We start from the raw sequence: 46,978 nt of genomic DNA on the forward strand, positions 1-46,978 counted from the left end.
CGCAGCCGCCGAACTCGCGGCGCATGCCGGGCACCAGGAACGAGACGTTCAGCATATGGATCTGGTCCGGCAGGATGTGTTCGCGGAAGCGTCCGTCGAACGTCATGATGGTGTCGTAGGCGACGGAGCCGCAGATCAGGCTGGCCATGCTCTCTCCAGGTGGTAGGTTGTTGGTGGATAGGTCAGATAAAGCAAAAACGGCCGCCCCGGTTGCGCGGGCGGCCGCTGCCGTCAGGCGGTGCGGATTACTTCAGCGCGGCCAGGGCGGCTTCGTAGTCCGGCTCGGTCTTGATTTCCGGGACCAGCTGGGCGTACTTGACGGTGTCGTTCTCGTCGAGCACCACCACTGCGCGCGCGGTCGCGCCAGTCAGCGGGCCGCTCTTGATGTCCACGCCGTAGTTGCCCTTGAACTCGGCGCCGCGCATCGTCGACAGCGTCACCACGTTGGCCAGGCCTTCGGTGGTGCAGAAGCGGCCCATCGCGAAGGGCAGGTCGGCCGAGATCGTCAGCACGACGGTGTTGGCCAGGCTGTTGGCGGCCTCGTTGAACTTGCGGGCCGAAGCCTGGCACACCGGCGTGTCCAGGCTCGGGACGATGTTCAGCACCTTGCGCTTGCCGGCGAAGTCGGCCAGCGTGACGTCCTTCAGGTCCTTGCCGACCAGCGAGAAGGCGGGCGCCTTGTCGCCGGCTTGCGGGAACTTGCCTGCGACTTCGATCGGGTTGCCGCCGAGGGTAACGCTGCTCATGTCTGCTCCTTGATGTCTGATGGTTTCCGGTTCAGTTTCCGGCGCCTGGCCGGCCAATGCCCCGGTGGGGGGCGCTGCCCGCCGCCGGACTCGGATTCGGTCCGGCGGCAGGCCGCGGAATTCAGGGATAAAAAATCAGCACGCGGTAGTTGGATGGCGCCTGCTGCGTCCGGAATCGTACCCGAACCGGCAGCTCCATGCCGGCGCGAAGCCCCTCTGTCGCGAAGGCCTTTTGCGAAGGGTCCAGGTAATCCGCCGGTTGCAGCACACGCCTCAGCAGCAGCTGGTCCTGCAGGTCGGTCATTACCAGCTCGATCGCTGGCAGCGCGGTGGTGGCGCGGCCGAGGTTGCGCAGCGTGACGGCGAGCATGTAGGCATCGCCGCCTTCGTCCAGGCGCTGCAGCTGCGAACTCTCGATGCGCAGTGCGTCGATGTCGCGCCACGGCGGCACGTCGCAGCCGAACGGGGCGCATGCGGCTTCCAGTGCCGGGCGCAGCATCGGGAACTGTCCGGCCAGCGGGCTGCGCGCGAGATACACGGCCTGCACCGTCGCGCCCAGGGCGAGCACCGCTGCCGCGGCGTACCAGAGCGTGCGCGGCGCCGGCGCGCGGCTGCGCGCGGGGGCACGCTCGCGCTCGCGTTCGCGGGCGTGGCGCAGGAAGTCGGGAGCGAAGACCGGGCCGGCCGGGGCTTCGGCGCGGGTCCAGCGGCGCGTGGTCTGCTCGCGTGCGACGGCTTCGCCAGTGATGCTGGCGGGCGCGCCAGTGTCGGGCGCGGGCCCGGCGTCGCGGCCGTAGCGCGTATCGCTGGTGTCGGTGCGCTCGGCAGCCTTGCTCTCGGACGGCTCGGCGGCGGACTCGGGCGTGTCTGCCGGCGCCGGATGGATCGCCGGTGGCGGGCCGATATCCGCCGACGCCGCGCGCAGGAATTCGCTGGCACTCGGGATTGCCGCGGGTGCGGGCACGGCGTCCGGCTGGGGCGCCGGCGCTTCCGCTTTCCCTCGCGCTTCTGCTTCGGGCTCCCCGGCCTTGCCGATCCGTGCCGGCTCTTCGAGCGCAGGATGATCGAGTGCGTTGTGGTTCAGTGCGGGCCATGCCGGCGCTGCAACTTCGGGTTCGGCCGGCTGAGGCGCCGCGTGCGTCGCCGTGGCCTCTGCGTCGTGCGTGGCTTTGCGCTCTGGTTCAGGCTGCGCTTCGGGTTCCGGTCCTGGTTTTGCCTCTGGCTCCGGTTCCGACTCCGCCATGGGTTCCGCTTCCCCCGCGGTCTCCGTGGCGGGCCTCTGCTGCGGCACGGGCTCGACGTCCGCCTGCCGCTCCGCATCGCGCGCGTCGCGCTGGGCGACGGCATCGTTGGCCTCGCGCAGCGCCCGTTCGATCTCGTCCTCATGCACGTCCGCGTGGGGCGGTGCCGCGACGTCGAGGTCCGCGGGCGAGGTCATGAGCATGGTAGGCGCGTCCAGCGCCGGCACGTCATAGCCGGGATCGGTGGTGGGCGTGAAGGGCGTGAAGGGGGCAGGGGCTGGCTGCGATGCCGGGGCAGACTCGCCGGGGCGCGCAGCTTCAGCTGCCGGTGCGGGCGTGGCCGCGGTCGGCGTGGTCGTTGCCGGTACGGCGGACGCCGGCGGCGTGGCACTGCCTGCCGGCACGGGGATTTCGATCAGGTGCTCGCGCGCATCGAACACCGTTTCGCAGTGGCCGCAACGCACCAGCCCCTGGCGCAGGCGCAACTGGTCGGCGACCAGCCGGAAGGCGGTGCGGCAGGCCGGGCAGCGCGTGACGAGCTTGACGGCGGCCATCTGGACTGGTCAGGGACGGGTGCCGTGCAGGCACACCCAGCCTTCCTCGGCGCGCCATACCGTCAGCGGCAGCCACGGTGCATAGGCGGCGGCAACTTCCTCCGCCTGGCGCTCCAGCACGCCCGACAGCACCAGCCGGCCGCCGGGGCGCACGCGGGCGCTGAGCATGGCGGCCATCAGCTTGAGCGGGTTCGACAGGATATTGGCGACCACCAGGTCATAGGTGGCCTCCGACACCGACTCGGGCAGCGCGAACGACGCCTCGACCTGGTTGCGCTCGGCGTTGTAGCGCGACGCTTCCACGGCGTTGGGATCGATGTCGATGCCAACGGTAGCGCCCGCGCCGAGCTTGCGCGCGACGATCGCCAGGATGCCGGAGCCGCAGCCATAGTCGAGCACGGTCTCGCCCGGCACCACGTGTTGCTCCAGCCACTGCATGCACAGCCGCGTGGTCGGATGGCTGCCGGTGCCGAAGGCCAGGCCGGGGTCCAGCTCCAGCACCACCGCATCGGGCTCGGGGGCGTCGTGCCACGACGGCACCACCCAGATGCGCTCGCCGATGCGGATCGGTTCGAACTGCGATTGCGTCAGGCGCACCCAGTCCTGGTCTTCCACCGCGCGCAGTTCGTATGCCGGCACCGGATCGATGCCAAGCTGGTTGGCGGCAGCGGCCACCACCACGGCGGGATCGGCATCGTCGCCGAACAGCGCCACCACGCGCGACCGGTTCCACGCGAGTTGCTTGGGTTCGAGCCCGGGCTCGCCGAAAAGCGGTTGCTCATCGGGCGTATCGGCATCGGCGTCTTCCACCGAGACCGACAGCGCACCGAGGTCGAACAGGGCCTCGGACCAGGCTTCGGCCTGGTCCTGCGCCACTTCGATCACACATTCCTGAAATGCCACGGGCTTCCTTGCTTGCTGCTTGGGGTTGCGGGTAAGTCGCGTCAGGCCTTCGCGCGCTCCGCCAGGCGATGCTCGAGATAGTGGATGCTGGTGCCGCCTTCGACGAAGTTGGCGTCCATCATGAGCTCGCGGTGCAGCGGCACGTTGGTCTGGATGCCGTCCACAACCATTTCGGACAGCGCGATGCGCATGCGGGCGATGGCCTGCTCGCGCGTGGCGCCGTATGTGATGATCTTGCCGATCATCGAATCGTAGTTGGGCGGCACGAAGTAGCCATCATACGCGTGCGAGTCCACGCGTACACCAGGGCCCCCCGGCATGTGCCAGGCGGTGATGCGGCCGGGCGACGGGATGAACTTGAACGGGTCCTCGGCATTCACGCGGCATTCGATCGCGTGGCCGCGGAATTGCACGTCCTTCTGGCGGAAACGCAGCTTCTCGCCGAAGGCGATGCGGATCTGTTCCTGCACGATGTCGATGCCGGTGATCATCTCGGTGACCGGGTGCTCCACCTGCACACGCGTGTTCATCTCGATGAAGTAGAACTCGTTGTTTTCGTACAGGAACTCGAAAGTGCCGGCGCCGCGGTATCCCATCTTCTTGCAGGCCTCCGCGCAACGGTCGCCGATGCGCTCGATCAGGCGGCGCGGGATATGCGGCGCCGGCGCTTCTTCGATCACCTTCTGGTGGCGGCGCTGCATCGAGCAGTCGCGCTCGCCCAGCCAGATCGCCTGCTTGTGCTGGTCGGCCAGGATCTGGATCTCCACATGGCGCGGATTCTCCAGGAACTTCTCCATGTAGACCTCGGGATTGCCGAAGGCGCGGCCGGCTTCCTCACGCGTCATGTTGACGGCGTTGATCAGCGCCGCTTCGGTGTGCACCACGCGCATGCCGCGGCCACCGCCGCCGCCGGCGGCCTTGATGATCACCGGGTAGCCTACGCGGCGCGCGGTCGCCAGGATTTCCTTGGGGTCGTCGGGCAGGGCGCCGTCAGAGCCCGGCACGCACGGCACGCCGGCCCTGATCATGGCCTGCTTGGCCGAGACCTTGTCGCCCATCAGGCGGATGCTGTCGGCGGTCGGGCCGATGAAGACGAAGCCGGATTTCTCCACGCGCTCGGCGAAGTCGGCGTTCTCCGACAGAAAGCCGTAGCCCGGGTGGATGGCCTGCGCATCGGTCACTTCGGCGGCCGAGATGATGGCCGGCATGTTCAGGTACGACTGCGGCGACGGGGCCGGGCCGATGCAGACGGCTTCGTCGGCCAGGCGCACGTACTTGGCCTCCTTGTCGGCCTCGGAATACACCACCACCGTCTTGATGCCCAGTTCGCGGCAGGCGCGCTGGATGCGAAGTGCGATTTCGCCGCGGTTCGCGATCAGAATTTTTTCAAACATGGTCTCTCTCTGCGAGAACGGGAGCGGTCCCGCTGCGTGCCGCCATGGCACGTCGGGCGCGCGGCCGTCAGGCTGGCCGCCGGGCCGCACGCCGGGCCGCACTAACGCGCGGAACTGCATGGAACTGCACGGAACGGGTCGCGATGCCCACAACGTCCCTGGCGTCCTGAAACGCCATAGAGGGCCGTGCCGGTGCTGTGCCTGCCGCCGCAAGGGCGGTCGTCGGCAGCGCTGGGCGCGGCATGCCTTTCAGGCTCAGCCGATGACGAACAGCGGCTGGCCGTATTCCACGGCCTGGCCGTTCTCGACCAGGATTTCCTTGATGACGCCGGCCTTGTCGCACTCGATTTCGTTGAGCAGCTTCATGGCTTCGATGATGCAGACGGTCTGGCCTTCCTTGACCGAATCGCCGACATTGACGAACGGTGCGGCGCCCGGCGACGGCGCGCGGTAGAACGTGCCCACCATCGGCGAGGTCACGATGTGGCCGGCGGGCAGTTGCGCAACCGGCTCGGCGGCCGGGGCGGCGGTGCCGACCGGGGCAGCGGCCGATGCGGCCGGCAGTGCCTGCAGCTGCGGCATGGCCATCGGCGCGGCGACGATTTGCGGCGGTTGCTTGACGATGCGTACCTTGCCGTCGCCTTCGGTGACTTCCAGCTCGGAGATGCCGGATTCGGCCACCAGGTCGATGAGCGTCTTCAGCTTGCGCAGGTCCATCTTCTTATCCTCCTGAATCAGGTTGTCCGGCCGCGGCCCCGCTGGGCTGCGGCGGAAGAAATCGTTTGGCGCCCACCACGGAGCCGCGCCCGCCGTGCCGCGGCACGTGCAACGGGCGCGGTCCGCCGGGCGGCGCGCGCAGGTTCGTCAAAAAATTCTGGCAGGGGTCAGCGCCCCGGGCTTCCTGGCGGCGGCTGTTCCTGGGCGAGCGCATAGTCGAGTGCCAGCAGGTATCCCTGCCAGCCCAGCCCACAGATCACTCCGACAGCGATATCGGAGAAATAGGAGTGGTGACGGAAGCTCTCGCGGCGGTGCACGTTGGACAGGTGGACCTCCACAAACGGGATGGCCACGCCGGCCAGCGCATCGCGCAGGGCCACGCTGGTGTGCGTGTAGGCCGCCGGGTTGATGATGATGAAATCGACGCCTTCCTCGCGCGCGGCGTGGATGCGGTCGACCAGTGCCCCCTCATGGTTGGACTGGAACGAAGCCAGGGAAATACCGGCCTTGGATGCATGGTCGGCCAGCGCTGCGTCGATATCGGCCAGGGTGGTGTGCCCGTAGGTCTCCGGTTCGCGCGTTCCCAGCAGGTTCAGGTTAGGCCCATGCAGGACCAGCACCTTGCGGTAGCGGGCTGAGCGACGGATGGAGCGGGTTGCAGTCACGGCGGCTCGACCAGATCAACGAAATTGCGCGGAGATTACCGTAGCTTAGAGGGATTTGTCTAGCGCGGGATACAAGGCGCGGCGGCATCGGGACGATACGGCGGCGCTTTCGGCACTTTCTCGGGCCTCAGATACGGAAACGGAACAAATCGCGCGAGAAATCCGAAATTGACCGGAGATACCGAAAGAACTTACTCAGGTGCGAGGCAGCACCGCGCGCAGCTCTTCCGCGGTGACGCGGCCCATCTTGCGGTACTTGACGCTGCCGTCGGGGTTGATGACCACGGTATAGGGCAAGCCGCCGGCGCTGTTGCCGAAATTGCGCGACAGCTCGGTGCCGGCGAAGCCTGCCACCGCGAGCGGATAGGCGACCGGTACCTTCCTGGTGAACTGCTGGATATTACTGGCTGAATCGATACCGATGCCGACAAACTCGACTTGCCGGTTCTTGTATTCCTCGTGCAGCGCGGTCAGCTCGGGCATTTCTTCAACGCAGGGGCCGCACCACGGCGCCCAGAAGTTCACCACCAGTGTCTTGCCCCGCAGCGTGCCCAGGTCAAGCTCGGTGCCCGCGGGGTCCGGCAGCCGCGTCTGGAAGAACGCCTCGACGGCCTGGTCGCTGGCCGGCTTGGGCGAGAACAAGAAATGGCCGGCAATCGCGCCGGCGGCGCATGCCGCCACGGCAACCGCGATCCACAGCCAGAGGCGGGAGCGGCGGACGGTCGAGGAGACGGTATCAGTCATTGGATTAGGTAGCGTGAGCGGGGCGGGCGCGGGCCGTGATTCAGGACGGCCCGGTGCCGGCATCTTCGCCGATCAGCGCGCGTACGGCCTGCAGGTCCGCGCGGGTTAGCCGCCCGGAGGCGTCGGCGCGCACGGCGCCGCGTTCGTCGACGGCATCATACAGCGCAATATGGATGCCGACCGGCGCACCCAGTTCCGCGCGCACCTCGCCGGCCAGCTGGCGGGCCGCACGGCGGTCGGGCCACTGGCCCTTCCACAGGAAGCTGAGGGTCTCGACATCGCCGCGGCCGCCGAAGTGACGGCTTTCGCTGGTTTCGAAGTCGACCCCGGCGTTCAGCAGGTGCAGCGTGGCGTCCTTGGCGCTGTCGCAGAAGCACTGCAGGTAGATATCCGAGTGCTCGGTGGCGGTGCCGTTCAGCACGGCGCCCACCAGGTAGGGCCGGAACGGCGCGAGGTCCTCCATGGCCAGCACGGCCACGCGGCGCAGCAGGGCCAGCACGCGCGGCTGGGTGTCGCCATGGAACAGCGCCTGGTAGGCGCGCACTTCGGCCTCGACCTGGTCGTTGTCGGGCAGCCATTCGCCGGGCACGCGCTGCTCGCCCAGCACCTGGCGCGCGGCCTTGCGCTTGGCGGTGGCGTAGTCGGCGCCGTCCTCGGCGATCATGCGGGCGGCGGCCTGGGCGATTTCCTCGCGCAGGCGGGTGGGGTCGGGCGGGGTACGTCGGCTCATTGCCCCATGATACCGGAGCGCACGCGGGGCGCCGCACGCACGTGGCCGCCGGTGCCGCGGTGCAGCGAAGGCCGCCGGCGCTCGGGTACAATCAGTGGCTTCCTGCCCGGCCTGCCATCACCATGCGGCCACGCTGCCGCCGCGCGAGCGCCGGGTGCCGAGTCCCCAAGCCTGCGGGCTTCATGTCTTCCCGGGAACCCATGCATATTCATATCCTTGGCATCTGCGGCACCTTCATGGGCGGCCTGGCGGTGCTGGCCAAGCAGGCCGGCCATCGCGTCACCGGCTGCGATGCCAATGTCTATCCGCCGATGAGCACCCAGCTGGAAGCGCAGGGCATCGAGCTGATCGAAGGCTTCGACCCCGCCCAGCTGGCGCTGGAGCCTGACCTGTTCGTGATCGGCAACGTGGTTTCGCGCGGCAATCCGCTGATGGAAGCCATCCTCGATCGCAACCTGCCTTATGTGTCCGGCCCGCAATGGCTGGGCGAACACGTGCTGGCGCGCAAGTGGGTGCTGGCGGTGGCCGGCACGCACGGCAAGACCACCACCACGTCGATGCTGGCCTGGATCCTGGAGGATGCCGGCTACAACCCGGGCTTCCTGGTGGGCGGCGTGCCGCAGAACTTCGGCATCTCGGCGCGCGTGACCGAGTCCGATTTCTTCGTGATCGAGGCCGACGAGTACGACACCGCGTTCTTCGACAAGCGCAGCAAGTTCGTGCATTACCGCCCGCGCACTGCGATCCTGAACAACCTGGAATACGATCACGCCGACATCTTCCCGGATCTGGCGGCGATCGAGACGCAGTTCCACCACCTGGTGCGCATCGTACCGGGCCAGGGCCGGCTGGTCGTCAACGGCGTCGAGGAAAGCCTGGCGCGCGTGCTCGAGCGCGGCTGCTGGAGCGAGGTCGAGCAGTTCGGCGTGGGCGACTGGCGCGAGAGCGATGCCGCCCACACCGCCCACACCGCCCACACCGCACAGCCGGGCAAGGATGCCTTCGACGTCTGGTTCGAGGGCGCCGTGGTCGGCACCGTGGTGTGGGACCTGCAGGGCACGCATAACCGCATGAACGCGCTGGCGGCAATCGCCGCGGCGCGCCACGTGGGCGTGCCGGCGGAGCAGGCGATCGCTTCGCTGTCGCGCTTCGCCAACGTCAAGCGCCGCATGGAAGTGCGCGGCGAGGTCGGCGGCGTGACCGTCTACGACGACTTCGCCCACCATCCGACCGCGATCCAGACCACGCTGGAAGGGCTGCGCCGGCGTGTCGGCAATGCCCGCATCCTGGCGGTGCTGGAGCCGCGCTCGAACACCATGAAGCTGGGCGTGATGAAAGCCCAGCTGCCGGCAAGCCTGGAGCAGGCTGACCTGGTGTTCGGCTACGGCGCCCCGGCCGGCAAGGACGCGCTGGGCTGGGACCTGGCCGAGTCGCTGGCGCCGCTGGGCGACAAGGCTGGCGCATTCCAGGACCTGGGCGCGCTGGTGCAGGCCGTGTGCGCCGCGGCACAGCCGGGCGACCACGTGCTGGTGATGAGCAACGGCGGCTTCGGCGGCGTGCACCAGAAGCTGCTGGACGCGCTGGCCGCGGCGGCCTGAGCCGCAGGGGGCTGCCATGCTGCTGTACCTGCACGGATTCCGCTCCTCACCGCAGTCGTTCAAGGCGCGCCTGGTGCAGGAGCGCATGCGCGAGTGGGGCGTGGGCCGCTACTACGCCTGTCCGGAGCTCAATGTCTCGCCGGCGCTGGCGATCGCCCAGGCCGACGCCGCCATCCGCGCCGCCCAGGCCGGCGGCGACCAGGAAGTTGCCATCGTGGGCTCGTCGCTGGGCGGCTTCTATGCCCGCTGGCTCGGCGAGCGCCACGGCTGCAAGACCGTGCTGCTGAACCCGGCGGTCCATCCGTGGACCGACCTGGAGCAATACCTCGGGGAGCAGCCGCTGTGGCACGGCGGCGGCTCGGTCACGGTCGAGCGCCGCCACCTGCTGGAGCTGCTAGCCCTGCGGGTGGACGCCATCACGCGCCCCGAGCGCTACTACCTCCTCGCCGCCACCGGCGACGAGGTGCTGGACTACCGTGAAATGGTGGCCGCCTGCCCCGGCGCGAATATCCGCGTGATCGAGGGCAGCGACCACGGCATCAGCGAATTTGCCGACTACGTCGACGAAGTGCTCGCTTTCTGCGGCTATGGCCCGGGCGGCAAGGTGCCGGCAAGCGCGGGCGCGGCATGAGCGCGCAGTCCGCGCGCCGCTGCGGCTGGAGTTCGCACCTGGCATTCGATGCGGCGATCACGCCCAACCTGCGGCGCTGGGTCACCGGCGACGACGGTTCGCTGACCGCGCGGCTGGTGGCCGCGTCCGAGCGCTTCCGCGTGGCGCAGCTGCTGCAGCGCCCATTGCGGCCGCTGGCCGATGAATGGCAGGTGCTGGGCCAGCACGACCGCGTCCCGGCGCTGACGCGCGAAGTGCTGCTGATCTGCGACGATATCCCCGCCGTCTTCGCCCACACCGTGGTGCGGCTGCGCCATGCGCGGCGCGACTGGCCGTTCCTGCGGGGGCTGGGCGCGCGCCCCCTGGGCGGGCGGCTGTTTATCGATCCGGCCGTGACGCGCGACCCGTTCCAGTTTGCCCGGCTGCTGCCGCACCATCCATTGCGCCATGCGCTGCAGCGCGTGCTGCCGGCGATGGCGCCGCTGCCCATGCTGCCTGCGCGACGCTCCGTATTCCGGCGCGGCGACGGCGTCATGCTCGTGACAGAGGTCTTCTTGCCGGACCTGCTGGCACGGCCAGCCCCGGGGACCAAGGCGATTGCGCTACCGATGTTCCGGCGCACCACAGACCGCGGCCCCATCACTTCACACACTACCGAAATCAAGAGATAACAAGATGAAACTGCAGGGTCGGGTTGCCATCATCACCGGTGCCGCCGCTGGCATCGGCTTTGCCACCGCGCAGCGCTTCGCCGCCGAAGGCGCCGTCGTCGTGCTGTGCGACGTCAATGAAGCGCGCGTGCGCGAAGCCGCCGGCAAGCTTGCCGGCGCCGGCGCCAGCGTCTCCGCCTACCGGGTCGACGTGACCCGCCGCGAAGACGTCGATGCCATGGTGGCTGCGGTGCTGGCCGCGCACGGCCGCATCGACATCCTGGTCAACAACGCCGGCATCACCAAGGACGCGCGCCTGGCCAAGATGACCGAGGCGCAGTTCGATGCCGTGATCGACGTCAACCTGAAGGGCGTCTTCAACTGCGCCCAGGCTGTCGCCACGATCATGACCGAGCAGGGCAAGGGCGTGATCCTGAACGCTTCCAGCGTGGTCGGCCTGTATGGCAACTTCGGCCAGACCAACTATGCCGCCAGCAAGTTCGGCGTGATCGGCTTCACCAAGACCTGGGCGCGCGAGCTGGGTCCCAAGGGCGTGCGCGTTAACGCCGTTTGCCCCGGCTTCGTCAATACCGAGATCCTGCAGACCGTGCCCGACAAGGTGCTCGACGGCATGAAGTCGTCGTGCTGGCTGCGCCGGCTGGCCGAGCCGGCCGAGATCGCCAGCATCTACGCCTTCCTGGCCAGCGACGACGCCAGCTATGTCAACGGCGTGGCGATCGAAGCCAGCGGCGGCATGTCGCTCTGACCCTTCCGGTTATTTCCGGCCCGGTCCCCGGCGTCCTGCGGCGCGCACCGCCCCGGGGCGCACGCCCGGGGCCGCAGCGCCGGTGCGGTATCATTCCGGGTCTGCGGCCTGGCCCTCGTGGCCACGGCGCGGCGTGCAGCGCGCCGCCGGCCGGGGCCGTTTGCACCATTTCTCCCACAGGATCCACCGCTGCGCCCGCTCCGTGGCGCCCCGAAGCGGATCCGCGCATTTCTGAAAGTACCGATCGATGCAGTTGCTGTTCGAAGAAGGCGGCGAGATCCGCGCCGGCACCGTGCTGAACCAGCAGGGCGAGGCTTACCAGGTGGAGCTGCCGGCCGGCAAGCGCACCAAGGTCAAGTCGCGCGACGTGCTGCTGCAGTTTGCGCAGCCGTCGGCGATCGAGCTGGTCCGCCAGACCGGCGACATGGTGGCCGAGATCGACCTGGACTTCCTGTGGGAATGCGCCCCCGAGGCCGAGTTCGGCTTTGCCGAGCTGGCCGCCGAGTATTACGGCGCCGAGCCTGGCGCGGTGCAGCAGGCGGCGCTTGCGATGGTGCTGCACGGCAACCCGGTGTACTTCCGCCGCAAGGGGCGTGGCCGCTACCAGCGCGCGCCCGAGGACCAGCTCAAGGCCGCGCTGGCCGCGCTCGAGCGCAAGCGCCAGCAGGCGCTGGTCCAGGCCGAATATGAAGAACAGCTCAAGGCGCTGACGCTGCCGGAATCGTTCCGCAACAAGGTGCTGCAACTGCTGTTCAAGCCGGACAAGAACAGCCTGGAATACAAGGCCATGGACGCGGCCTGCACCGCGCTCGGCATGACGCCGATGCGGCTGATGGTGGCCGTCGGCGGCGTCGCCAGCGCACGTGCGCTGCACGAGGCCAAGTTCCTCGCCGAGTGCTTTCCGAAGGGCACCGGCTTCCCCGATACCGACGTGCCCGAGCCGCCCGCCGACCTGCCACTGGCCGAGGTCGAGGCGTTCTCGATCGACGACGTCACCACCACGGAGATCGACGATGCGCTGTCGGTGACGAAGCTGCCCGATGGCAAGCTGCGCATCGGCATCCATATCGCCGCGCCCGCGCTGGGTATCCGCCGAGGCGAGGCGCTCGACGTGATCGCGCGCCAGCGCCTGTCTACGGTGTACTTCCCGGGCGACAAGATCACCATGCTGCCCGACCCGGTGGTCGAGCGCTACACGCTGCAGGAAGGCCGGGTTTGCCCGGCCCTGTCGCTGTATGTGACGGTGGACCCGACGGTCTGGCTGATCACCGGCAGCGAGACCCGCGCCGAGATGGTGCCGATCTCCGCCAACCTGCGCCACAACCTGCTCGACGATGTCATCACCGAGGCCTCGCTCGCCGACGGCACCGGCGACTACCCGTTCCGCGAGGCGCTGACCCAGCTGTGGCACTTCGCCGGCTACCTGTACGATGAGCGCCAGAAGGCGCGCCTGGCCAGCGGCCTGCGCCCCGAGACACACAACCGCGCCGACTTCAACTTCTACCTCGACGACCAGGACGACGGCAGCCAGCGCGTGCGCATCGAGCAGCGCAAGCGTGGCTCGCCCTTGGACAAGATCGTGGCCGAGCTGATGATCCTGGCCAACAGCACGTGGGGCAAGCTGCTGGCGGACAACGGCGTACCGGGCATCTACCGCACGCAGAAGGCGTGGGGCATGCACCGCACCCGCATGCAGACCTACCCGGCGCCGCACGAAGGCCTGGGCGTGCAGCAGTACGCGTGGAGCACCTCGCCGCTGCGCCGCTACGTCGACCTGGTCAACCAGTGGCAGATCCTGGCGGTGGCGCAGCACGGCGTGACCGCCAAGCTGGTGGCGCCGTTCAAGCCCAAGGACGCCGACCTGCTGGCTGCCGTGGCCGACTTCGAAGGCACTTATGCCGCCTATGCCGACCACCAGTCGACCATGGAGCGCTACTGGTGCCTGCGCTGGCTCAAGCAGGAGAACCGCGAGCGCCTGGTCGCCGCAGTGCTCAAGGAAGGCGCGGTGCGCTTTACCGAGATCCCGCTGGTCACGCGCGTGCCCGAGCTGGTCCAGGCGCAGCGCGGCACCCAGGTGCTGCTGGAGATCGGCGAGACCGACGAGATCACGCTGGAAGTCTCGTGCCGCGTGCTGGAAATCTTTGCCGGCGAGGGTGTGTTGCCTGAAGAAGAGCTGGAAAGCGACGAGGAAGCCGCTGAAATGTCAGCCGAAGCCGCTGCCGAGGCTGCTGCGGAAGACGCTGCCGAGCGGGCCGCGGGGGCCTCGGAAGAGGCTGCCGCAGAAGCCCCCGCAGAAGCCCCCGCAGAAGCCGGTGGCAACGTGCCGGCGGAGCCGTCGGCTGAGCGCGACACCGGCGGCACCGCCGCGGGCTGAAGCCTTCGGAAATCGGCGGGGCTCACTTACAATGCCTAGCGGCATTCCCGGCTGGCCGGGAATGCTCGTCAACCTGTCGCCTCGCACCTTCCGAGCCAAATTCCCGCCATCGTGAACGCCGCATTCGCCGCTCCCCGCCACTGGTGGCACGCCAGGTGGCACAACAGCAGTACGCTGGCCAAGGCGCTGGCCATTTCCCTGGTTGTGCATGCGCTGCTGCTGATGGTGCGCGTCGCCGCGCCCGAGGTGTTCGAGATCAAGCGCACCGACTCGCCGCTTGACGTGGTGCTGGTCAATGCCAAGTCGGCGCAGAAGCCGCGCAACCCGACCGCGCTGGCGCAAGCCAACCTCGACGGCGGCGGCGACCACGACCTGCAGCGCGCCACCACGCCGCTGCCCGCGCAGACCGTGACGCAGGAGGGCGACCTTGTGCGCCAGGTGCAGCGCCGCGTCGAGCAGCTCGAAATGGAGCAGCAACGCCTGCTGACACAGGCGCGCGAGGCCGCGCCCGCGGTGCACAGCCAGCCGCTCAAGCCCGGCGAGAAGCGCCAGGACAATCCCCAGCGCGGCCAGGACGAGCGCACCTCGGCCGACGAGATGGCCAAGCTCGAAGCCGAGATCGGCCGCAACCTGGACCACTATGCCAAGCGGCCCAAGCGCTTCCAGCTGACCGCGACCAGCGCGCAGGCGGTCGACTACGCGCAGTACTACGACCGGCTGCGCCGCAAGATCGAGGCGCGCGGCACCACCGATTTCCCGCAGCGCAATGGCAAGCCGCTGTACGGCCAGCTGATCCTGGTGATCAACGTGAACCGGCTCGGCAAGCTCGGCTACAACCGCGACGGCTACAACATCGACGCCATCGACGTGGTCAAGAGCTCGGGCGATCCCGCGCTGGACCGACAGGCCGTGGCGATCGTGCGCGCGGCCGCGCCGTTCGGTGCCTTCACCGCGGAAATGGCGGCACGCCAGGACATCCTGGAAGTCATTTCCACCTTCAAGTTTTCGCGCAGCGGGCTGGAAACCCGGCTGCAGGCACGCTGATGACAACTCCAGACACTACGCCCGACAGCACCCAGAACACGCCGGACCAGTATGTGGTGATCGGCAATCCGATCGCGCACAGCCGTTCGCCGGCGATCCACGCCGCCTTTGCGCGCCAGACCGGCGAAGCGGTGCAGTATGACCGGCTGGAAGCGCCGCTGGACGGGTTTGCCGATACCGTGCGCAAGTTCTTCGCCGACGGCGGTTACGGCTGCAACGTGACGGTGCCGTTCAAGCTGGAGGCCTATGACCTGGCCGACCGCCTGACCGAGCGTGCCGAAGCCGCCGGCGCGGTCAATACGCTGTGGATCGAGGATGGCCTGATCCACGGCGACAACACCGATGGCGTGGGCCTGGTGCGCGATATCCAGGACAACCTCGACACGCTGGTCGAAGGCAAGCGCGTGCTGCTGCTTGGCGCGGGCGGCGCGGCCATGGGTGCGATGCTGCCGCTGATCGAGGCGCGTCCGTCGCGCATCGTGGTGGCCAATCGCACCGCGTCGCGCGCGTCCGACATGCTTGAAGAATTCGTCGAAGCGGCCGACCAGTTCGGCGTGGAGCTGTGGGGCGGCGGCCTCGATGCGCTCGAAGGCCTGTCCGAGGACGAGGCCTGCGACATCGTGATCAACGCCTCGTCGAGCAGCCTGCATGGCGAAGTGCCGCCGCTGCCCGAGTTCCTGCTGGGCGAAGGCGTGCTGGCCTACGACATGATGTACGGTGCCGAGCCGACCGTGTTCCTGCAGTTCGCCGCGCGCTGCGGCGCGCGCACCAGCGACGGCCTGGGCATGCTGGTCGAGCAGGCCGCCGAGGCCTTCTATATCTGGCGCGGCGTGCGTCCCCGCACCGCTCCCGTGCTGGCCGAGCTGCGCGAAGCGCTGCAGGCCGAACGCAAGGGCTGAGCGGGGCGCCGCCAGCCGTGGCCATCCGCAACCGCACGGCCGGCGCTGCCCGCGGCGCTGCTTCCGCCGGCTCGGCGCTCAATCCGCTGCGCTGGCTCGGCTACCTGCTGGGCTGCGTGGTCGCGGGCGTGCTGGCGATGCAGCTGTATTTCTTCGTGCAGATTGCCAGCTGGCAGTACGTCAATCCGTCGAGCACGACCTTCATGCGAGCCGAGCGCTGGCGGCTGTGCGGCTTCAATTTTTGGAGCTGCGGGCTGGAACGCGACTGGGTGCCATACGAGCGCATCTCGCGCAACCTCAAGCGCGCGGTGATCGCCAGCGAGGATGCGGGCTTCGTCAACCATCCCGGCTACGAACTCGACGCCATGCTCGATGCCTGGGAGCGCAACAAGAAGCGCGGCCGCATCGTGCGCGGCGCGTCGACCATCACGCAGCAGCTGGCCAAAAACCTGTTCCTGTCGTCCGAGCAGCATTACCTGCGCAAGGGGCAGGAGCTGGCGATCACGTGGATGCTGGAGTTCTGGCTGGACAAGCAGCGCATCTACGAGATCTACCTGAACTCGGTGGAGTGGGGCGAGGGCGTGTTCGGCGCGCAGGCCGCGGCACAGCACTACTTCCGCACCAATGCCGACAAGCTCAGCATCGGCCAGTCCGCGCGGCTGGCGGCGGCGCTGCCGGCGCCCAAGTGCTTCGACAAGAAGGAGTACTGCGCCAACGTGCGGGTGAATTTCCGCGCCAAGGCGGGGATCATCGCGCGCCGGATGGGCGCGGCGACGCTGCCGGACTGAGGCCCGGCGGGCCTCCGGGACTCAGCTCAGCCACCCCTTGCGGCGGAAATACACCAGCGGGATCGCCGCCGACACCGCCATCAGCGCGATCGCCCACGGATAGCCCGCGGCCCAGTCCAGTTCCGGCATCACCTTGAAGTTCATGCCGTAGATACTCGCGATCAGCGTGGGCGGCATCAATGCCACCGACACCACCGAGAACAGTTTGATGATCTTGTTCTGGTTGATGTTGATGAAACCGACGGTCGCATCCATCAGGAAGTTGATCTTGTCGAACAGGAACGCGGTGTGGTTCTCGATCGAGTCGATGTCGCGCAGGATCTGGCGCGCTTCGTCCTGCTGCTCGGCCGACAGCAGCTGGCTGCGCATCAGGAAGGACACCGCACGGCGCGTGTCCATCACGTTGCGGCGGATGCGGCCGTTCAGGTCTTCCTCGCGGGCGATGGTTTCCAGCACGTCGGCCGCGGCGGCATCGGTCACGTTCTCGGCCAGCACGCGGCGGCTGGCTTCTTCCAGGCGCTCGTAGACTTCTTCGATCGAGTCGGCCGAGTATTCCGCATCGGTCGCGTACAGGTCCATCAGCACATCCTTGGCGTTGCGCACCGAGCCCGGTCGCATGCGCGCGCGCAGCCGCACCAGCCGGAACACCGGCAGGTCTTCGTCGTGGATGGAGAACAGGACGTCCTTGGTCAGCACGAAGGCCACGCGCACGTTGCGCGAGACCTCTTCCTCGGCGAGCAGGAAGTCGGTGCGGATATGGATATTTTCGTCCTCGCCCTCGAAATAGCGCGCCGACGCCTCCAGGTCGCCCAGGTCTTCCAGCTCGGGAAGGGCGACGCCGTAGGCTTCCTTGATCCAGTTCAGCTCTTCGTCGTCAGGGTTGACGACATCGATCCAGATCGGCTTGTGCTGCAGCAGCTCATTGCGCTCGTCGACTTGCTCCTGGGCAAGCCGGCCTTTCTGCAGGACGAACAGGTTGATCATCCCCGGGATTCCTTATTGCTGATTTGCGACGAAAAACAATGACAAGCGCGAAGACAAGCGCAGGCGGCTCGCCGCATCCCAGGTATTGCGTCATGCCCCGTCATGGCCCAGCGGCAAGCCGCGAAAGGCCGGGCCACGGGCAAGCGTGATCGCGCTGTCCCGCGGCTGCGCGAGAGCAGGGCGGACAAGGCGATGGCGTTTGCCTGGGTTGGCTGGCTAGCCGGGAGAGGGAAGATCCGCCACGGCAGGGCGCGCATGGAGGCGCCGCCGGTGGCACGGAAAGACACTCGCCCGCAGTTCTGACTGCGGGCAAGGCCGACGAAGCGCGGAGCCGGGTGCTCCGGGCAGGTCGTCGTTACGCAGCCCGCAGTGACATGGCATTCGCAGTGGCCGCATGACTGCGCCAACTCGAACACCCGATGCTACTGCCCACGTAATTTCTCCGGGATTGTGATGGCCGCGAGTGTAGCCCAACGAAGGGGCGCTTGTTAAGTGAAATCTCCGCGAAGTCGGCGCGGCAGGCGGCGTGGCCGTTGTGCTCCGCCCCCCAGGCGGGCTCAGCCCATGGCACCGCGCAGCCGGCGCCACAACAGCGGCGCCAGCATCACCGAGGACAGGGCCATGAACATCAGCACGATGGCGGCGTAGTCCTGCCAGTGCGGCTGCTCGCCCAGCAGCCACATGCCCGAGAAGACGCCGACCACCGGGATGAACATGATCGACAGGCTCGACACCACCGGCGGCAGGCTGCGCGCCAGCCCGAACCAGACCAGGTGGCAGAAGGCGAAGACCACCACCGCGTTGTAGGCGATCGCACCCCATTCGACGGCGGTCGGCATGCGCCACCCGTGCTCCAGCAGCAGCGTGCCGGCGAGCAGGAAGGGCACGGTTGCCAGCAGCATCCAGAAGGTCATGGCGCCGATCGGCACGTCAGTCTGGGTGCGCTTCATCAACTGGGTGCCGAAGCCCCAGCCAGCCGCGGCCAGCAGCATCAGCAGCGTGCCGGCAGGGCTGCCGGTCAGCGCGCTGATTTCGCCCGACAGCAGCAGCACCGTGCCCGCCAGCGCGCAGCCGATGCCAATCCAGGCCCAGCCGCCGATGCGTTCGCGGAAGAAGACCAGGCCCCACACCACGGCCCAGATCGGCATGGTGTAGCCGAGGATGGCGGCACGTCCCGACGACAGCATCTTGACCGCGCAGATGGCGAACAGGTGCCACACCACCATGTTGGGCAGGGCAAGGCGGAACACCGTGCCCCATTCGCGCCGCGGCACCGCCAGCGAATCGCCGCGCAGGCGCAGCGCCAGGCCCAGCGCGACCACGCCGCCGGCCATGCACAGCAGGCGGAAGCCCATCGGCGGAAAATGCGCAACCCCGACCTTCATGATGGGCCAGTTGATGCCCCAGGCGAGGGTCAGCACGACAAGCAGGAAAATACCGCGGCGATCGAGAGACATGACTGCAGGATGGCGGCTGTGCGCGATGCCGCTCTTTGTTTTGAGAGGAAGCGCAAAACGATAGCACGCAGCGGGTAAAATTGCCGGAAACGACATATGCTGCAGGGATGAAAGGTTTTCACGCCGCTGCGGCCAACCGTGCCGGCCTGGGACTTGGATGTCCCATGAGGCGCCGGCGCCACCAGGAAATTTCGAGCATCCCATGACTTTCACCGAGCAGCTTGCTGCCGCCTGGCAGCGCAACGATTCCCTTCTGTGCGTCGGGCTCGACCCTGATCCGCATAAGCTGCCGCTGTCGCTGACCGGCACGGGCGGCGCCATCTTCTCGTTCTGCCGCGAGATCGTCGATGCCACCGCCGACCTGGTTTGCGCCTTCAAGCCGCAGATCGCGTATTTCCATTCGCAGCGCGCCGAAGACCAGCTCGAGCAGCTGATCCACTACATCCACGACGCCCACCCCGGCATCCCGGTGATCCTGGACGCCAAGCGCGGCGATATCGGCTCGACCGCCGAGCACTATGCGCTGGAAGCATTCGAGCGCTACCGCGCCGACGCAGTCACGGTCAGCCCGTACATGGGCTTCGATTCGATGCAGCCGTACCTGGCCTACCCGGACCGCGGGGTGATCGTGCTGTGCCGCACTTCCAACCCCGGCGGCTCGGACGTGCAGTTCCTGCAGGTCGAGGGCAAGCCGCTGTACCAGCTGGTGGCCGAGGCCGCGCGCGAGCGCTGGAACACCACCGGCCAGATGGGCCTGGTGGTGGGCGCCACCTTCCCCAACGAGATCGCGCGCGTGCGCCAGATCGTCGGCGACATGCCGCTGCTGATCCCCGGCATCGGCGCGCAGGGGGGCGATATCGAAGCGACGGTCAAGGCCGGGCGTACCGCGGATGGCACCGGCATGATGATCAACTCGTCGCGCGCGATCCTGTACGCCAGCCGCGAGAAGGATTTCGCGGCGGCGGCGCGCAACGTGGCGCTGCAGACGCGGGAGACCATCAATCGCTACCGCCACGGCTGACTGCCGCATGCGGCAGGTTAAAAAAAAACCGCGCCAGCTGGCGCGGTTTTTTGTTGGGCTGCGGTTGGGCACCCTGGGACGGCAGGAGCCCTCAGGCCTCATTGCGCAGCAACTCCAGCAACCCCCGCATCGCGTGCTCCGCCGCCTGGCGCCGGATCTGCGCCCGGTCGCCGGGAAAGCGCTGGGTTTCCACGATGGTGGTGATGCGGTTGCTCCAGCCAAAGCACACCATGCCCACCGGTTTTTCCGGCGTGCCGCCGTTGGGGCCGGCCACGCCGGTGATCGCCAGCGAGACCTGCGCGCGGCTGTTCAGCAGCGCCCCTTCCGCCATCGCGCGCGCGACCTCTTCGCTGACGGCACCGTGGTCGCGGATCAGCTTGGCCGGCACGCCCAGCATAGTGGACTTGGCTTCGTTGGAATAGGTGACGAAGCCGCGCTCGAACCAGCCTGAAGAGCCCGAGACATCGGTGATGGCGGCGGCGACCAGTCCGCCGGTACAGGACTCGGCGGTGGCCAGCATCAGGGATTTATCGGCAAGGGCGACGCCGGACTGGACGGCAAGCTGGTCGAGCAGGCGGCTGACTGACATGATGGATTTGGGGTTTGTTGGAAGGGGCGGGACTCAGAACGAGCGCCACAGCGCGAACACCAGCAGCGTGTAGAAGGCCGCGAAGATGTCGTCGAACATCACGCCGAAGCCGCCGCGCAGGCCGGGGCCCTTGAGCGTGCGGTCGTAGTAGCCAATCGGCGCGGGCTTGGCGATATCGAACAGCCGGAACCACAGGAAGGCGGCGAACTGCCCCCAGAATCCGGTCGGCGTGACAAAGGCCAGCACCAGCCAGAACGCAATGATCTCGTCCCACACCATGCTGCCATGGTCATGCACGCCCATGTCGCGCGCGGTTTTGGCGCAGGCCCAAAGGCCCAGCAGGAAGCCGCCGCCTACCACCCATAGCCAGGTGGTCGGCTCGATCCACAGCGACACCACCACGAACGACAGCCACGCGTAGAGCGTGCCGACCGTGCCGGGGCTGACCGGCGACAGGCCCGAGCCGAAGCCGAAGGCGATCAGGTGGGCCGGATGCGCCAGCATGAAGCGCGCCGTCGGGCGCGTGACCTTGACGGTCTGGCCGGCTTCCAGGGTCATGGCGGGATCGCGGGGTGCGGCCCCGGACGGGATGGTGGACATCAAGGTTGGCTCGTGTGATGCGGATGCTGCTTATGGTTATGGCCGGCTTGCTGCGGCAACTGCTGCTTTTAGTGCTGCAAAAGGCGGGACTCGGGTTCCCGCGCGGCGCGCCGATGCCGGCATCATGACACGCCTGTGCCCCGGTGTCAGGAGGAGGCGAAGTGGTCGAAGCTGGCGCCGGTGTAGCGCGTGGGGTTGCCGGCATGGTCGACCAGGCGCAGGCCCGGCTCCGATGTGATCGCCCCGACTCGCGTCAGCGGCAACGCCAGCCGTTCGCTGATTGCGGCGAGCGCATCGCGGTTGCCCGCCGGGGCGGTGAAGCACAGCTCGTAGTCGTCCCCGCCCGCCAAGACGCATTCACGCTGGATCGCCTCCGGCTGGCTGGCCAGCACCGCCGAGCGCGGCAGGGCGTCGACATCGACCAGTGCGCCCACCTGCGAGCGTGCCAGGATATGGCCAAGGTCGCCGATCAGGCCGTCGGAGATGTCGAGTGCTGCATGCGCTACGCCGCGCAGGGCCATGCCCAGTGCCACGCGCGGTGTCGGCGTGTCCATGCGCGGGCGTACCTGGGTGAAGTCGGGCTCGGGCAGCAGCCATTCTCCACGGCAGTCGCCCAGTGCGAGGCGCGCGTCGCCAAGCGTGCCGGAGATCCAGATATCGTCGCCCGGGCGTGCCGCGTCGCGGCGCAGCGCCGCGCGGTGCGGGACATCGCCGAACACGGTCAGCGACAGCGTCAGCGGACCGCGCGTGGTGTCGCCGCCGACCAGCTCGCAGCCGTGGGCGTCGGCCAGGGCCAGCATGCCGTCGGCCAGCTCGGCCAGCCATGCCGGGTCGGCCTCGGGCAGGGCTAGCGCCAGCGTGAAGGCGCGCGGCTCGGCCCCCATCGCGGCGAGGTCGGACAGGTTGACCGCCAGCGCCTTGTGGCCCAGCGCGCGTGGCGCCACGTCGGCAAAGAAATGGCGGCCGCTGACCAGCATGTCGGTGCTGATGGCGAGGTGATGGCCCGGGCGGCCTTCGATCAGTGCGCAGTCGTCGCCCACGCCGAGTGCGGCTTTGTGCACCGGACGCGTGAAATAGCGGCGAATCAGGTCGAACTCTGAAAGGGGAGCGGTCTGGGCGTCGGACATCGCGGCGAACTGGCAGTGGACAGGTGTTTGCCCGGCCGGCAGGCACCGGAGGGACGGAAGGACTCGGATGGGCGCATCAGGATGCGGCGCCGGCAGCGTTTCAGCAAGATACTGCCGCGCACGACAGCCATGACCGCAGCGAGTCACCAGCCATGCGCCGGGCGGCGCTACGCTTGCTGGTGTTGCCCCGCTGGATGGGGCATATTGTACCGAATAGCAAAGGTGCCCCAAGCAAAAGGCTTATTGTGAAATAGTATTTCACTATATAAAATGCTGGGTTCCAAAGGAAGAGAAGGGCGGACACGTGGAGCCGGTCCGCCGATCGTCCCCGCCAGTCAATGACGGCTCCACCGATTGGAAAATGCGCCGATGACCAGCCCTCAGCAGTCCCCGTCCCAAGACGATCTGAAACAGCAGCAGCGTGAGGCGCTGCGCAAAGCGGCGCTCGAGTACCACGAGTTTCCGACCCCCGGCAAGATTTCCGTCACCCCGACCAAGCCGCTGTCGAACCAGCGCGACCTGGCACTGGCCTACTCGCCGGGCGTGGCCGCGGCCTGTGAAGAGATCGTGGTCGACCAGGCCAATTCCTTCCGCTATACCGCGCGCGGCAACCTCGTCGCGGTGATCACCAACGGCACCGCCGTGCTCGGCCTGGGCGACATCGGCGCCGCGGCCTCCAAGCCCGTGATGGAAGGCAAGGGCGGCCTGTTCAAGAAGTTTGCCGGTATCGACGTGTTCGATATCGAAATCGACGAGAAGGACCCGGAAAAGCTGGTCCAGATCATCGCCGCGCTGGAGCCCACCTTCGGCGGCATCAACCTGGAAGACATCAAGGCACCGGAGTGCTTCTACGTCGAGCGCAAGCTGCGCGAGAAGATGAAGATTCCCGTCTTCCACGACGACCAGCACGGCACCGCAATCGTGGTGGCCGCGGCCGTGATCAACGGCCTGAAGGTGGTCGGCAAGGACATCAGCAAGGTCAAGCTGGTCGCCTCGGGCGCCGGCGCCGCCGCGCTGGCCTGCCTGGACCTGCTGGTCGACATCGGCCTGCCCATCGAGAACATCTGGGTGACCGACCTGGCCGGCGTGGTCTATGAAGGCCGTACCGAGCTGATGGATCCGGAAAAGGCCCGTTTCTCGCAGAAAACCGACAAGCGCAAGCTGGGTGAGGTCATCGACGGCGCCGACATCTTCCTGGGCCTGTCCGCCGCGGGCGTGCTCAAGCAGGACATGGTCCAGCGCATGGCCGACAAGCCGCTGGTGCTGGCGCTGGCCAACCCGAACCCGGAAATCGCGCCCGAGCTGGTCAAGGAAGTGCGCCCGGACGCCGTGATGGCCACCGGCCGCACCGACTACCCGAACCAGGTCAACAACGTCCTGTGCTTCCCGTTCATCTTCCGTGGCGCGCTGGACTGCGGCGCCACCACCATCACGCGCGAGATGGAGATCGCCGCGGCCAACGCGCTGGCCGAGCTGGCGCGCCAGGAGCAGAGCGACATCGTTGCCAGCGCCTATGGCATCCAGGACCTGTCGTTCGGCCCCGAGTACCTGATCCCGAAGCCGTTCGATCCGCGCCTGATCGTCAAGGTGGCGCCGGCCGTGGCCGAAGCCGCGATGAAGTCGGGCGTGGCCGCCCGTCCAATCGAGGACATGGACGCCTACCGCCTGCAACTGCAGCAGTTCGTGTACCACTCCGGCACGCTGATGAAGCCGATCTACGCCGCCGCGCGCAAGGTCGAGATGGAGAAGAAGCGCATCGTCTTTGCCGAGGGCGAAGAAGAGCGCGTGCTGCGCGCCGTGCAGGTGATCGTCGATGAAAAGCTGGCCAACCCGATCCTGATCGGCCGCCCGGCCGTGCTGCAGCACCGCATCGAGCGCTTCGGCCTGCGCCTGCGCGCCGGCGTCGACTTCACTGTGGTCAATCCCGAGCACGACGAGCGCTTCCGCGACTACTCCGACGCGTATTACCGCATGATGGCGCGCCAGGGCATCACGCCCCAGTACGCCAAGCTGGAACTGCGCCGCCGCACCACGCTGATCGGCGCCATGCTGGTCAAGCAGGGCGAGGCCGACGGCATGATCTGCGGTACCGTCAGCACCACCGCGGCGCACCTGCGCTACATCGACCAGGTGCTGGGCGGCACTGGCAAGGTCTACGCGGCCATGAACGGCCTGGTGCTGCCGGGCCGCCAGATCTTCCTGGTCGACACCCACGTCAACGTGGACCCGACCGCCGAGGAGCTGGCCGAGATCACGCTGATGGCTGCCGAAGAACTGAAGCGCTTCGGTATCGAGCCCAAGGTCGGCCTGCTGTCGCACTCGAACTTCGGCACGTCCGAGGCGCCTTCGGCCCGCAAGATGCGCGATACGCTCGCCATCCTGCGCGAGCGCGCGCCGGAACTCGAAGTCGACGGTGAAATGCACGGCGACAGCGCGCTCGACCAGAAGCTGCGCGACCGGCTGGTGCCGGACAGCACGCTGCAGGGCGAAGCCAACCTGCTGGTGTGCCCGAACATCGACGCAGCCAATATCTCGTACAACCTGCTCAAGGTTGCCGCGGGCAACAACGTGGCGATCGGCCCGATCCTGCTGGGCGTGAACGCGCCGGTGCATATCTTGACGCCGTCGGCGACGGTGCGCCGCATCGTCAACATGACCTCGCTGGTGGTGGTGGACGCTGCTGCCAAGCGTTAAGCCGGCTGCGTTGCAGCGGTTGCGGAAAAGCCGGGTTCGCCCGGCTTTTTTGTCGCTTGGCGGTGACGGTTAGTATGCGCACACATACGCTTAACATATTGAAACAATTGAAGAAATCCCGCTGCGCCGGGGCCGGGATTGATTAATTGCGTGCATGCGCGTAACCTTACGCCTTTGATACAGGCGCTCGCCATGAGCGCCCCGGTGCGGTTGGCATCCGGCGCGTGAATTGAAAGGCGCGCAAGGTTTGCCGGCCAGGGTGGCCCGGACAGATCGTCTACCCAAACAGCGGCAGGCTCGATTTCCGGTTCAACCTAGACAAGCAACGTGGTTTCCCAAGTACCCTTGATGCAGCAGGCAGCGCGGATGCTGGCCCGGTCGATGACCGGCGCGGCGTTGGTGCTGGCCCTGGCGCAGCCCGCGCTGGCGCGCCAGGCGCAGACCGAAGGCATGGGAACCATTGCGGTGCAGCAGTTGCCCAACGAAGCACGGCAGACCCTGGAGCGCATCGAAGCCGGCGGCCCGTTTCCGTATGACAAGGACGGAACCAGGTTCGGCAACTACGAACGCCTGCTGCCGCAAAAAGAACGCGGCTACTACCGCGAGTACACGGTAAAGAGCGCCAGAAGCCGGAACCGGGGAGCCAGGCGGATCGTATGCGGCGGGGAACAGCGCGCTGCCAACGATTGTTACTACACGGAAGACCACTACAACAGCTTCAAACGGATACTCAAATGATGACTGACATTTTCGGATTGGGCGACGCCCTTGCCGCCCGCGAAGAGCGCGGCGCCGGAGATGGCTGGCAGCGGGCCCAGCAGCAGGCCCAGAACCTATACGACAACGTGCTGACGATGCCGCAGCGCCAAGAGCTCACGCACAAACTCCCGCCCGCGAACGCGCCCGTGGCCATGCCGGCCGGTGCAGGCTGGGCTGACGGCACCAGCGAGGGGGCCATGAACCTGTTCAAGACGGTGCGTCCGAACATCGTCCAGTCGATCCGCGCCTTCCGCGTGCCCGAGCTGGCCCAGGCGGCCGCCGATCTCGGCCAGCATTTCCTGTATGCCAACTGCGCGCATTGCGCCAGCAAGGCCGAGGTTCTGGAAACGATCGCAACGTCGTTTATCTTCCCCAAGCATTTCGGCAAGAACTTCGATGCGCTGGCGGACTGCCTGACCGACCTGATCTACAAGGCCGGCCCGCAGCCGGGCTTTGTCATCGTTCTGGAAGGCCTGCCGATTGCGCAGAAGTTCGACAAGGAAGGGCGCGAGGTGCTGCTCGACGTGTTTCGCGATGCCGCCGAGTTCTGGGGCGAGCGTAAGGTGCAGTTCCGGGTGTTCTACTCGTTCGCCTGAGCGCCGGTACCGTTCCATACAAGCAAAAAGCCCGCAATTGCGGGCTTTTTGCTTGTATGCGCGCGGCGCGTGCCGGCCTCACTCCTGCGCAGGGACATGCCCGTGCGGCGTCAGCCGGTCGATCAGCTCGGGCAGGCCCTCGCTCAGTTGCGCTGCCACGTCCTCCTGCGACATCCCGGTCGACTGTGCCAGCGAGTCCAGCGCCCCGGTCCCGCCCAGCGCGTCGCTCAGCGCCGAAGGCGTGACCGGCTGGTTGGCGCCGGTGCCGATCCACGAATCCACCTGCTCGCCCAGCCCCGCCTGCGCCAGGATCTGCTGCAGCGCGCCGATGCCGCCTGCGGCAGCGCCCAGCGCCTGGCTGTTGGCCGGGGCGCCACCCTGGCCGCCAAGCAGCCCGCCGAGCAGGGAGCCAAGGTCGAGCCCGCCGGTGGCGCCGGGCGCGCTGGCATTGCCGCCGATCATGCCGCCTAGCAGCCCGCCAAGGCTGCCCAGTCCACCGAGCCCATCGTCGACCGGCGCTGCGGAGCCGCTTTCCTGGCTGCGGTTGCGCATGGCCAGCATTGCCAGCAGGCCGAGCGCCATCATCAGCTTCGGATTGAGCCCGCCGGCGCTGCCTTCTTCGCCGCGGGCATTGCCCAGTTGTCCGAGCACGCCGCCCAGCACGCTATCGAGTAGTCCCATGGTCGACTCCTTCAGTCAAGGTTGGCGCTGGCCGGATGGCCGCCGCCGTCAGAATCCGCCAAGCAAGGCGTTGAGCGTGGAAAGGCAGGCCAGCCCGGCGGTCTCGGTGCGCAGGATGCGCGGGCCGAGCGACACGCCGGTGAAGCCGGCTTGCCGCGCCGCTTGTTCTTCATCGGGCGACAGCCCGCCTTCCGGTCCGATCAGCAGCGTGACGCCATCGGCGAGCAGGGCGTCGCGGTGCTCGGCAATATAGGCCGGCAGCGACTGCTCGGCCCGCGGCGATACCAGCAGCCGTGCACCGGCGCCGCTGCCTGACTGCGCCAGCCACGTCTCAAAGTTAGCGACCGGGGCCACTGCCGGCAAGCGATTGCGCCCGCATTGTTCGCAGGCGGCCTGCACCAGCGCCTGCCAGTGCGCCTGGCGCTTGTGCGCGCGGTCACCGGCGAGGCGCACCACCGAGCGGTTGGCCTGCAGGGGCTGGATCGCGGCGACACCGAGTTCTACCGCTTTCTCGATCAGCCAGTCCATCTTGTCGCCGCCGGCCAGCCCTTGCGCCAGCGTGACGCGGAAGGGCAGCTCGGCCTCGGCCGCGTCGTGCGCGCCGATGCGCGCCAGCGCATGGCGCTTGCCCAGTTCAAGCAGGGTGGCGGCGTGGCTGCCGCCGCGACCGTCGAACAGCGTGATGGCGTCACCGGGCGCCAGGCGCAGCACCTGGGCGTGGCGTACCACCGGCTCGGGCAGCGGAAATTCGGCTTCGGCGGCCAGGACCGTGTCCGTGCCGCCGACAAAGAAACGCGGAGCCATCAGCTTGCCTTGCCCCCGTTCGGATCGAGCGGCTTGCCGAAGCCCCAGCGGTACCCGTCCGGGTCCTCGACCATGCAGTAGCGGTCGCCCCAGAACTGGTCGGCGGGGGCCATCAGGCTGACGGCGCCGGCGTCGACCGCGCGCTGGTGCATCGCGTCGACATCGTCGCAGTAGACATAGAAGGTTTGCGGGCATTCCACGCCCAGCGAGCGGGGCGTGCGGGCGGTGCTGCCCCAGGCGCCTTCGGGTGCGAACATTACCACCAGGTCGCCCTGGTAGTGCATTTCGGCATGGGTCGGCACGCCGTTTTCATCGACCACGTTGCCGGCGGCAAAGCCGAAGGCGCGGCTGTAGAAGTCCAGTGCGGCGCGCCCGTTGGCGACGGTCAGGTAGGGGGTGAGCCAGGGGGTGTTGGCCGGTCTGCTCATGATCGTCTCCTGTCTGCGGGAAACCCGGCGCGGTCTGTCACTCGTCTATTGCCGAGCCGGCCCGCGCGGTGCGAGTGTGCATCTTACGCGCGTGGCGGTGCGCTGTCGAAGTGCGGCGCAGCGCTACGTGCACAGCCACCCGGGTGATCCCCGAGCCATGCCCGCTGCCGGTGTCCGGGAGTCCGGAAAACCCCTTAGCTTCTGTTAAAATTGCGGTTTTCCCGCCGACAGGCTCACGCCCGCCCGCGTCCAAGCTCACGTCCAAGACCGCACGAATGTCCGCCCTAGCCCATCCCGCCACGAGTCCCTTCGCTTCCCAGCCCGCCAAGCTGATGGCCGATGCCATCCGCGTGCTTGCCATGGACGCCGTCCAGCAGGCCAATTCCGGCCACCCCGGTGCGCCGATGGGCATGGCGGATATCGCCGTGGCGCTGTGGGGCCGGCACCTGAAGCACAACCCGGCCAACCCGCACTGGGCCGACCGCGACCGCTTCGTGCTGTCGAACGGCCACGGCTCGATGCTGATCTATTCGCTGCTGCACCTGAGCGGCTATGACCTGCCGGTCGAAGAGCTGAAGAACTTCCGCCAGCTGCACAGCAAGACCGCCGGCCACCCGGAATACGGCATCACCCCGGGCGTGGAGACCACCACCGGCCCGCTCGGCCAGGGCATCACCAACGCGGTCGGCATGGCGCTGGCCGAACGCCTGCTGGGCGAAGAATTCAACCGCCCCGGTTTCGATATCGTCAACCACCACACCTACGTCTTCCTGGGCGATGGCTGCCTGATGGAAGGCATCTCGCACGAGGCTTGTTCGCTGGCCGGCACGCTGAAGCTTAATAAGCTGATTGCGCTGTGGGACGACAACGGCATCTCGATCGACGGCGACGTCGTGCACTGGTTCAACGACGACACCCCGAAGCGCTTCGAAGCCTACGGCTGGAACGTGATCCGCGGCATCGACGGCCATGACGTTACCGCCGTCGACCTGGCGATCTCGCAGGCCAAGGCCAGCGACAAGCCGACCCTGATCTGCTGCCGCACCAAGATCGGCAAGGGCGCGCCCAACAAGGAAGGCGGCCACGACGTGCACGGCGCGCCGCTGGGCGGCGCCGAAGTGCTGGCCACGCGCGAGGCGCTGGGCTGGGCCCATGCCCCGTTCGAAGTGCCGGCCGACGTCTATGACGCCTGGGACGCCAAGGCCAACGGCCAGGCGCTGGAGCGTGCCTGGACCGCGCTGTTCGACGCGTACGCCGAGCGCCACCCGTATGAAGCCGGCGAATTCACCCGCCGCATGAAGGGCGAGCTGCCAGGTTCGTTCGACGCCGCCGTCGAGGCTTTCATCGCCAAGTGCGAGGAAAAGGCCGAGACCATCGCCACCCGCAAGGCCAGCCAGAACACCATCGAAGCCTTCGGCCCGGTGCTGCCCGAGTTCCTCGGCGGCTCGGCCGACCTGACCGGCTCGAACCTGACCAACTGGTCGGGCAGCAAGGCCGTGCGCGTGGACGCCTGGGGCAACCACATCAACTACGGCGTGCGCGAGTTCGGCATGAGCGCCATCATGAACGGCATCACGCTGCATGGCGGCTACATCCCCTACGGCGCGACCTTCCTGACCTTCTCGGACTACAGCCGCAATGCGCTGCGCATGGCGGCGCTGATGAAGATCCGCTCGCTGTTCGTGTTCACCCATGATTCGATCGGCCTGGGCGAAGACGGCCCGACGCACCAGTCGATCGAGCATGTCGCCAGCCTGCGCCTGATCCCCAACATGGACGTCTGGCGTACCGCCGACACCACCGAGACCGCGGTGGCCTGGGCCGAGGCGATCCGCCGCGAGAATGGCCCGAGCTGCCTGATCTTCAGCCGCCAGAACCTGCCGTTCCAGCAGCGCGACGACGCCACCCGCGCCAATATCGCGCGCGGCGGCTACGTGCTGCGCGACAGCGTCAACGCCAGCACCGGCCGTCCGGACGCCGTGATCATGGCGACCGGCTCGGAAGTGGGCCTGGCGGTTGGCGCGGCAGACGCGCTGGCAGCGGAAGGCGTGCATGTGCGCGTGGTCTCGATCCCGGCGACCACCGTGTTCGACAAGCAGGACACCGCCTACAAGGCCAGCGTGCTGCCGGCCGGCGTGCCGCGCGTGGCGGTCGAGGCGGGCGTGACGGACTTCTGGTGGAAGTACCAGGTCCAAGCGGTAGTGGGCATCGACACCTTCGGCGAATCGGCCCCGGCCGGCGTGCTGTTCAAGCACTTCGGCTTCACCGTCGACAACGTCGTGCGTACGGTGAAAGACACCCTTATCTAAGCATCCGGGCGCTGCAACCGCGCGGTGCGCCGCGCGGCAGCAGCGGCGCCCACCGGTTTTCATCGATCCTCAGGAGAGACAGTCATGACCATCAAGATCGGCATCAACGGCTTCGGCCGCATCGGGCGCATGGTGTTCCGCGCCGCCGCCGCCAACTTCAAGGACATCGAAGTCGTTGCCATCAACGACCTGCTCGAGCCCGACTACCTGGCCTACATGCTGAAGTACGACTCGGTGCACGGCCGCTTTGACGGCGAAGTGTCGGTCGACGGCAACACCCTGGTCGTCAACGGCAAGAAGATCCGCCTGACCGCGGTCAAGGATCCGGCCGAGCTGAAGTGGGGTGAAGTCGGCGCCGACGTGGTGATCGAGTCGACCGGCATCTTCCTGACCAAGGAAGGCGCGCAGAAGCACATCGATGCGGGCGCCAAGAAGGTGATCATGTCGGCCCCGTCGAAGGACGACACCCCGATGTTCGTGTACGGCGTGAACCACGAAACGTACAAGGGCGAAGCGATCATCTCCAACGCGAGCTGCACCACCAACTGCCTGGCACCGGTGGCCAAGGTGCTGAACGACAAGTGGGGCATCAAGCGCGGCCTGATGACCACCGTGCACGCTGCCACCGCCACCCAGAAGACCGTTGACGGCCCGTCCAACAAGGACTGGCGCGGCGGCCGCGGCATCCTGGAAAACATCATCCCGTCGTCGACCGGCGCCGCCAAGGCCGTGGGCGTGGTGATCCCGCAGCTAAACAAGAAGCTGACCGGCATGTCGTTCCGCGTGCCGACCTCCGACGTGTCGGTGGTCGACCTGACAGTCGAGCTGGAAAAGTCGGCTTCGTACGAGGAAATCTGCGCCGAGATGAAGGCCCAGAGCCAGGGCGCACTCAAGGGCGTGCTGGGCTACACCGAAGACAAGGTTGTCGCCACCGACTTCCGCGGCGATGCCCGCACCTCGATCTTCGACGCCGAAGCCGGCATCGCGCTGGACGGCACCTTCATCAAGGTCGTGAGCTGGTATGACAACGAGTGGGGCTACTCGAACAAGTGCCTGGAAATGGCCCGCGTGGTGGCCAAGTAATCCGGCTGTCCTTGCAGCCAATAAAAACGCGCCTTCGGGCGCGTTTTTTATTGGGCGCGATGGCCGTTCAGGCGCCCTCGCGCGGCGCCAGCGGGCGCGCGTCGACCGCCGCGCCGTCCACCAGGAAGTGGCCGCCGGCGACATGGTGGATCGTACGCAGCGCGTCGTGGCCCTCGAAATGCCAGCGCCCATTGCTGAACACGCGCGAATCCGCATGCGCGGCTACCACCTCACCGAGGAACAGGTCATAGGTCTGCTGCGTTGCCGGTTCCGGCAGCAGCCTGCATTCGAGCCAGGCCGCGCTGCCTTCCAGCAGCGGCGCGCCGACGACGGTGCCGGCAAAGGTGCCCAGCCCGTAGGCATCGAACTTGTCGATCCCTTCCTGCTCCAGCAGGGCCAGCCCGGAGCTGGAGCCAAGCGCTTCGGTCAGGTCGACCTGGCTGACGGTGGGCACCTGCAGCACGAATTCGCCGCTATCTTCCAGCAGGCGCCGGGTCCAGGTGCTCTTGTCCAGCACCACCGCAACCTTGGGCGGCGCGAAATCCAGCGGCATTGCCCACGCGGCGGCCATGATGTTGCGCTTGCCGCCCGCGGCCGCGCTGACCAGCACGGTCGGGCCATGATTGAGCAGCCGGTAGGCCTTGGGCAGTTCGACAGGAAGGCGGTAATGGTCGGTGCGGGAGTCAGGCATGATGGCGGACGCGTTCGCGGCCTGGGAAAAGAATGACAAAAATGGGATGGTGACCCCCAATATACGCCGATGCCCAAGGCTCTGCTGCGGCACGGAAAGTATGCGTATATGAGACCAACTTCATAAAAATGACCTCATTTTTCAGAAATGTGACAAGGTTTGGCGCTCCGAAAATGCCGAATTTGCTTTCCGAGCTTGTTTTTTCCTCTTACACTATCAAGATGCCGTTGAACTCTGATGTGCAGCCAGTGCAAGTGGTGGGGCCATCTTTGCTAAGAAAAATCTGACCTGGGCCTGATCATGGTGAACGTAGACACAAAGCTTTTAGTGATCTTCACCGAGCTGCTGAGTAAGCGAAACGCCACCTACGTCGCGGAGAAGATGCACATGACCGCGCCGGCGGTATCGCATTCGCTGGGCCGGTTGCGCGAGATTTTTGATGATCCGCTCTTCATCCGCGTTCCCCACGGCCTGACGCCCACCCCCCGCGCGCTGGAGCTGGGCCCCAAGATCCGCGACATGCTGGACCTGTGGTCGTCGATCAACGAAGGCGACGCCGATAATTTCGATCCCGCGGTGGCCACCGGCACGCTGAGCATCGGCTTTGCCGCCGAGCTGGGCGACACGGTGTTCAACCGCTTCGTGCTGCGCATCAAGCAGCTGGCGCCGGACCTGCATATCAAGCTGGTCGAGTCCCATTCCTGGGAAGCCGACGTGGCCTCGATGCGCGCCAATGAGCTGGACCTGGCGTTTTCCCCGTTCCCGACCCGGCATCCGGAAATCGTCGAGGAAATGGTGACGTCGCTGAACCTGTGGGTGTGCGCGCGCAAGAACCACCCGGTGCTGAAGAACCACTGCACGCTCGAGCAATACCTGGACTGCGGCCATATCTTCATGGCGCATTCCGGCGGCGCGGGCCGCCCGGCGCCGTCGCTGATCCCGCTCGACTACGCGCTGCAGCAGCGCGGCCTCAAGCGCAATGCGACGCTGACGGTGCATTCGTGGCGGGCGCAGGCCGAGATGGCCGCGCAGACCGACATGATCTTCACTGTCAATGCGCTGACCAAGGACATGGCCTGCGAAACCTACGGCCTGAAGGCGTTCCCGCTGCCGGCTGAACTCAATACCACGGTCGGCCTGAACATGTTCTGGCACCGCAGCCGCAACACCCATCCGATGCTGGTATGGGCGCGCAACCTGTTCCGCCAGGTGGTGGCCGAGTTTGTCGGCCTGTCGGCGTCGCGCCCGTCGCGCGTGGTTGCTGCAGACGACCTGCAGGCGCTGCGCGAGCCCTGAACCAGGGCATTCCCATAAAAAAACCGGCGCCTGGCGCCGGTTTTTGTTTTGCCGGATGCGCTACGCGGTGCGTGCGCCGGCTTATCGTTTGGGTCTGTGGGGACAGTCGGTCTTCGTGCAGTTGCCGTACAGCGACAGTGCATGTTCCTGCAGGGTAAAGCCGCGCTCGCGCGCAATGCTTTGCTGGCGATGCTCGATCTCGGAGTCGAAGAACTCCTCGACGCGGCCGCAATCGAGGCAGACCAGGTGGTCGTGGTGCTTGCCTTCGTTGAGTTCGAAAATGGCCTTGCCGGATTCGAAGTTGTTGCGCGACAGCAGGCCTGCCTGTTCGAACTGGGTGAGCACGCGGTAGACGGTTGCGAGGCCGATATCCATATGCTCGTTCAGCAGGATACGGTAGACGTCTTCCGCGCTCAGGTGCCGCTGTTCGCTGGTCTGAAAAATTTCAAGAATCTTCAGCCTGGGCACGGTCGCCTTCAGGCCGATATTCTTGAGGTCCGCCGGACTCGGCATGGGCGTGACTCCCTAGAGTACAATGTCTGGATAGTTGAATCATAAGGGTTTTGACAGCAAAAGTCGCCCGCGGTGCCGCATGCCATGTGGGCAACGCGCCTCAGGCATTTGCCGTCGGTCCCATGTGGTTGCCGCGGCAGGCGCCCCGTGCGCATGTGGTGTAGCCGGCTCTTGCAGCGCTTGCTGCGCCGGTCTTCCGCGGTACTTTCCGTACTTTCCCTTTCCCTCCCGGAAGCGAGATACATGCGTTATATCCGTTCGTCCGCCATGCGCCCGACGCTGGTTGTCTCCCTGCTGGCCGCGGCTCTGCTGGCCGGCGCCTGCTCGGCCTACGATTCCACCTCGCGCAAGGTAGCCAACGCCATCACGCCGTACCGGATCAATATCGTGCAGGGCAACTTCGTGTCCCGCGAGGCCGCTTCGCAACTGCGCGAAGGCATGACGCGCGAGCAGGTCAAGTTCCTGCTCGGCACGCCGCTGCTGACCGATGTGTTCCACGCCAACCGCTGGGACTATGTGTTCTCGTTCCGCCGCGGCAATACCCCGGTGGTGCAGCAGCGCCGCTATACGGTCTTTTTCGATGGCGACCGCCTGGTCAAGTTTGGTGGCGACGAACTGCCGTCCGAATACGAGCTGATCGCCGAAATTGACGGCATGAAGAAGGCGCTGAAGGACCAGACCCCGGGCAAGGTGTCCACCAGCAGCACGGCCGCTGCCCAGGCTGAGCCGCAGACCACCGTGGAAAACTTCGTGCCGCGGCAGGCGGCCGAGCCGGCCGCCGCGCCGGCACAGGCGCCCGCTGCATCTGCCGCCCCCGCGGCTGAAGCGCCGCCGGCTGCGGCCCCCGCCCCCGCCCAGGCCACCGCGCCCGCCGAAGCGTCCAAGGCCAACTGAGCCGCCATCCGCGGCTTGCCATCTGTTCCCGGGCCGGTCAGCCATGACCGGCCCATTCACTTTTCGCGTATTGCGCACATTCCGCTGAGCCAGACACCATGAACATCGCCATCGCAGGCGCATCCGGCCGCATGGGCCGCATGCTGATCGAACAAGTGCTGAACACCGAGGGCGTGAAGCTGTCGGGCGCGCTCGACCTGCCGGGCTCGCCGGCACTGGGCCAGGACGCGGGCCTGTTCCTGGGCCGCAACACCGGCGTGGCGATCACGGCGGACCTGGAAGCCGGCCTGGCCGCTGCGGATTGCCTGATCGACTTCACCCGTCCGGAAGGCACGCTGGCGCACCTGGCCGTGGCGAAGAAGCTGGGCGTCAAGATGGTGGTCGGCACTACCGGCTTCGACGACGCCGGCAAGGCCGCGCTGGCCGAAGCCGCCAAGTCCATCGGCATCGTCTTTGCCGCCAACTTCAGCGTCGGCGTCAATGCCACCTTCAAGCTGCTGGAAGTGGCGGCCAAGCTGCTGTCGACCGGCTACGACATCGAAGTGATCGAGGCCCACCACCGCTTCAAGGTCGACGCCCCGTCGGGCACCGCGCTGAAGATGGGTGAAGTGATCGCCGATGCGCTCGGCCGCGACCTGAAGACCTGCGCCGTCTATGCCCGCGAGGGCCATACCGGCGAGCGAGATCCCAATTCGATCGGCTTTGCCACCATCCGCGGCGGCGACATCGTCGGCGACCACACCGTGATGTTTGCCGGCATCGGCGAGCGCATCGAGATCAGCCACAAGTCGTCCAGCCGCCAGTCCTATGCCGACGGTGCCGTGCGTTCGGCCCGTTTCCTGGCCGACAAGCCCAACGGCCTGTTCGACATGCAGGACGTGCTGGGCCTGAAGTAAGGCGCCCCCGGCGCGGCCAGCGCCGGCGCCACGGTTATAATCGATTGCTTTAGCATTGCTCGCCGGACGGGCGCCCCAGACGGGCGCCCGCCGCCCACATTCCAACGCTTCCCCGGCTGCCGGCAGGCCAGATGCCGCGCAGGCGCTGCCCTGATCGTTGCCCTGACTGCTGTCCCGACCATGCAAGACAAATACCTTCCTTCCGCCGTTGAACAAGCCGCCCAGCAGCACTGGCAAGCCATCGACGCCTACCGCGTGTCGGAGCATGCAGCGGGCCCCGACGGCAAGGAAAAGGCCAAGTTCTACGCCTGCTCGATGCTGCCATACCCGTCGGGCAAGCTGCACATGGGCCACGTGCGCAACTACACCATCAACGATGTGATGGCGCGCTACCTGCGCATGAACGGCAACAACGTGCTGATGCCGATGGGCTGGGACGCCTTCGGCATGCCGGCGGAAAACGCCGCGCTGAACAACGGCGTGGCGCCGGCCGCCTGGACCTACGACAACATCGCTTACATGAAGAAGCAGATGCAGTCGATGGGCCTGGCCATCGACTGGTCGCGCGAGGTCGCCACCTGCAGCCCGGACTACTACCGCTGGAATCAGTGGCTGTTCCTGAAGATGCTGGAAAAGGGCATCGCCTACCGCAAGACCGGAACCGTCAACTGGGACCCGGTCGACCAGACTGTGCTGGCCAACGAGCAGGTCATCGACGGCCGCGGCTGGCGCTCGGGCGCGGTGGTGGAAAAGCGCGAGATCCCGATGTACTACCTGCGCATCACCGAGTATGCGGAGGAGCTGCTGGGCGACCTCGACGGCCTGGGCTGGCCCGAGCGCGTTAAGGTAATGCAGCAGAACTGGATCGGCAAGAGCGTGGGCGTGCGCTTCGCCTTCACGCATGACATCCCGGGCGAGGACGGCAAGCCGATCAACGACGGCAAGCTCTACGTCTTCACCACGCGCGCCGACACCATCATGGGCGTGACCTTCTGCGCGGTCGCCGCCGAGCACCCGCTGGCCACGCACGCCGCGCTGAACAACCCCGAACTGGCTGCCTTCATCGACGAATGCAAGCACGGCTCGGTCATGGAAGCCGACATGGCGACCATGGAGAAGAAGGGCATGCCGACCGGCCTGCAGGTCACGCACCCGCTGACCGGGCACAAGGTCGATGTGTGGGTCGGCAACTACGTGCTGATGAGCTACGGCGACGGCGCCGTGATGGGCGTGCCCGCGCACGATGAGCGCGACTTCGCCTTTGCCAACAAGTACAGCCTGCCGATCAAGCAGGTGATCGACGTGAAGGGCCAGCCGTACTCGACCGAAGCCTGGCAGGAATGGTACGGCGACAAGGAAAACGGCACCTGCATCCATAGCGGCAAGTATGACGGCCTCGGCTACCAGGCCGCGGTGGAAGCCATCGCCGCCGACCTGGGCGCGATGGGCCTTGGCGAGAAGAAGACCACCTGGCGCCTGCGCGACTGGGGCATCTCGCGCCAGCGCTACTGGGGCACGCCGATCCCGCTGATCCACTGCGACAGCTGCGGCGTGGTGCCGGTGCCTGAACAGGACCTGCCGGTGGTGCTGCCCGAAGACCTGGTGCCGGACGGCACCGGCAACCCGCTGGCCAAGGACCCGCGCTTCCTGCAGTGCACCTGTCCGTCGTGCGGCAAGCCCGCGCGCCGCGAGACCGACACGATGGATACCTTCATCGATTCGTGCTGGTACTACATGCGCTATACCTGCCCGGACGCGGCCACCATGGTCGATGCCCGCAACGACTACTGGATGCCGATGGACCAGTACATCGGCGGCATCGAGCACGCGATCCTGCACCTGCTGTACGCGCGCTTCTGGACCAAGGTCATGCGCGACCTGGGCCTGGTCAAGTTCGACGAGCCGTTCACCAACCTGCTGACGCAGGGCATGGTGCTGAACGAGACCTTCTACCGCGAAGACGCCTCGGGCAAGAAGCACTGGTACAACCCGGCCGACGTCGACGTGCAGACCGACGAGCGCGGCCGCCCGGTTGGCGCCGCGCTGAAGGCCGACGGCCAGCCGGTGGTGATCGGCGGCATCGAGAAGATGTCGAAGTCCAAGAACAACGGCATCGACCCGCAGGCGCTGATCGACCAGTACGGCGCCGACACCGCGCGCCTGTTCGTGATGTTCGCCGCGCCGCCCGAGCAGCAGCTGGAGTGGAGCGGCTCGGGCGTGGAGGGCGCCTCGCGCTTCCTGCGCCGTGTGTGGAACTACGGCTACGCCAACGCCGCCGCGTTGCGCGATGGCGCCGGCAGTGCGATCACGGCCGATGACGCCGAGCTGCGCCGCGAGATCCACGGCGTGCTCAAGCAAGCCAACTACGACTACCAGCGCATCCAGTACAACACCGTGGTCTCGGCCACGATGAAGATGCTGAACGCGCTGGAAGACGCCAAGACCGCTTCGCCGGCCGCGCGCCGCGAGTGCTTCGGCATCCTGCTGCGCGTGCTGTACCCGGTGGTGCCGCACATCACCCACGGCCTCTGGGAACAGCTGGGCTTCGCCGCCGAAGCCGGCGACCTGCTCGACGCCCCGTGGCCGCAGGTCGACGAAGCCGCGCTGGTGCGCAGCGAGATCGAACTGGTGCTGCAGATCAACGGCAAGGTGCGCGGCAGCATTACCGTGCCGGCCAGCGCCGACCGCGCCGCGATCGAGGCGGCCGCCGCCGGCTGCGAGACCGTGGCCAAGTTTGCCGAAGGCAAGGCGCCGAAGAAGATCGTGGTGGTGCCGGGCCGGCTGGTGAACGTGGTGCTGTAACGGGTCAGCGGCCCGGAACCTGACTGAGGAATCGCCAAGAATGAAGCGACTGAACATGGGCCGCCGCAAGGCGCTCGCGGCGATGCTGGCGGTGCCGGCAACGGGCCTGCTGGCCGGCTGCGGCTTCCACATGCGCGGCAATTCGGACTTCGCGTTCAAGCGGCTCTATATCGGGATCCCGCCCAACTCGCTGATGGGCGCGGACCTGCGCCGCGCCATCCGCGGCGGCTCCGACACCCAGGTGGTGGCCGACCAGAAAGAGGCCGACGCGCTGCTGGACGTGCTACAGGACACCCGCACCAAGTCCATCCTGTCGATCACGACCGAGGGCGTGGTGCGCGAATACCGCCTGACGCAGCGCTTCACCTTCCGCCTGCGCGATGCCGCCGGCAAGGAACTGATCGCGCCGTCGCAGCTGGTGCTGACGCGCGACCTGACCTACAACGAAGCCAACACGCTGGCCAAGGACTACGAAGAGCAGCAGCTGTACCGCGACATGCAGCGCGACATCGTGCAGCAGCTGATGCGCCGGCTGGCCGCGGTCAAGGCCATCTGAGCAAGGCAGAGTGACGGCATGCAACTCAAGCTCGACGGGCTCGACGCGCACCTGAAGCAGGCCAGGGCCCGCGGCCTGGCGCCGCTGTATGTGGTGCACGGTGACGAGCACCTGCTGGTGCTGGAGGCCGTGGATCGCCTGCGCGCCACGGCGCGCGAAGCGGGGTTTTCCGAGCGCGAGGTGCTGGTGGCCGAGCGCGGCTTCCACTGGGGCCAGCTGGTCGAGGCGCAGCAGTCGATGTCGCTGTTCGGCGACCGCAAGATCGTCGAGCTGCGCATCCCTTCGGGCAAGCCCGGCAAGGACGGCGGCGAGGCGCTGCGCGCGGTGGCGGCGCAGCCGTCGCCGGACGTGGTGATGCTGGTGACGCTGCCGCGGCTGGATTTCGCCACTTCCAAGTCGGCGTGGTTCCAGGCGCTGGAAGGCGCCGGCGTGTCGATCAAGGTCGACACGGTGGACCGCACCCGGCTGCCGGCCTGGGTGGGCGAACGGCTGGCACTGCAGCAGCAGCGCGTCGAGGGCGGCGAGTCTGGGCGGCGCGCGCTGCAGTTTGTCGCCGACAAGGTCGAGGGCAACCTGCTGGCGGCGCACCAGGAAATCCAGAAGCTGGGCCTGCTGTACCCGCCGGGGGAACTGAGCTTCGACCAGGTCCACGACGCGGTGCTGAACGTGGCCCGCTACGACGTTTTCAAGCTGTCCGAGGCGATGCTGTCGGGCGACGTGCCGCGCCTGGTGCGCATGCTCGAAGGGCTGCGCGGCGAGGGCGAGGCGACGGTGCTGGTGCTGTGGGCGCTGACTGAGGAAATTCGCGTATTATCCAAGGTCCGGCAAGGCCTTGCGGCCGGCAAGCCGGCGGGCGTGCTGATGCGCGAACTGCGCGTCTGGGGACCGCGCGAGCGGCTGGTGCCACAGGCCGCGCAGCGGCTCCAGCTGCCCCGGCTGGAAGCGGCGCTGGCACTGGCGGCGCGGCTGGACCGGCAGGTCAAGGGCCTGTACGACCTGCCGCCACCGGGCGGCGCGCCGCTGCCGGCCGAGCCATGGGACGGTTTGCAGCAGCTGGCGCTGATGATTGCGCGCTAGGGTTTGCTTCCCTGAGGGTTTGCTCCCCTCTCCCGCTTGCGGGAGAGGGGCCGGGGGAGAGGGCAGGCAGGCGGGAAATCTTGCGATATCGCCCGTTGATGCACCGGCCCGCTCCCCCAACCCCTCTCCCGCGCGCGGGAGAGGGGAGGAACACACACTGACGGCCTTCCCCCGGCCACTGACATGAACGAGCTCGACCTCAACCAATACATGGACCGCGTCGGCCGCCAGGCCCGCGCGGCGTCGCGCGCGATGGCGCGTGCCTCCACGGCGGACAAGAACCAGGCGCTGCTGACCATTGCCGCCGCCATCCGCCGCGATGCCGACAAGCTCAAGGCCGTCAATGCGCGCGATGTGGAACGTGCCCGCGCCAACGGCCAGGATGCCGCCTTCGTCGACCGCCTGACGCTGTCGGACAAGGCCATTGCCACCATGGCCGCCGGCCTGGAGCAGATCGCCGCGCTGGCCGACCCGATCGGCGAGATCTCAAACATGAAGTTCCGCCCGACCGGCATCCAGGTCGGCCAGATGCGCGTGCCGCTGGGCGTGATCGGCATCATCTACGAGTCGCGCCCCAACGTGACCATCGATGCCGCGGCGCTGTGCCTGAAGTCGGGCAACGCCACCATCCTGCGAGGCGGATCCGAAGCGATTGAATCCAACACCGCGCTGGCCGCGCTGGTGGCAGAGGGCCTGGCCGCCGCCGGCCTGCCGCCGGAAGCCGTGCAGGTGATCGAGACCACCGACCGCGCCGCGGTCGGCCGCCTGATCACCATGACCGAATTCGTCGACGTGATCGTGCCGCGCGGCGGCAAGAGCCTGATCGCGCGCCTGATGGAAGAAGCGCGCGTGCCGATGATCAAGCACCTGGACGGTATCTGCCACGTCTACATCGACGCCGCCGCCGACCTGGACAAGGCCGTGCGCGTCTGCGACAACGCCAAGACCCAGCGCTACGCGCCATGCAACACCATGGAAACGCTGCTGGTGTCGCGGGACATTGCCGCCACCGCGTTGCCGCCGCTGTGCCGCATCTACCAGGAGAAGGGCGTCGAACTGCGCGTCTGCCCGGCCACCCGCGCCACGCTGGAAGCCGCCGGCTTCAGCGGCCTGGTCGATGCCGCCGAGGAAGACTGGCGCCTGGAATACCTGGCCCCGATCCTCGCCATCAAGACCGTCGCCGGCCTGGATGACGCCGTCGCGCATATCAACGAATACGGATCGCACCACACCGATTCGATCATCACCGAGGACTACTCGGCGGGCATGCGTTTTATCCGCGAGGTCGATTCGGCCAGCGTCATGATCAACGCCTCGACCCGCTTCGCCGACGGTTTCGAATACGGCCTGGGCGCGGAGATCGGCATCTCCAACGACAAGCTGCACGCACGCGGCCCGGTCGGGCTGGAAGGGCTGACCTCGCTCAAGTACGTGGTCTTCGGGCACGGCGAGATCCGGACCTGAAGCTGGACCTGAGGCCGGACCTCAAGCCGGCCCGCCAACAACAATAACAACCGCAAGCCAACGTCTGTCCGCCGATGCTCTGGGTCAAAGCGCTGCATATCGTCTTCGTCGTTTCGTGGTTCGCCGGCCTGTTCTACCTGCCGCGCATCTTCGTCAACCTGGCGATGGAGACCGACGCCGCCAGCACCCAGCGCCTGCTGCTGATGGCGCGCAAGCTGTTCCGCTTCATGACCATGCTGGCGGTGCCGGCGGTGGTGTTCGGGCTGTGGCTGTACCTGGGCTACGGCATCGGCCGCGGCACCGGGCAGGGCTGGATGCATGCCAAGCTGGCGCTGGTGCTGGTGCTGATCGGCTACCACCACGGCTGCGGCGTACTGCTGCGCAAGTTCGAAGGCGGGCGCAATACGCGCTCGCACAAGTTTTATCGCTGGTTCAACGAGCTGCCGGTGCTGGTGCTGCTGGCTGTGGTGATCCTGGTGGTCGTCAAGCCGTTCTGAGCAGGGCGACCGCTCCACAAATTGCGAGATCGAGATGAGCAAGCTGGTTGACTACTACCTGACGCCGCAATCGCCGTTCGTCTACATGGGCCATGCGCGCTTTGCTGCCATGGCCGAACGCCACGGCGTGCAGGTGAACCTGAAGCCCTGCGACATGGGCAAGGTATTCTCCGTCTCCGGCGGACTGCCGCTGGCGCAGCGCCCGCCGCAGCGCCAGGCTTACCGGCTGGTCGAGCTCAAGCGCTGGAGCGCATTCCTGGACCTGCCGCTGAACCTGGAGCCAACCTTCTTCCCGGTCTCCGGCGACGCGGCCAGCAAGCTGATCATCGCGGCGCAACTGGCGCACGGCACCGCGCGCGCGCTGCAGCTGACCGGCGCGATCGGCGCAGCGGTGTGGGCGCAGCAGCGCAATATCGCCGATGCCGCCACGCTGGCGCAGATCGCCGACGAGGCCGGCCTGGATGGCGCTGGCCTGCTCAAGGCCAGCGAGGCCCAGTCGGTCCAGGCGGCCTACGCGCAGAACACGCAGGATGCGATCTCGGCCGGCGTGTTCGGTGCGCCGTGGTATGTGTTCGACGGCCAGCCGTTCTGGGGCCAGGACCGGCTCGACTTCCTCGAGCGCGCGCTCGCCGCCGCTTGAACTAAGCTATCGGATATCTCCCGTCCGCTACGGCGGACGTTTTTGTTTGCAGGAAACCTGACCCATGACCCAAGCCTTTTTTGCCCCTTGCCCGCGCGGCCTGGAGGGCGCCCTCGCCGAAGAACTGCGCGAGATCGCCGCCCGGCCGGGCATGGCCGCGCTGGCGCCGTTCACGGTGCACCAGGAGGTGCCGGGCGGGGTCAATTTCTCCGGCGAGATGGCCGCAGCCTATGCGGTCAACCTGCATTCGCGCATTGCCAGCCGCGTGCTGCTGCGCGTGGCCGCGCGCGGCTACCGGCACGAGGACGACATCTACAACCTGGCGCGCGGCGTGCGCTGGGAGCAGTGGTTCTCGCCGGACGAATCGCTGCGCGTCGATATCACCGCGCACAAGTCGCCGCTGCGCAGCCTGAATTTCATCGCGCTGCGGGTCAAGGACGGCGTCTGCGACGCCATGCGCGAACGCCTCGGCGCGCGCCCGAGTGTCGATACCGTCAGCCCGGATGTGCGCGTCTATGCCCACCTGACCGAGCGCGACTGCACGCTGTACCTGGACACCACCGGCGAGCCCCTGTTCAAGCGCGGCTGGCGCACCGAGAAGGGCGAGGCGCCGCTGAAGGAAAACCTGGCCGCCGGCATCCTGCGCCTGGCGGGCTGGGTCCCTGGGCAGACCTTCCGGCCGTTCTACGACCCGATGTGCGGCAGCGGCACGTTCCTGATCGAAGCCGCCCAGGTGGCGCTGGGCATTGCCCCGGGCGGCAGCCGCAGCTTTGCCTTCGAATGGCTCAAGGGCGTCGACCGCAAGGCGTGGCAGAAGCTCAAGGACGACGCCCAGCGCGCGCGCATGCTGGCCTCGGCGGATGAGCTGCAGGTGGTGGGATCGGACATCTCAACCGACATGCTGGCCATCACGCAGGCCAACTGGCAGCGCGCCGGCCTGCCGGGCGAGGCGCGCACCAAGCAGGTCGATGCGCGCTTCGTGCAGCCGCCCTACGACGAGCCGGGCCTGCTGCTGATGAACCCGCCATACGGCGAGCGCATCGCGGTCCGCGGGCAGCGCCGCATGGCGGAGGAGGAGATGCCGCGCGACGAGGTGGAGGAGGCGGCCGCCAACCAGTTCGCCAACGCCTTTGCCACGACGCTCAAGCAGAACTTCGCGGGCTGGCAGGCGTGGGTCTTTACCGGCGACCTGGGCTTTCCGCGCCGGCTGCGGCTTAAAGAATCGCGCCGCACGCCGCTCTACAACGGCAATATCGAATGCCGGCTGTTCCGCTTTGACATGGTGCGCGGCACCAACCGGGTGCCGCAGGCGGACTGAGCGCCTCTCTGTCCTGGCAGTGCCCGGCCGGTGTCAGAGGCGCTTGCGCCCCGTCAAGGCCTCGGAATGGCGCGAAAAATCGGCCAGGAAGCCCTGCAGGCTGACCACCGGCTCCTGCAGCAGGTGGCGCGGCAGGTCGAACAGGGCGTAGAAGAACTCTTCGTTGCCCTCGCAGCGCTCGGCCGGCAGGCAGTATTGCTCCCAGTCGATGCAGGCGGGCGTGTACATGCCGTTGCCCGGCCAGAAAAACGGTATCAGGCGGCCCTCGCGCAGGCCTTCGATCAGCGCGGCGGGCGCATCGTAGGCTTCGGCCGATTCCACCTGGCTCATCAGGCCGGCGCGGGTCTCGATCACCATCAGCGTGGCGTGGCCTTGCGCAGTCAACAGCAGGATGCCGGCCGGGTTGGGGTACAGGTAGTACTCGACAAAGCCGTAGCGCGCCGTGAGCTGGCGCACCCGCTCGGTCATGGCCGGGTCGGACAGGAACGAGAACGAATGCCGCGTCAGCAGCTCGCGCAGCGTGCGCGACAGCGTGGCGAAGTATGCCTGCTGCATGGCCTCGATTTCCTGGTCCAGCCGCTCCACCATATTGCTGTCGTGCTTCTTGACGTAGCGGTCGATCAGCCCGTGGTTGAAGCCCTGCACGGCGATGCTTTCGTCAGCCGTGCCGGTCAGCAGGATGGTCTTGCACGGCAGGTCCTGCAGCGCCTGGCAGAACTCCAGTCCGTCCATTTGCGGCATCGAGTAGTCCACCACGATCACGCCCGGCTGCAGGAAGCGGTTGACATCGTGGATTTGGCGGTAAATCCGGTCGATGTCGAGCTGGACGGTGCGGCGCTCGGTCAGGAAGGTCAGGTCGTCATGCGTGACCCGCACCGGCAGGAAGCCGGGGAAGCGGGTGGCATAGGCCTCGCGGATCCATTGCAGTGCTTCACGCGGATCGGTAAAGGTGATGACCGCGCGCGAGGCATCCATCTGGAAGGCCAGGCTGTCGATGAACGATTTGCTGTCGTCGACCAGGACGGTCAGGACCGGGTGATGGAAGACCGACAGGTTCCGGTCATGCGGGTTGAAGGTCATGATGCGTTGGCGTCGGGGCCGGCGGGCAGGGGTTCGGCGCATTCGGCAAGCCGGCGTGCGCATTCGCAGGCCAGTATAGCGCGCCGTGGCTGCCTTGCAAGGCACGGCGCCGCAGGCGGCCGGGACGGCCCGGCCGCCTGCGGGCACGGCGGTCTTAGTCGACCGCCTTGAACATGTCCTCGACCACCTTCTTGGCGTCGCCGAACACCATCATGGTCTTGTCCATGTAGAACAGCGAGCCGGCGATGATCAGCATCGGGTTGTTCAGCGAGAAGCCGATGCCCGCCGCCGCCCAGCCCGAGTACGAGTTCAACATCGACACCACCACCGGCATGTCGGCGCCGCCGATCGGGATGATGATCAGCACGCCCAGCACGAACGCGATCGCCAGCATGATCAGGAACGGCAGCCAGTCCTGCGACATGAAGAAGATCACGCCGAAGCCGACCATCGCCACCGCCAGCAGCAGGTTCAGCCAGTGCTGGCCGGCGAACACCACCGGCGCGCCCTGGAACAGGCGGAACTTGTAGCGCCCGGCCAGCTTGCCGAAGGCGATCACCGAACCGGAGAAGGTGATGGCGCCGACGAAGCAGCCGATGAAGAGCTCGATGCGGTTGCCCAGCGGGATCAGGTGCGAGCCTGCCGGCGTGATGCCAAACGCGGCCGGCTCGGCCACCGCGGCCACCGCGATGAACACCGCCGCGAGACCGATCAGCGAGTGCATCGCCGCGACCAGCTCGGGCATCTTGGTCATCTGCACCTTGCGCGCCACGTAGGCGCCGATGCCGCCGCCGACCACCAGCGCGCCGAAGATCAGCGCCAGGCCGGAGCCCACCGACGACTGCGCCGTGCCGGCCGCCAGGAACTCATTCTTGAGCTTGATGATCAGGACCAGCGTGGTGACCACCGCGATCGCCATGCCGATCATGCCGAAGGCATTGCCCTTGCGCGCCGAGGCCGGGTGCGACAGCCCCTTGAGCGCCTGGATAAAGCAGACCGAGGCCACCAGGTAGAGCAGGGTGACGAGGTTCATGCTGACGAGGCCGGCTGCCATTACGCGCCCTCCCTGGCCAGTGCCTGCTTGGGTTCGGCCGCCTTGGCCTTCGGCTCCTTCTTCTTGAACATTTCCAGCATGCGCTGGGTGACCAGGAAGCCGCCGAACACGTTGACCGCGGCCAGTGCCACCGCCAGCGTGCCCATGATGCGGCCCGTGGCGCCTTCGGTCAGGCCCGCGGCGAGCATCGCGCCGACGATGATGATGGCCGAGATTGCGTTGGTTACCGCCATCAGCGGCGTATGCAGGGCTGGCGTGACCGTCCAGACCACGTGGTAGCCCACGTAGATTGCCAGCACGAAGATGATCAGGTTGATCACCGTGTGGTTCACCATCTCCATCGACTTCTCCTCCTTTGCTTTGAAACCGGGATGCTGCGTGTCGCTATGTTGTTCTTTGCAGTATTACGGTCAGGGCACGTCAAGGGCCAGTGGCTCTGGAAGACCGTTGCGTGCCCCCTCTCCCGCTTGCGGGAGAGGGGCGCAGACTCAAACCTTCTTGATTTCCTCGCGCGCGGCGCCCGCGGGCATTACGCAGCCTCGCGCACGACCTGGCCGTCCCGGCACATCAGGCAGGCGGCGACGATGTCGTCTTCGAGGTTGAGCGTGAACTGGCCATCCTTGTCGACGACAAGCTTGAGGAAAT

General features: G+C 67.2%; 45 protein-coding genes and 1 pseudogene (1 of these 46 running past the window's edge). 24 read left to right on the forward strand and 22 right to left on the reverse strand.

Translation table 11 applies throughout. The features are described from left to right. The 9 genes from ACAD63_RS02900 to ACAD63_RS02940 form a co-directional block, all read right to left on the reverse strand. On the reverse strand, positions 1-148 hold the start of the coding sequence (locus ACAD63_RS02900; protein ID WP_434033401.1) for a carbohydrate kinase family protein. The gene continues 800 nt to the left of window position 1, outside the view; 148 of the gene's 948 nt are visible here — the first part of the coding sequence; the start codon lies at positions 146-148; its stop codon lies beyond the left edge, outside the window. Between the two features lie 97 nt (positions 149-245). Next, on the reverse strand, positions 246-746 hold the full coding sequence (gene tpx / locus ACAD63_RS02905; protein ID WP_434033402.1) for a thiol peroxidase: 501 nt from the start codon (positions 744-746) through the stop codon (positions 246-248). Positions 747-867: 121 nt separating this feature from the next. Beyond that, positions 868-2,541: a DUF3426 domain-containing protein gene (locus tag ACAD63_RS02910; protein ID WP_434033403.1), complete on the reverse strand. Its 1,674-nt coding sequence runs from the start codon at positions 2,539-2,541 to the stop codon at positions 868-870. Positions 2,542-2,550: 9 nt separating this feature from the next. Continuing rightward, positions 2,551-3,444, reverse strand: a complete 894-nt coding sequence (prmA, locus tag ACAD63_RS02915; RefSeq protein WP_029047872.1) for a 50S ribosomal protein L11 methyltransferase — start codon at positions 3,442-3,444, stop codon at positions 2,551-2,553. 41 nt (positions 3,445-3,485) lie between these two features. Further along, positions 3,486-4,838 carry an acetyl-CoA carboxylase biotin carboxylase subunit gene (accC, locus tag ACAD63_RS02920; protein WP_195431253.1) on the reverse strand — a complete coding sequence of 451 codons (1,353 nt, stop codon included), beginning with the start codon at positions 4,836-4,838 and terminating at the stop codon, positions 3,486-3,488. Positions 4,839-5,093: 255 nt separating this feature from the next. Continuing rightward, positions 5,094-5,555 (reverse strand): acetyl-CoA carboxylase biotin carboxyl carrier protein, encoded by a 462-nt coding sequence (gene accB / locus ACAD63_RS02925; protein ID WP_135705924.1) that lies wholly within the window; start codon positions 5,553-5,555, stop codon positions 5,094-5,096. A 167-nt stretch (positions 5,556-5,722) separates the two neighbouring features. Continuing rightward, the gene (gene aroQ / locus ACAD63_RS02930) at positions 5,723-6,220 is read right to left on the reverse strand and encodes a type II 3-dehydroquinate dehydratase (protein WP_133092333.1); all 498 of its coding nucleotides are present in this window, start codon (positions 6,218-6,220) and stop codon (positions 5,723-5,725) included. A 195-nt stretch (positions 6,221-6,415) separates the two neighbouring features. Further along, positions 6,416-6,964 carry a TlpA family protein disulfide reductase gene (locus tag ACAD63_RS02935; RefSeq protein WP_195431257.1) on the reverse strand — a complete coding sequence of 183 codons (549 nt, stop codon included), beginning with the start codon at positions 6,962-6,964 and terminating at the stop codon, positions 6,416-6,418. 40 nt (positions 6,965-7,004) lie between these two features. Next, entirely contained in the window at positions 7,005-7,694 is a 690-nt protein-coding gene (locus ACAD63_RS02940; RefSeq protein ID WP_135705922.1) for a UDP-N-acetylmuramate--alanine ligase, read from the reverse strand. Between the two features lie 200 nt (positions 7,695-7,894). Between ACAD63_RS02940 and mpl the strand changes: the two genes are divergently transcribed. From mpl to mtgA, 8 genes are all read left to right on the forward strand, one after another. Then, on the forward strand, positions 7,895-9,292 hold the full coding sequence (mpl, locus tag ACAD63_RS02945) for a UDP-N-acetylmuramate:L-alanyl-gamma-D-glutamyl-meso-diaminopimelate ligase (protein ID WP_133092330.1): 1,398 nt from the start codon (positions 7,895-7,897) through the stop codon (positions 9,290-9,292). 16 nt (positions 9,293-9,308) lie between these two features. Then, a complete protein-coding gene (locus ACAD63_RS02950; protein WP_133092329.1) occupies positions 9,309-9,923 on the forward strand; it encodes a YqiA/YcfP family alpha/beta fold hydrolase in 615 nt (204 codons plus the stop codon). Then, positions 9,920-10,573, forward strand: a complete 654-nt coding sequence (locus ACAD63_RS02955) for a chorismate--pyruvate lyase family protein (RefSeq protein WP_135705920.1) — start codon at positions 9,920-9,922, stop codon at positions 10,571-10,573. Before ACAD63_RS02950 ends, ACAD63_RS02955 begins: the two co-directional genes overlap by 4 nt. A gap of 4 nt (positions 10,574-10,577) precedes the next feature. Further along, entirely contained in the window at positions 10,578-11,318 is a 741-nt protein-coding gene (fabG, locus tag ACAD63_RS02960) for a 3-oxoacyl-ACP reductase FabG (RefSeq protein ID WP_133092327.1), read from the forward strand. A gap of 247 nt (positions 11,319-11,565) precedes the next feature. Further along, positions 11,566-13,692 (forward strand): ribonuclease catalytic domain-containing protein, encoded by a 2,127-nt coding sequence (locus ACAD63_RS02965; protein WP_434033404.1) that lies wholly within the window; start codon positions 11,566-11,568, stop codon positions 13,690-13,692. Positions 13,693-13,803: 111 nt separating this feature from the next. Then, positions 13,804-14,736, forward strand: coding sequence for an energy transducer TonB (locus ACAD63_RS02970; RefSeq protein ID WP_434033405.1), 933 nt, complete (start codon positions 13,804-13,806; stop codon positions 14,734-14,736). Then, the gene (aroE, locus tag ACAD63_RS02975; RefSeq protein ID WP_133092324.1) at positions 14,736-15,635 is read left to right on the forward strand and encodes a shikimate dehydrogenase; all 900 of its coding nucleotides are present in this window, start codon (positions 14,736-14,738) and stop codon (positions 15,633-15,635) included. The genes ACAD63_RS02970 and aroE overlap by 1 nt, the downstream gene beginning before the upstream one ends. Before the next feature lie 86 nt (positions 15,636-15,721). After that, entirely contained in the window at positions 15,722-16,423 is a 702-nt protein-coding gene (gene mtgA / locus ACAD63_RS02980; RefSeq protein WP_133092386.1) for a monofunctional biosynthetic peptidoglycan transglycosylase, read from the forward strand. Positions 16,424-16,444: 21 nt separating this feature from the next. Here mtgA and corA read toward each other — a convergent pair whose 3' ends face one another. Further along, the gene (gene corA, locus ACAD63_RS02985; protein ID WP_133092323.1) at positions 16,445-17,407 is read right to left on the reverse strand and encodes a magnesium/cobalt transporter CorA; all 963 of its coding nucleotides are present in this window, start codon (positions 17,405-17,407) and stop codon (positions 16,445-16,447) included. A 557-nt stretch (positions 17,408-17,964) separates the two neighbouring features. Beyond that, complete coding sequence (locus ACAD63_RS02990; protein WP_135705916.1) at positions 17,965-18,864, reverse strand: DMT family transporter; 900 nt, start codon at positions 18,862-18,864, stop codon at positions 17,965-17,967. Positions 18,865-19,066: 202 nt separating this feature from the next. On the opposite strand from ACAD63_RS02990, the gene pyrF reads away from it, so the two are divergent. Continuing rightward, the gene (gene pyrF / locus ACAD63_RS02995) at positions 19,067-19,885 is read left to right on the forward strand and encodes an orotidine-5'-phosphate decarboxylase (RefSeq protein ID WP_135705915.1); all 819 of its coding nucleotides are present in this window, start codon (positions 19,067-19,069) and stop codon (positions 19,883-19,885) included. A 91-nt stretch (positions 19,886-19,976) separates the two neighbouring features. Here the strand turns inward: pyrF and ACAD63_RS03000 are convergent, their stop codons facing one another. From ACAD63_RS03000 to thiL, 3 genes are all read right to left on the reverse strand, one after another. Next, positions 19,977-20,474 (reverse strand): CinA family protein, encoded by a 498-nt coding sequence (locus ACAD63_RS03000; protein WP_133092320.1) that lies wholly within the window; start codon positions 20,472-20,474, stop codon positions 19,977-19,979. A gap of 33 nt (positions 20,475-20,507) precedes the next feature. Then, positions 20,508-21,074, reverse strand: coding sequence for a phosphatidylglycerophosphatase A family protein (locus ACAD63_RS03005; protein WP_133092319.1), 567 nt, complete (start codon positions 21,072-21,074; stop codon positions 20,508-20,510). A gap of 146 nt (positions 21,075-21,220) precedes the next feature. Beyond that, positions 21,221-22,201 (reverse strand): thiamine-phosphate kinase, encoded by a 981-nt coding sequence (gene thiL, locus ACAD63_RS03010; protein ID WP_133092318.1) that lies wholly within the window; start codon positions 22,199-22,201, stop codon positions 21,221-21,223. Between the two features lie 369 nt (positions 22,202-22,570). Here thiL and ACAD63_RS03015 point away from each other — a divergent pair, with 369 nt between their 5' ends. The 3 genes from ACAD63_RS03015 to ACAD63_RS03025 all read left to right on the forward strand — a co-directional run bounded on the left by ACAD63_RS03015 (position 22,571) and on the right by ACAD63_RS03025 (position 26,250). Then, positions 22,571-24,895, forward strand: a complete 2,325-nt coding sequence (locus ACAD63_RS03015) for an NADP-dependent malic enzyme (protein ID WP_195431267.1) — start codon at positions 22,571-22,573, stop codon at positions 24,893-24,895. A 366-nt stretch (positions 24,896-25,261) separates the two neighbouring features. Next, positions 25,262-25,633 carry a ribonuclease domain-containing protein gene (locus tag ACAD63_RS03020; RefSeq protein ID WP_133092385.1) on the forward strand — a complete coding sequence of 124 codons (372 nt, stop codon included), beginning with the start codon at positions 25,262-25,264 and terminating at the stop codon, positions 25,631-25,633. Beyond that, positions 25,630-26,250, forward strand: a complete 621-nt coding sequence (locus tag ACAD63_RS03025; protein WP_029047850.1) for a barstar family protein — start codon at positions 25,630-25,632, stop codon at positions 26,248-26,250. Before ACAD63_RS03020 ends, ACAD63_RS03025 begins: the two co-directional genes overlap by 4 nt. Before the next feature lie 78 nt (positions 26,251-26,328). Here the strand turns inward: ACAD63_RS03025 and ACAD63_RS03030 are convergent, their stop codons facing one another. The 3 genes from ACAD63_RS03030 to ACAD63_RS03040 are packed head-to-tail and all read right to left on the reverse strand — an operon-like array spanning position 26,329 to position 28,163. Beyond that, a complete protein-coding gene (locus ACAD63_RS03030; RefSeq protein ID WP_133092316.1) occupies positions 26,329-26,931 on the reverse strand; it encodes a YidB family protein in 603 nt (200 codons plus the stop codon). Positions 26,932-26,979: 48 nt separating this feature from the next. After that, a complete protein-coding gene (locus ACAD63_RS03035) occupies positions 26,980-27,735 on the reverse strand; it encodes a 16S rRNA (uracil(1498)-N(3))-methyltransferase (protein ID WP_133092315.1) in 756 nt (251 codons plus the stop codon). Beyond that, on the reverse strand, positions 27,735-28,163 hold the full coding sequence (locus ACAD63_RS03040) for a VOC family protein (RefSeq protein WP_133092314.1): 429 nt from the start codon (positions 28,161-28,163) through the stop codon (positions 27,735-27,737). Before ACAD63_RS03040 ends, ACAD63_RS03035 begins: the two co-directional genes overlap by 1 nt. Positions 28,164-28,438: 275 nt before the next feature. Here ACAD63_RS03040 and tkt point away from each other — a divergent pair, with 275 nt between their 5' ends. Then, complete coding sequence (gene tkt, locus ACAD63_RS03045) at positions 28,439-30,472, forward strand: transketolase (RefSeq protein WP_195431272.1); 2,034 nt, start codon at positions 28,439-28,441, stop codon at positions 30,470-30,472. Between the two features lie 84 nt (positions 30,473-30,556). Next, positions 30,557-31,555, forward strand: a complete 999-nt coding sequence (gene gap / locus ACAD63_RS03050; RefSeq protein WP_011298986.1) for a type I glyceraldehyde-3-phosphate dehydrogenase — start codon at positions 30,557-30,559, stop codon at positions 31,553-31,555. A 67-nt stretch (positions 31,556-31,622) separates the two neighbouring features. Here the strand turns inward: gap and ACAD63_RS03055 are convergent, their stop codons facing one another. Then, a complete protein-coding gene (locus tag ACAD63_RS03055) occupies positions 31,623-32,246 on the reverse strand; it encodes a flavin reductase family protein (RefSeq protein ID WP_195431274.1) in 624 nt (207 codons plus the stop codon). A 300-nt stretch (positions 32,247-32,546) separates the two neighbouring features. Between ACAD63_RS03055 and ACAD63_RS03060 the strand changes: the two genes are divergently transcribed. Continuing rightward, on the forward strand, positions 32,547-33,542 hold the full coding sequence (locus tag ACAD63_RS03060) for a LysR family transcriptional regulator (protein ID WP_133092312.1): 996 nt from the start codon (positions 32,547-32,549) through the stop codon (positions 33,540-33,542). Between the two features lie 81 nt (positions 33,543-33,623). Here ACAD63_RS03060 and fur read toward each other — a convergent pair whose 3' ends face one another. After that, a complete protein-coding gene (gene fur, locus ACAD63_RS03065) occupies positions 33,624-34,055 on the reverse strand; it encodes a ferric iron uptake transcriptional regulator (RefSeq protein WP_010813212.1) in 432 nt (143 codons plus the stop codon). A 243-nt stretch (positions 34,056-34,298) separates the two neighbouring features. Between fur and ACAD63_RS03070 the strand changes: the two genes are divergently transcribed. The 9 genes from ACAD63_RS03070 (at position 34,299) to ACAD63_RS03110 (ending at position 44,199) form a co-directional block, all read left to right on the forward strand. Then, entirely contained in the window at positions 34,299-34,949 is a 651-nt protein-coding gene (locus tag ACAD63_RS03070; protein WP_133092311.1) for an outer membrane protein assembly factor BamE, read from the forward strand. 98 nt (positions 34,950-35,047) lie between these two features. Further along, positions 35,048-35,845, forward strand: a complete 798-nt coding sequence (dapB, locus tag ACAD63_RS03075) for a 4-hydroxy-tetrahydrodipicolinate reductase (protein ID WP_135705912.1) — start codon at positions 35,048-35,050, stop codon at positions 35,843-35,845. Between the two features lie 180 nt (positions 35,846-36,025). Then, complete coding sequence (leuS, locus tag ACAD63_RS03080; protein ID WP_434033406.1) at positions 36,026-38,647, forward strand: leucine--tRNA ligase; 2,622 nt, start codon at positions 36,026-36,028, stop codon at positions 38,645-38,647. 40 nt (positions 38,648-38,687) lie between these two features. Continuing rightward, entirely contained in the window at positions 38,688-39,203 is a 516-nt protein-coding gene (lptE, locus tag ACAD63_RS03085; protein WP_116318117.1) for an LPS assembly lipoprotein LptE, read from the forward strand. Positions 39,204-39,221: 18 nt separating this feature from the next. Continuing rightward, on the forward strand, positions 39,222-40,280 hold the full coding sequence (gene holA, locus ACAD63_RS03090; RefSeq protein WP_434033407.1) for a DNA polymerase III subunit delta: 1,059 nt from the start codon (positions 39,222-39,224) through the stop codon (positions 40,278-40,280). Positions 40,281-40,463: 183 nt separating this feature from the next. Next, positions 40,464-41,744, forward strand: coding sequence for a glutamate-5-semialdehyde dehydrogenase (locus tag ACAD63_RS03095; protein ID WP_135705909.1), 1,281 nt, complete (start codon positions 40,464-40,466; stop codon positions 41,742-41,744). A gap of 74 nt (positions 41,745-41,818) precedes the next feature. Then, positions 41,819-42,241: a CopD family protein gene (locus tag ACAD63_RS03100; protein ID WP_063241672.1), complete on the forward strand. Its 423-nt coding sequence runs from the start codon at positions 41,819-41,821 to the stop codon at positions 42,239-42,241. A gap of 34 nt (positions 42,242-42,275) precedes the next feature. Beyond that, on the forward strand, positions 42,276-42,881 hold the full coding sequence (locus ACAD63_RS03105; RefSeq protein WP_434033408.1) for a 2-hydroxychromene-2-carboxylate isomerase: 606 nt from the start codon (positions 42,276-42,278) through the stop codon (positions 42,879-42,881). Positions 42,882-42,945: 64 nt separating this feature from the next. Further along, positions 42,946-44,199 carry a THUMP domain-containing class I SAM-dependent RNA methyltransferase gene (locus tag ACAD63_RS03110; protein WP_135705907.1) on the forward strand — a complete coding sequence of 418 codons (1,254 nt, stop codon included), beginning with the start codon at positions 42,946-42,948 and terminating at the stop codon, positions 44,197-44,199. 33 nt (positions 44,200-44,232) lie between these two features. Here ACAD63_RS03110 and ACAD63_RS03115 read toward each other — a convergent pair whose 3' ends face one another. From ACAD63_RS03115 to ACAD63_RS03125, 3 genes and pseudogenes are all read right to left on the reverse strand, one after another. Then, positions 44,233-45,279 carry a response regulator gene (locus ACAD63_RS03115; protein ID WP_135705906.1) on the reverse strand — a complete coding sequence of 349 codons (1,047 nt, stop codon included), beginning with the start codon at positions 45,277-45,279 and terminating at the stop codon, positions 44,233-44,235. Positions 45,280-45,507: 228 nt separating this feature from the next. After that, positions 45,508-46,333: pseudogene (locus ACAD63_RS03120) on the reverse strand (NAD(P)(+) transhydrogenase (Re/Si-specific) subunit beta); the annotation flags it as partial. After that, positions 46,333-46,674: an NAD(P) transhydrogenase subunit alpha gene (locus ACAD63_RS03125; protein ID WP_133092301.1), complete on the reverse strand. Its 342-nt coding sequence runs from the start codon at positions 46,672-46,674 to the stop codon at positions 46,333-46,335. The gene ACAD63_RS03125 and the pseudogene ACAD63_RS03120, both read right to left, overlap by 1 nt. Positions 46,675-46,978: the final 304 nt, after the last annotated feature.

This window comes from Cupriavidus sp. a3, assembly GCF_051015765.1.
GTDB classification, from domain to species: Bacteria; Pseudomonadota; Gammaproteobacteria; order Burkholderiales; family Burkholderiaceae; genus Cupriavidus; species Cupriavidus oxalaticus_A.

Bases quoted from the DNA above. Each gene is read 5' to 3' on its own strand.
- tpx (WP_434033402.1), bottom strand. From the start codon at position 746: ATGAGCAGCGTTACCCTCGGCGGCAACCCGATCGAAGTCGCAGGCAAG.
- ACAD63_RS02910 (WP_434033403.1), bottom strand. From the start codon at position 2,541: ATGGCCGCCGTCAAGCTCGTCACGCGCTGCCCGGCCTGCCGCACCGCC.
- accC (WP_195431253.1), bottom strand. From the start codon at position 4,838: ATGTTTGAAAAAATTCTGATCGCGAACCGCGGCGAAATCGCACTTCGC.
- accB (WP_135705924.1), bottom strand. From the start codon at position 5,555: ATGGACCTGCGCAAGCTGAAGACGCTCATCGACCTGGTGGCCGAATCC.
- ACAD63_RS02935 (WP_195431257.1), bottom strand. From the start codon at position 6,964: ATGACTGATACCGTCTCCTCGACCGTCCGCCGCTCCCGCCTCTGGCTG.
- ACAD63_RS02940 (WP_135705922.1), bottom strand. From the start codon at position 7,694: ATGAGCCGACGTACCCCGCCCGACCCCACCCGCCTGCGCGAGGAAATC.
- mpl (WP_133092330.1), top strand. From the start codon at position 7,895: ATGCATATTCATATCCTTGGCATCTGCGGCACCTTCATGGGCGGCCTG.
- ACAD63_RS02950 (WP_133092329.1), top strand. From the start codon at position 9,309: ATGCTGCTGTACCTGCACGGATTCCGCTCCTCACCGCAGTCGTTCAAG.
- ACAD63_RS02955 (WP_135705920.1), top strand. From the start codon at position 9,920: ATGAGCGCGCAGTCCGCGCGCCGCTGCGGCTGGAGTTCGCACCTGGCA.
- fabG (WP_133092327.1), top strand. From the start codon at position 10,578: ATGAAACTGCAGGGTCGGGTTGCCATCATCACCGGTGCCGCCGCTGGC.
- ACAD63_RS02965 (WP_434033404.1), top strand. From the start codon at position 11,566: ATGCAGTTGCTGTTCGAAGAAGGCGGCGAGATCCGCGCCGGCACCGTG.
- aroE (WP_133092324.1), top strand. From the start codon at position 14,736: ATGACAACTCCAGACACTACGCCCGACAGCACCCAGAACACGCCGGAC.
- corA (WP_133092323.1), bottom strand. From the start codon at position 17,407: ATGATCAACCTGTTCGTCCTGCAGAAAGGCCGGCTTGCCCAGGAGCAA.
- ACAD63_RS02990 (WP_135705916.1), bottom strand. From the start codon at position 18,864: ATGTCTCTCGATCGCCGCGGTATTTTCCTGCTTGTCGTGCTGACCCTC.
- pyrF (WP_135705915.1), top strand. From the start codon at position 19,067: ATGACTTTCACCGAGCAGCTTGCTGCCGCCTGGCAGCGCAACGATTCC.
- ACAD63_RS03000 (WP_133092320.1), bottom strand. From the start codon at position 20,474: ATGTCAGTCAGCCGCCTGCTCGACCAGCTTGCCGTCCAGTCCGGCGTC.
- ACAD63_RS03005 (WP_133092319.1), bottom strand. From the start codon at position 21,074: ATGTCCACCATCCCGTCCGGGGCCGCACCCCGCGATCCCGCCATGACC.
- thiL (WP_133092318.1), bottom strand. From the start codon at position 22,201: ATGTCCGACGCCCAGACCGCTCCCCTTTCAGAGTTCGACCTGATTCGC.
- ACAD63_RS03015 (WP_195431267.1), top strand. From the start codon at position 22,571: ATGACCAGCCCTCAGCAGTCCCCGTCCCAAGACGATCTGAAACAGCAG.
- ACAD63_RS03020 (WP_133092385.1), top strand. From the start codon at position 25,262: ATGCTGGCCCGGTCGATGACCGGCGCGGCGTTGGTGCTGGCCCTGGCG.
- ACAD63_RS03025 (WP_029047850.1), top strand. From the start codon at position 25,630: ATGATGACTGACATTTTCGGATTGGGCGACGCCCTTGCCGCCCGCGAA.
- ACAD63_RS03030 (WP_133092316.1), bottom strand. From the start codon at position 26,931: ATGGGACTACTCGATAGCGTGCTGGGCGGCGTGCTCGGACAACTGGGC.
- ACAD63_RS03035 (WP_133092315.1), bottom strand. From the start codon at position 27,735: ATGGCTCCGCGTTTCTTTGTCGGCGGCACGGACACGGTCCTGGCCGCC.
- ACAD63_RS03040 (WP_133092314.1), bottom strand. From the start codon at position 28,163: ATGAGCAGACCGGCCAACACCCCCTGGCTCACCCCCTACCTGACCGTC.
- tkt (WP_195431272.1), top strand. From the start codon at position 28,439: ATGTCCGCCCTAGCCCATCCCGCCACGAGTCCCTTCGCTTCCCAGCCC.
- gap (WP_011298986.1), top strand. From the start codon at position 30,557: ATGACCATCAAGATCGGCATCAACGGCTTCGGCCGCATCGGGCGCATG.
- ACAD63_RS03055 (WP_195431274.1), bottom strand. From the start codon at position 32,246: ATGCCTGACTCCCGCACCGACCATTACCGCCTTCCTGTCGAACTGCCC.
- ACAD63_RS03060 (WP_133092312.1), top strand. From the start codon at position 32,547: ATGGTGAACGTAGACACAAAGCTTTTAGTGATCTTCACCGAGCTGCTG.
- fur (WP_010813212.1), bottom strand. From the start codon at position 34,055: ATGCCGAGTCCGGCGGACCTCAAGAATATCGGCCTGAAGGCGACCGTG.
- ACAD63_RS03070 (WP_133092311.1), top strand. From the start codon at position 34,299: ATGCGTTATATCCGTTCGTCCGCCATGCGCCCGACGCTGGTTGTCTCC.
- dapB (WP_135705912.1), top strand. From the start codon at position 35,048: ATGAACATCGCCATCGCAGGCGCATCCGGCCGCATGGGCCGCATGCTG.
- leuS (WP_434033406.1), top strand. From the start codon at position 36,026: ATGCAAGACAAATACCTTCCTTCCGCCGTTGAACAAGCCGCCCAGCAG.
- lptE (WP_116318117.1), top strand. From the start codon at position 38,688: ATGAAGCGACTGAACATGGGCCGCCGCAAGGCGCTCGCGGCGATGCTG.
- holA (WP_434033407.1), top strand. From the start codon at position 39,222: ATGCAACTCAAGCTCGACGGGCTCGACGCGCACCTGAAGCAGGCCAGG.
- ACAD63_RS03095 (WP_135705909.1), top strand. From the start codon at position 40,464: ATGAACGAGCTCGACCTCAACCAATACATGGACCGCGTCGGCCGCCAG.
- ACAD63_RS03100 (WP_063241672.1), top strand. From the start codon at position 41,819: ATGCTCTGGGTCAAAGCGCTGCATATCGTCTTCGTCGTTTCGTGGTTC.
- ACAD63_RS03105 (WP_434033408.1), top strand. From the start codon at position 42,276: ATGAGCAAGCTGGTTGACTACTACCTGACGCCGCAATCGCCGTTCGTC.
- ACAD63_RS03110 (WP_135705907.1), top strand. From the start codon at position 42,946: ATGACCCAAGCCTTTTTTGCCCCTTGCCCGCGCGGCCTGGAGGGCGCC.
- ACAD63_RS03115 (WP_135705906.1), bottom strand. From the start codon at position 45,279: ATGACCTTCAACCCGCATGACCGGAACCTGTCGGTCTTCCATCACCCG.
- ACAD63_RS03125 (WP_133092301.1), bottom strand. From the start codon at position 46,674: ATGGAGATGGTGAACCACACGGTGATCAACCTGATCATCTTCGTGCTG.